Source organism: Mesorhizobium sp. C089B, assembly GCF_030323125.1.
In the GTDB taxonomy this organism is placed as follows: domain Bacteria; phylum Pseudomonadota; class Alphaproteobacteria; order Rhizobiales; family Rhizobiaceae; genus Mesorhizobium.
In genome coordinates this window covers 1,009,261-1,064,201 of the sequence record NZ_CP100469.1, presented here as the reverse complement: position 1 = coordinate 1,064,201, position 54,941 = coordinate 1,009,261, and the positions used below count along the sequence as shown (strand labels likewise).

General features: G+C 60.8%; 59 protein-coding genes and 7 pseudogenes. 17 read left to right on the top strand and 49 right to left on the bottom strand.

The genetic code is table 11. The features are described 5' to 3' along the window. The first annotated feature begins 72 nt into the window (after positions 1-72). Together NLY44_RS05430 and NLY44_RS05425 are read left to right on the top strand one after the other, a co-directional pair. A complete protein-coding gene (locus NLY44_RS05430; RefSeq protein WP_286456782.1) occupies positions 73-1,269 on the top strand; it encodes an IS256 family transposase in 1,197 nt (398 codons plus the stop codon). A gap of 166 nt (positions 1,270-1,435) precedes the next feature. After that, positions 1,436-2,128 (top strand): SOS response-associated peptidase, encoded by a 693-nt coding sequence (locus tag NLY44_RS05425; protein ID WP_286456780.1) that lies wholly within the window; start codon positions 1,436-1,438, stop codon positions 2,126-2,128. 202 nt (positions 2,129-2,330) lie between these two features. On the opposite strand, the gene NLY44_RS05420 is transcribed toward NLY44_RS05425, so the two are convergent. Both NLY44_RS05420 and NLY44_RS05415 read right to left on the bottom strand, forming a co-directional pair. Continuing rightward, entirely contained in the window at positions 2,331-3,173 is an 843-nt protein-coding gene (locus NLY44_RS05420; RefSeq protein WP_023731574.1) for a plasmid partitioning protein RepB C-terminal domain-containing protein, read from the bottom strand. Beyond that, positions 3,167-4,771 (bottom strand): recombinase family protein, encoded by a 1,605-nt coding sequence (locus tag NLY44_RS05415; RefSeq protein WP_023804798.1) that lies wholly within the window; start codon positions 4,769-4,771, stop codon positions 3,167-3,169. Before NLY44_RS05415 ends, NLY44_RS05420 begins: the two co-directional genes overlap by 7 nt. Positions 4,772-4,885: 114 nt before the next feature. Here NLY44_RS05415 and NLY44_RS05410 point away from each other — a divergent pair. The 3 genes and pseudogenes from NLY44_RS05410 to NLY44_RS05400 form a co-directional block, all read left to right on the top strand. Next, a pseudogene (locus NLY44_RS05410) lies at positions 4,886-5,211 on the top strand (type II toxin-antitoxin system HicB family antitoxin); the annotation flags it as partial. A gap of 184 nt (positions 5,212-5,395) precedes the next feature. Continuing rightward, the gene (locus NLY44_RS05405) at positions 5,396-5,713 is read left to right on the top strand and encodes a YMGG-like glycine zipper-containing protein (RefSeq protein ID WP_023690487.1); all 318 of its coding nucleotides are present in this window, start codon (positions 5,396-5,398) and stop codon (positions 5,711-5,713) included. Positions 5,714-5,973: 260 nt separating this feature from the next. Then, the gene (locus tag NLY44_RS05400; protein WP_156936058.1) at positions 5,974-6,144 is read left to right on the top strand and encodes a hypothetical protein; all 171 of its coding nucleotides are present in this window, start codon (positions 5,974-5,976) and stop codon (positions 6,142-6,144) included. A 487-nt stretch (positions 6,145-6,631) separates the two neighbouring features. Here NLY44_RS05400 and NLY44_RS05395 read toward each other — a convergent pair whose 3' ends face one another. The 6 genes from NLY44_RS05395 to NLY44_RS05370 form a co-directional block, all read right to left on the bottom strand. Continuing rightward, complete coding sequence (locus tag NLY44_RS05395) at positions 6,632-7,510, bottom strand: YihY/virulence factor BrkB family protein (RefSeq protein WP_286456777.1); 879 nt, start codon at positions 7,508-7,510, stop codon at positions 6,632-6,634. Between the two features lie 125 nt (positions 7,511-7,635). Continuing rightward, on the bottom strand, positions 7,636-8,820 hold the full coding sequence (locus NLY44_RS05390) for an acyltransferase family protein (protein WP_031356296.1): 1,185 nt from the start codon (positions 8,818-8,820) through the stop codon (positions 7,636-7,638). A 233-nt stretch (positions 8,821-9,053) separates the two neighbouring features. Beyond that, positions 9,054-9,971: a hypothetical protein gene (locus tag NLY44_RS05385; protein ID WP_286456776.1), complete on the bottom strand. Its 918-nt coding sequence runs from the start codon at positions 9,969-9,971 to the stop codon at positions 9,054-9,056. A gap of 11 nt (positions 9,972-9,982) precedes the next feature. Beyond that, entirely contained in the window at positions 9,983-10,489 is a 507-nt protein-coding gene (locus NLY44_RS05380; protein ID WP_286456775.1) for a hypothetical protein, read from the bottom strand. Further along, a complete protein-coding gene (locus NLY44_RS05375; protein ID WP_023806978.1) occupies positions 10,455-11,657 on the bottom strand; it encodes an MFS transporter in 1,203 nt (400 codons plus the stop codon). Before NLY44_RS05375 ends, NLY44_RS05380 begins: the two co-directional genes overlap by 35 nt. A gap of 106 nt (positions 11,658-11,763) precedes the next feature. Then, positions 11,764-12,489 carry a helix-turn-helix transcriptional regulator gene (locus NLY44_RS05370; protein ID WP_286456774.1) on the bottom strand — a complete coding sequence of 242 codons (726 nt, stop codon included), beginning with the start codon at positions 12,487-12,489 and terminating at the stop codon, positions 11,764-11,766. Positions 12,490-12,929: 440 nt separating this feature from the next. Between NLY44_RS05370 and NLY44_RS05365 the strand changes: the two genes are divergently transcribed. Further along, a complete protein-coding gene (locus NLY44_RS05365; RefSeq protein WP_023806977.1) occupies positions 12,930-13,925 on the top strand; it encodes a class I SAM-dependent methyltransferase in 996 nt (331 codons plus the stop codon). Positions 13,926-13,936: 11 nt separating this feature from the next. Next, positions 13,937-14,896: a LysR family transcriptional regulator gene (locus NLY44_RS05360; protein ID WP_084013102.1), complete on the top strand. Its 960-nt coding sequence runs from the start codon at positions 13,937-13,939 to the stop codon at positions 14,894-14,896. 44 nt (positions 14,897-14,940) lie between these two features. Here NLY44_RS05360 and NLY44_RS05355 read toward each other — a convergent pair whose 3' ends face one another. The 28 genes and pseudogenes from NLY44_RS05355 to NLY44_RS33190 form a co-directional block, all read right to left on the bottom strand. Next, positions 14,941-15,165, bottom strand: a complete 225-nt coding sequence (locus NLY44_RS05355; RefSeq protein WP_023673788.1) for a DUF2274 domain-containing protein — start codon at positions 15,163-15,165, stop codon at positions 14,941-14,943. Next, positions 15,153-16,420 (bottom strand): annotated as a pseudogene (locus NLY44_RS05350) (TraB/TrbI/VirB10 family type IV secretion system protein). The gene NLY44_RS05355 and the pseudogene NLY44_RS05350 overlap by 13 nt, the downstream one beginning before the upstream one ends. Beyond that, positions 16,417-17,556, bottom strand: a complete 1,140-nt coding sequence (trbG, locus tag NLY44_RS05345; protein ID WP_023697519.1) for a P-type conjugative transfer protein TrbG — start codon at positions 17,554-17,556, stop codon at positions 16,417-16,419. The pseudogene NLY44_RS05350 and the gene trbG overlap by 4 nt, the downstream one beginning before the upstream one ends. Continuing rightward, positions 17,553-18,235 (bottom strand): annotated as a pseudogene (gene trbF, locus NLY44_RS05340) (conjugal transfer protein TrbF). The gene trbG and the pseudogene trbF overlap by 4 nt, the downstream one beginning before the upstream one ends. Positions 18,236-18,237: 2 nt before the next feature. Then, positions 18,238-19,599, bottom strand: a complete 1,362-nt coding sequence (trbL, locus tag NLY44_RS05335; protein ID WP_023690476.1) for a P-type conjugative transfer protein TrbL — start codon at positions 19,597-19,599, stop codon at positions 18,238-18,240. A gap of 1 nt (position 19,600) precedes the next feature. Then, on the bottom strand, positions 19,601-19,996 hold the full coding sequence (gene trbK-alt / locus NLY44_RS05330) for a putative entry exclusion protein TrbK-alt (protein WP_023697517.1): 396 nt from the start codon (positions 19,994-19,996) through the stop codon (positions 19,601-19,603). A 10-nt stretch (positions 19,997-20,006) separates the two neighbouring features. Next, entirely contained in the window at positions 20,007-20,765 is a 759-nt protein-coding gene (trbJ, locus tag NLY44_RS05325) for a P-type conjugative transfer protein TrbJ (RefSeq protein ID WP_023697516.1), read from the bottom strand. Beyond that, positions 20,762-23,215 (bottom strand): conjugal transfer protein TrbE, encoded by a 2,454-nt coding sequence (gene trbE, locus NLY44_RS05320; RefSeq protein WP_286456769.1) that lies wholly within the window; start codon positions 23,213-23,215, stop codon positions 20,762-20,764. The genes trbJ and trbE overlap by 4 nt, the downstream gene beginning before the upstream one ends. A gap of 14 nt (positions 23,216-23,229) precedes the next feature. Continuing rightward, positions 23,230-23,526: a VirB3 family type IV secretion system protein gene (locus tag NLY44_RS05315; RefSeq protein ID WP_023673515.1), complete on the bottom strand. Its 297-nt coding sequence runs from the start codon at positions 23,524-23,526 to the stop codon at positions 23,230-23,232. After that, positions 23,526-23,858, bottom strand: coding sequence for a TrbC/VirB2 family type IV secretion system protein (locus NLY44_RS05310; protein ID WP_023673516.1), 333 nt, complete (start codon positions 23,856-23,858; stop codon positions 23,526-23,528). The genes NLY44_RS05315 and NLY44_RS05310 overlap by 1 nt, the downstream gene beginning before the upstream one ends. Beyond that, complete coding sequence (gene trbB, locus NLY44_RS05305; protein ID WP_023697514.1) at positions 23,855-24,871, bottom strand: P-type conjugative transfer ATPase TrbB; 1,017 nt, start codon at positions 24,869-24,871, stop codon at positions 23,855-23,857. The genes NLY44_RS05310 and trbB overlap by 4 nt, the downstream gene beginning before the upstream one ends. 217 nt (positions 24,872-25,088) lie before the next feature. Beyond that, complete coding sequence (locus NLY44_RS05300) at positions 25,089-25,406, bottom strand: helix-turn-helix domain-containing protein (RefSeq protein ID WP_006338687.1); 318 nt, start codon at positions 25,404-25,406, stop codon at positions 25,089-25,091. Then, positions 25,403-25,750, bottom strand: coding sequence for a type II toxin-antitoxin system RelE/ParE family toxin (locus NLY44_RS05295; RefSeq protein WP_031203332.1), 348 nt, complete (start codon positions 25,748-25,750; stop codon positions 25,403-25,405). The genes NLY44_RS05300 and NLY44_RS05295 overlap by 4 nt, the downstream gene beginning before the upstream one ends. Positions 25,751-26,106: 356 nt before the next feature. After that, positions 26,107-26,562: a ribbon-helix-helix domain-containing protein gene (locus NLY44_RS05290; protein WP_023673519.1), complete on the bottom strand. Its 456-nt coding sequence runs from the start codon at positions 26,560-26,562 to the stop codon at positions 26,107-26,109. Positions 26,563-26,569: 7 nt separating this feature from the next. Continuing rightward, positions 26,570-28,555: a conjugal transfer protein TraG gene (locus NLY44_RS05285; protein WP_023690472.1), complete on the bottom strand. Its 1,986-nt coding sequence runs from the start codon at positions 28,553-28,555 to the stop codon at positions 26,570-26,572. Between the two features lie 26 nt (positions 28,556-28,581). Beyond that, a complete protein-coding gene (locus NLY44_RS05280; protein WP_023697513.1) occupies positions 28,582-30,321 on the bottom strand; it encodes a relaxase/mobilization nuclease domain-containing protein in 1,740 nt (579 codons plus the stop codon). A 243-nt stretch (positions 30,322-30,564) separates the two neighbouring features. Continuing rightward, on the bottom strand, positions 30,565-31,335 hold the full coding sequence (locus NLY44_RS05275) for a lytic transglycosylase domain-containing protein (protein ID WP_050588961.1): 771 nt from the start codon (positions 31,333-31,335) through the stop codon (positions 30,565-30,567). A 3-nt stretch (positions 31,336-31,338) separates the two neighbouring features. Further along, on the bottom strand, positions 31,339-31,674 hold the full coding sequence (locus NLY44_RS05270) for a DUF736 domain-containing protein (RefSeq protein ID WP_023690469.1): 336 nt from the start codon (positions 31,672-31,674) through the stop codon (positions 31,339-31,341). Between the two features lie 70 nt (positions 31,675-31,744). Further along, the gene (locus NLY44_RS05265) at positions 31,745-32,290 is read right to left on the bottom strand and encodes a S26 family signal peptidase (protein WP_023697510.1); all 546 of its coding nucleotides are present in this window, start codon (positions 32,288-32,290) and stop codon (positions 31,745-31,747) included. Beyond that, positions 32,287-32,808, bottom strand: a complete 522-nt coding sequence (locus tag NLY44_RS05260; protein WP_023673524.1) for a DUF2840 domain-containing protein — start codon at positions 32,806-32,808, stop codon at positions 32,287-32,289. The genes NLY44_RS05265 and NLY44_RS05260 overlap by 4 nt, the downstream gene beginning before the upstream one ends. Then, positions 32,805-33,047: a hypothetical protein gene (locus NLY44_RS05255; protein WP_156936056.1), complete on the bottom strand. Its 243-nt coding sequence runs from the start codon at positions 33,045-33,047 to the stop codon at positions 32,805-32,807. The genes NLY44_RS05260 and NLY44_RS05255 overlap by 4 nt, the downstream gene beginning before the upstream one ends. Next, on the bottom strand, positions 33,044-34,204 hold the full coding sequence (locus NLY44_RS05250; protein ID WP_023690467.1) for a replication initiator protein A: 1,161 nt from the start codon (positions 34,202-34,204) through the stop codon (positions 33,044-33,046). The genes NLY44_RS05255 and NLY44_RS05250 overlap by 4 nt, the downstream gene beginning before the upstream one ends. Positions 34,205-34,221: 17 nt before the next feature. After that, entirely contained in the window at positions 34,222-34,503 is a 282-nt protein-coding gene (locus NLY44_RS05245) for a helix-turn-helix transcriptional regulator (protein WP_023690466.1), read from the bottom strand. Between the two features lie 139 nt (positions 34,504-34,642). Continuing rightward, positions 34,643-35,188 carry a DUF2285 domain-containing protein gene (locus tag NLY44_RS05240; RefSeq protein ID WP_023673528.1) on the bottom strand — a complete coding sequence of 182 codons (546 nt, stop codon included), beginning with the start codon at positions 35,186-35,188 and terminating at the stop codon, positions 34,643-34,645. Then, entirely contained in the window at positions 35,160-35,408 is a 249-nt protein-coding gene (locus NLY44_RS05235) for a transcriptional regulator domain-containing protein (RefSeq protein WP_084013101.1), read from the bottom strand. Before NLY44_RS05235 ends, NLY44_RS05240 begins: the two co-directional genes overlap by 29 nt. A gap of 134 nt (positions 35,409-35,542) precedes the next feature. Continuing rightward, entirely contained in the window at positions 35,543-35,803 is a 261-nt protein-coding gene (locus tag NLY44_RS05230; protein ID WP_023673529.1) for a DNA -binding domain-containing protein, read from the bottom strand. A gap of 175 nt (positions 35,804-35,978) precedes the next feature. Beyond that, positions 35,979-36,304, bottom strand: a pseudogene (locus NLY44_RS05225) (DUF736 domain-containing protein). Positions 36,305-36,917: 613 nt separating this feature from the next. Further along, positions 36,918-37,655 carry a hypothetical protein gene (locus NLY44_RS33190; protein WP_023673531.1) on the bottom strand — a complete coding sequence of 246 codons (738 nt, stop codon included), beginning with the start codon at positions 37,653-37,655 and terminating at the stop codon, positions 36,918-36,920. Positions 37,656-38,006: 351 nt separating this feature from the next. Between NLY44_RS33190 and NLY44_RS05215 the strand changes: the two genes are divergently transcribed. After that, positions 38,007-38,285 carry a hypothetical protein gene (locus tag NLY44_RS05215; protein WP_023694917.1) on the top strand — a complete coding sequence of 93 codons (279 nt, stop codon included), beginning with the start codon at positions 38,007-38,009 and terminating at the stop codon, positions 38,283-38,285. Positions 38,286-38,338: 53 nt separating this feature from the next. Here the strand turns inward: NLY44_RS05215 and NLY44_RS05210 are convergent. Continuing rightward, a pseudogene (locus NLY44_RS05210) lies at positions 38,339-38,558 on the bottom strand (DUF768 domain-containing protein). Between the two features lie 1,445 nt (positions 38,559-40,003). On the opposite strand from NLY44_RS05210, the gene NLY44_RS05205 reads away from it, so the two are divergent. The 3 genes from NLY44_RS05205 to NLY44_RS05195 all read left to right on the top strand — a co-directional run bounded on the left by NLY44_RS05205 (position 40,004) and on the right by NLY44_RS05195 (position 40,805). Beyond that, the gene (locus NLY44_RS05205) at positions 40,004-40,210 is read left to right on the top strand and encodes a CsbD family protein (protein WP_023690464.1); all 207 of its coding nucleotides are present in this window, start codon (positions 40,004-40,006) and stop codon (positions 40,208-40,210) included. A gap of 70 nt (positions 40,211-40,280) precedes the next feature. After that, positions 40,281-40,460 (top strand): hypothetical protein, encoded by a 180-nt coding sequence (locus NLY44_RS05200; RefSeq protein WP_023697507.1) that lies wholly within the window; start codon positions 40,281-40,283, stop codon positions 40,458-40,460. A gap of 54 nt (positions 40,461-40,514) precedes the next feature. Continuing rightward, a complete protein-coding gene (locus tag NLY44_RS05195; protein ID WP_031203328.1) occupies positions 40,515-40,805 on the top strand; it encodes a helix-turn-helix domain-containing protein in 291 nt (96 codons plus the stop codon). 42 nt (positions 40,806-40,847) lie between these two features. On the opposite strand, the gene NLY44_RS05190 is transcribed toward NLY44_RS05195, so the two are convergent. Beyond that, positions 40,848-41,255, bottom strand: coding sequence for a hypothetical protein (locus NLY44_RS05190; protein WP_156936055.1), 408 nt, complete (start codon positions 41,253-41,255; stop codon positions 40,848-40,850). Positions 41,256-41,398: 143 nt separating this feature from the next. Here NLY44_RS05190 and NLY44_RS05185 point away from each other — a divergent pair, with 143 nt between their 5' ends. Continuing rightward, positions 41,399-42,547, top strand: coding sequence for an ATP-binding protein (locus NLY44_RS05185; RefSeq protein ID WP_023690463.1), 1,149 nt, complete (start codon positions 41,399-41,401; stop codon positions 42,545-42,547). 706 nt (positions 42,548-43,253) lie between these two features. Here the strand turns inward: NLY44_RS05185 and NLY44_RS05180 are convergent. From NLY44_RS05180 to NLY44_RS05170, 3 genes and pseudogenes are all read right to left on the bottom strand, one after another. After that, positions 43,254-44,439 (bottom strand): annotated as a pseudogene (locus NLY44_RS05180) (IS256 family transposase). Between the two features lie 808 nt (positions 44,440-45,247). Beyond that, positions 45,248-45,418 carry a hypothetical protein gene (locus NLY44_RS05175; RefSeq protein ID WP_245262835.1) on the bottom strand — a complete coding sequence of 57 codons (171 nt, stop codon included), beginning with the start codon at positions 45,416-45,418 and terminating at the stop codon, positions 45,248-45,250. 140 nt (positions 45,419-45,558) lie between these two features. Further along, a complete protein-coding gene (locus tag NLY44_RS05170; protein ID WP_023673881.1) occupies positions 45,559-46,299 on the bottom strand; it encodes an SDR family NAD(P)-dependent oxidoreductase in 741 nt (246 codons plus the stop codon). Between the two features lie 359 nt (positions 46,300-46,658). On the opposite strand from NLY44_RS05170, the gene NLY44_RS05165 reads away from it, so the two are divergent. After that, positions 46,659-46,871, top strand: a complete 213-nt coding sequence (locus tag NLY44_RS05165; protein ID WP_023695016.1) for a hypothetical protein — start codon at positions 46,659-46,661, stop codon at positions 46,869-46,871. An 89-nt stretch (positions 46,872-46,960) separates the two neighbouring features. On the opposite strand, the gene NLY44_RS05160 is transcribed toward NLY44_RS05165, so the two are convergent. Then, positions 46,961-47,200: a hypothetical protein gene (locus NLY44_RS05160; RefSeq protein WP_023695015.1), complete on the bottom strand. Its 240-nt coding sequence runs from the start codon at positions 47,198-47,200 to the stop codon at positions 46,961-46,963. Positions 47,201-47,419: 219 nt separating this feature from the next. Here NLY44_RS05160 and NLY44_RS05155 point away from each other — a divergent pair, with 219 nt between their 5' ends. Then, complete coding sequence (locus NLY44_RS05155; RefSeq protein WP_023690590.1) at positions 47,420-48,418, top strand: hypothetical protein; 999 nt, start codon at positions 47,420-47,422, stop codon at positions 48,416-48,418. 146 nt (positions 48,419-48,564) lie between these two features. Here NLY44_RS05155 and NLY44_RS05150 read toward each other — a convergent pair whose 3' ends face one another. From NLY44_RS05150 to NLY44_RS05140, 3 genes and pseudogenes are all read right to left on the bottom strand, one after another. After that, a complete protein-coding gene (locus NLY44_RS05150) occupies positions 48,565-48,870 on the bottom strand; it encodes a hypothetical protein (RefSeq protein WP_023673877.1) in 306 nt (101 codons plus the stop codon). Continuing rightward, complete coding sequence (locus tag NLY44_RS05145; RefSeq protein WP_155929886.1) at positions 48,867-49,025, bottom strand: hypothetical protein; 159 nt, start codon at positions 49,023-49,025, stop codon at positions 48,867-48,869. The genes NLY44_RS05150 and NLY44_RS05145 overlap by 4 nt, the downstream gene beginning before the upstream one ends. 275 nt (positions 49,026-49,300) lie before the next feature. Then, a pseudogene (locus NLY44_RS05140) lies at positions 49,301-50,166 on the bottom strand (ATP-dependent DNA ligase). Positions 50,167-50,292: 126 nt separating this feature from the next. Between NLY44_RS05140 and NLY44_RS05135 the strand changes: the two are divergent. The 3 genes from NLY44_RS05135 (at position 50,293) to NLY44_RS05125 (ending at position 51,135) form a co-directional block, all read left to right on the top strand. Then, complete coding sequence (locus tag NLY44_RS05135) at positions 50,293-50,478, top strand: DUF3606 domain-containing protein (protein WP_023805142.1); 186 nt, start codon at positions 50,293-50,295, stop codon at positions 50,476-50,478. 193 nt (positions 50,479-50,671) lie between these two features. Beyond that, complete coding sequence (locus tag NLY44_RS05130; RefSeq protein WP_023699326.1) at positions 50,672-50,866, top strand: hypothetical protein; 195 nt, start codon at positions 50,672-50,674, stop codon at positions 50,864-50,866. Positions 50,867-50,907: 41 nt separating this feature from the next. Continuing rightward, positions 50,908-51,135, top strand: coding sequence for a KTSC domain-containing protein (locus NLY44_RS05125; RefSeq protein ID WP_023673160.1), 228 nt, complete (start codon positions 50,908-50,910; stop codon positions 51,133-51,135). A 134-nt stretch (positions 51,136-51,269) separates the two neighbouring features. Here the strand turns inward: NLY44_RS05125 and NLY44_RS05120 are convergent, their stop codons facing one another. The 4 genes from NLY44_RS05120 to NLY44_RS05105 all read right to left on the bottom strand — a co-directional run bounded on the left by NLY44_RS05120 (position 51,270) and on the right by NLY44_RS05105 (position 54,870). Beyond that, the gene (locus tag NLY44_RS05120) at positions 51,270-51,554 is read right to left on the bottom strand and encodes a hypothetical protein (protein ID WP_023673895.1); all 285 of its coding nucleotides are present in this window, start codon (positions 51,552-51,554) and stop codon (positions 51,270-51,272) included. 825 nt (positions 51,555-52,379) lie between these two features. Further along, complete coding sequence (locus NLY44_RS05115) at positions 52,380-53,258, bottom strand: YihY/virulence factor BrkB family protein (RefSeq protein ID WP_286456758.1); 879 nt, start codon at positions 53,256-53,258, stop codon at positions 52,380-52,382. Positions 53,259-54,397: 1,139 nt separating this feature from the next. Continuing rightward, positions 54,398-54,640 (bottom strand): DUF982 domain-containing protein, encoded by a 243-nt coding sequence (locus NLY44_RS05110; RefSeq protein ID WP_023669677.1) that lies wholly within the window; start codon positions 54,638-54,640, stop codon positions 54,398-54,400. Beyond that, entirely contained in the window at positions 54,640-54,870 is a 231-nt protein-coding gene (locus tag NLY44_RS05105; protein ID WP_023690600.1) for a hypothetical protein, read from the bottom strand. The genes NLY44_RS05110 and NLY44_RS05105 overlap by 1 nt, the downstream gene beginning before the upstream one ends. Between the last annotated feature and the right edge of the window lie 71 nt (positions 54,871-54,941).

Genomic DNA, 54,941 nt, shown 5'->3' with positions numbered 1-54,941 from the left:
TCGCTGAGAGAGGGCGGTCATGGCAGGCTGGTGATGTTCAACGTCACCTGATTCCCGCGAAGGAACGCCACCATGACCAAGACTGAAGTTAAGACCGCCAGCGCTGCCGTCAAAGACATTTTGCTTTCGAACCCGGATGGATTGCACGAAGTGCTCCGTGCGGTGATGCAGGAGGTGCTTGAGGCCGAGATGGACGAGGCGCTGGGTGCCTCGAAGAGCGAGCGCACGCCCGAACGGCTTGGCTATCGCTCGGGCTATTACGGCCGTACCCTTGTGACGCGGGTCGGCAAGCTCGAGCTGCGGGTTCCGCAGGACCGGGCCGGGCGCTTCTCCACCGAGCTGTTCGAGCGCTACCAGCGTTCCGAGCGGGCCTTGGTGGCGACACTGGCGGAGATGTATGTGCAGGGCGTGTCGACCCGCAAGGTGAAGGCGATCACGGAAGAACTGTGCGGCCATGCTTTCTCGGCCTCGTCGATCTCGGCCATCAACAAGCGGCTGGACGAGAGCCTCGCTGCCTTTGCCAGGCGCCCCCTTCAAGAGCCGTTTCCTTACCTCATCCTCGATGCGCGCTACGAGAAGGTGCGTGAAGCCGGTGTTGTCATGAGCCAGGCGGTGCTGATCGCGGTCGGTATCGACTGGGACGGAAGGCGCCAGATCCTGGCCGTGGAGATGGCCAATCGCGAGAGCCGCTCGGCCTGGAGGGACTTCCTCGTCGGCCTCAAGGCGCGCGGCCTCAAGGGCGTCGAGTTGGTTGTGTCCGACGATCACGCCGGCCTGGTGGCAGCGATCGGCGAGGTGATCCCCGAAGCCGCCTGGCAACGCTGCTACGTGCACTTCCTCAGGAACGCGCTGGATCATCTGCCGAGGAAGCACGGCGACGACTGCCTGCAGGAATTGCGCTGGCTCTACGACCGGCGCGATCTCGCAGAGGCCAGGGCTGATCTTGCCGCATGGCTTGCCAAATGGTCGGCACGCTATCCGCGCCTGACAGGCTGGGCCGAGGATGCCATCGAACAAACCCTGACCTTCTTCCGGCTGCCGCGTCAGCATCACAAGCACCTCAAGTCCACCAACATGCTGGAGCGGCTCAACGAGGAAATCCGCCGTCGCACCTATGTCGTGCGCATCTTCCCCAATACCGAAAGCTGCCTGCGCCTGGTCAGGGCGTTGGCCGTCGAGACCAATGAAAACTGGATGGAGGCCAACCGATACATCAATATGGACGACCTGCGCGAGCACAAGAAGCTCGCTCTGCGCCAAGCCGCATGACCAGCATCATGGCTGCCCCATTTTGCAGAACTTGACGCACACAACCGCAATCATCGGTCACCGCCGCCAAGATACGCGGCGTCTGGCGCCGCAGCGACGAGTATAGGAGAATTCCGACCTTGGCCCGCTCAGCGTGCCTGAACTCCTGCGCAACTGAGGCAGAGCGATGTGCGGACGTTACACCAAATATCTGTCGTGGTCGGAAATCCACCGGCTCTACCGCCTGACTGCGCCGGCGGAGACGGGCCGCAACGACGAGCCCCGGTACAACATCGCGCCGACTCAGGATGTCCCATTCGTCACTGCCGGTGAGGATGGCAATCACAGGCTCCGTGAAGGGCGCTGGTGGCTGGTCCCTTTCTGGGCAAAGGAAATGCCCAAGGCGGCTATGTTCAATGCGAGGATTGAGGGCATCGATACAGCGCCCGCCTTCCGCGACGCCTACAAGTCCAAGCGCTGCCTGATCCCTGCCGATGGCTTCTACGAGTGGACGATATCGCCAGCCGACGGCAAGAAAGACCCTTGGCACATCTACCAGCCAGGCCACGCGCCTTTCTCGTTCGCCGGGCTTTGGGCTTACAATTCCAATCTCGACATAACCAGCTGCACCATCATCACCGAGCCTGCCGGAGAACCGATGAAGCAGTTGCATGATCGGCAGCCTCTCATTCTCGACCCGGCCTACTATGACGCCTGGCTGGACCCGGCGACGCCCAAGGACAGCCTCAAGGACGTTCTCAGCCACGACATCGACGGTCAGCTGCAGTTCAACCGCGTTGGACGTGAGGTGAACACGAGCGCCGTCAACAAGTTGCCCAACGACCATCCCGGCCTGGTCGGGCCGATCAACCCGTTATGAGCGACGAACCGAGCCGGCTTGCCGAAGGGATGACAGCGATTCCGCGCGGCCGAGAGCCGATCGAAAATCGCTTTGCGAGCATTCTGGCTGCGGCAAGCTCGGCGGGTTTGGCTTTTCGAGGCCTGGACAGAAGTCACATTGGTTCTGTTGTTTGCATCCCGGCGACGGCGATCGGTTTCTATAGGAGTTGACGTCCGACCATCTAGCGCCCCTGTTCGAGGCATGGCATCGAGAAGCTGTGAAACTCTTCAAAATGCCCCGGAAAGGTCCGGGCGAGATACCGCACCACTCTGGAATTATCCATCAACCGGTCGAAAAAGCGGTTGGCTGCGACAAGCTCCAGGCCCACCTGGCCATGACGTTCCGCGGCGCTGAGAACCGCAAGGCTTACCGCGCCGACATCGAGCACCATCGCGCCGCGCTGGTCTTCCGCTTGTGTGGTGATCGTTGAGAGATTAAAACCCTCGACCAGCAGGGCTTGCGGTGTCAGAGCGACGAGTAGTCTCGCGTAGGTGATCCTGACCCGGTCCATCGCCACCATCAGCCGGGCAATCTCCAATTGCCTGGCTGGCAGCACCTTCTGGAGCAACCCGAAGATTTTTGTTTTTACCGGCGCGTCCCGAAGCAGGTCGAGGACATCAGGGCAAATTCCGTTAACGGCTTTCCGGTTCTCGCCTGTCTCGGAAGCGGGTTTTCCGGGAGAGCAGAACATTTGCGGCTCGCGGGTCGCGCCACGCAACCTATGTGCCAGTAGGCTTGGCATTGTCCTGAAGCCCTCGGACACCAGCGTGGCGCAGAATTGCTTGTCGCGCATCATCAGGTGGAGCGCCGCTACTATCCGGTCTAGGCTCTGTTCAGACTTTGCCGCTTGCGTGACGAAATCGCGCATGCGTTTGCATTCCGTATCGTAGGTCGCCAAAAATTCGTGTGAACGAAGCCTCTTCTTGGACCCTAATGCGCCAGCAACAATATTGCTCGCATGTCTGTCGCCACCGTTTTCCAACGCACGGTAGGCGGCGTCCTTGGCTAAGCGCTTGACTACCAAGCCACGCCTCCGACAGGCTCTCGCTCTGCTAACCTGATAATCGGGTCGAGCGTGGGAAAAATATAGCTGTCCAGCGGTATCCCATTGATGGCATGCAGTTCCGATTTACCCGCGATCTCGTGGGCAGGCGCAATCAAATAGTCCCGAATGGTCAGGTCGCCCGGATTCATACGGATCAGGACGAAAATGTCGGGTAGTGGCCGTTTATCGGCCTTCGAAAACCAGCGTGGATAGCCGAAGCCGGAAACCCTGCATCGGGCCATTGTAATCGCCATCGTGATCTCCTCGTTTATCCGCAGGAGGTCCATCGCCATGTCATGGGCAGCAACCCCGCCCTGCCTATCAATCGCGCCCACAAGATCCCGGATAATCTGCAGCCTCATTGATTCCAGGTGCCGGTTCACGCCGATGAAGCGGTAGTTTTTGGATGGCTCGTATCCGATCAGTTCATAGGCTTTGACAATGGTTCCAAAACGCCACTGGTAGCGTTGGGCCGGCGGGCATCCGGGATCCGCGTCGATCAGGGCCAACGACAAGGCGCCACGGCGAGCCAGTAGTGCCCTAAGAGCGGCCAGCATCTCGTTGTTGGTCATGTGGCGATAGATGGTCTTGAGCACGATCTGCGCCCGATCGAACAGTTTGCGGTCGACGATCGGCTCCAGGACGTTTTCCACCCGCACCCACTGTTCCGGGGGATTGCGGACTTGATGGCTTCTCAGCCGGGCCGAATGCTTGTTCCAGACGCTGTTGCCAATGTAATTTTCGTTGGTCAGCACCGAGTGCACGGATTCCCGCGTCCATGGTCGCCCCAAATCGCTGAGCACGCCGCGTTTGTTGAGCAGTCTTGCCATCTCCAGCTCTGTCTTGCGTGTTCTGACAAAGTGACTGAAGATCCACTTCACTGTCGCAATCTCGTCAGGCGGGCCGAGCACCAGAACTATTCGATCCGTCTGCTGGCTCTTGTATTCGTGGGATGAAAGGATGCATTTTGAGCGGCCGTGTTGATCGACAAGCAGGCGCCGCAGGCCAAAGCCGGCCTTCCCGCCCTGCCGGAAGCCCAGCCGGATCAACCTTGCCTGGCCGATGAAGACTTTTTGCGAGAGCATTCTGCTCTGCTCGGCAGCCATGCTCCGTTTGATTGCTTTGAGGACGTCTGACCCGATGCTGCCGTCGTTTGCGAATTGCTCGGCGCAAAATTCGATACGCACGCCGGCCATCTGGCATCGGTATTCGTAGGCTGCGCTTTCATCAATGTTCTGAAAACGCCCCCACCGGCTTACATCATAGACCACAACCGTCTCAAAATCGGCTCGCCCACTTTCGACATCGGCCAACAGCTTCTGAAGACCGGGGCGCCCTCCAAGGTTTAAACCGCTGCGACCGAGGTCCTCGTAAGTGGCGACAATGTCGTAAGCCATGATATCGGCATAGTCGCGAATGGCATCCGCTTGGTTGTCGATCGAGTAGGTCTGGTGTTCCGTCGACATGCGCACGTACTGCGCGGCGCGAACTCTAGGCACAGTCTGGTGCCCGCCATCTAACTTTGGCACTTTCCCCACACTCTTGACCGTTGCCCAGGCAATGTCTGCCTGGGGCATGCCCAACCTACTAGGCAGCTTCCTACGGTCCCATTAGGAATACCTCGACAGTTTGTGTCGAATGGCTCGATAGTCTGATCGAGCCTCGAAGCCGCTCCTTGGGGGAACCGACCCGTGCGTCACTATATCGGATTGATCCACAAGCAAGCGGACAGCGACTTCGGCGTATCCTTTCCCGATTTTCCGGGCGTGGTCACCGCCGGCACCAGCCTCGACGACGCCCGCGCCATGGCCGAAGAGGCCCTGGCCTTCCATCTCGAAGGCCTTGTCGAGGATGGCGAAGCCATTCCCGAGCCATCATCCCTGGAAGATGTCATGTCGAACAATGACAATCTCAGCCGGGTCGCCGTCCTGGTAGCGCTCAAAGCCGAACCACAAAGGTGGTGCGCGTCAACGTCACCATTCCCGAAGATGTCCTCGACCAGATAGATCGATATGCGATTCAAACCGAGGCGTTACCGACCTGTTCGCGAAAGCCGTTTCCGCTTTGGCAACCATTGTCTTCAAGGCCCGAGAAACCACGTCTCATTTCGTGAGCGGGCGTGCCGCCGTTTGGCCGCAATGCGCCAGCAACTGGCAACCATTCGCCCCGATCCGCGTTTGGGGCTCCAAAGGAGTTCCAAGATGATCATCAGACAAACCATTGCCGCCGTGCTCATGACTGCAGCACTTGCAGGCTGCGCGACCCAGACCGAACAGCAGCAGAGGGCAACCACAGGCGCACTCATTGGCGGCGGTGTCGGCGCCCTCGCCGGCCAGGCACTGGGCGGCAACACCGAAAGCACGGTCGTGGGTGCCGCCGGCGGCGCCTTGCTCGGCGCCGTCATCGGCCAGTCGACCACGCCGCAGCGCCGCGGCGAACAGCTTTGCCGTTACCAGGACCGCCGCGGCCGGATCTACACGGCGCCTTGCGATGATCGCTATTACAACAACGACTATTGATCCAGCCTCCCTGGAAGTGCGGCTCTCTGACGTTTGCTGCCGCTCTTCCAGGGACCCGGGATCCGTTCGGCGTTTCACAATATGAGAACGCCCGCTCAGTCCATTACACCCTCTGGCTGATGAGCTTGCGCTTGGTGCTTGCAAGGATCCCATTTCGCGGAAGCGACGTGAAGCGCTGGTTTCATGGCGCCAACAATGACATCGCATTGCCGCAGCTGAAAGTGCCGACAGCGACCATCGGCTGCGGCTGAAGAGCGGGGGTGACGGTCACGGTGCCAAACATCAAGGTCGCCAAGCGCGCCTTGGCCAAGCCGAATGGCTTGCGCTGCATGCATAAAATGTGGGATAATTTGTTTGGTGGAGATTCTCGCTCACACCATCCAAAGGCCTCCTTCGGAGGCCTTTTTCATGTCATGGTGGCTGGCAACTGAGTGCCACAACGATTAGGTGGCACTCCCTGCCTAGGCGAAGAGTTGCACTGCCGCCAAGGTCCTTCGACCGCTTTCACGTCGTAAGCTTGGAGAACAATCCCGATGCTCAACAGCATTGCGGGCTGGCTCGATGCTGCAACTGCAATTGCCATTGTTCGGCTCCTGATTGACCTCATGAACCTATACCGCTCCGCTGCCGCCAAGAAGGCGCCGGACGGCAGGCGCGCGAGATCAAAGCCGATACGCAAGCGCCGTCCGCGTCGCCGCTGAACCGCGTCTTCCCAACCAACTCAAACTGTGACCGCGATGGTTTGACCCACCAGCGACCCGTGCACTCATCATATGGCGTCGACCGTATCCAGCTCGCGTGCCCTGCTCGGTGATGCGGTCGGCGCCGACGGGTGATGATGCGGGTGGCGTCGCGAAGGCAGCCAGCCGGCGCGCCGCGCGCCTAGTCGATTTCATCGTTAGTGGCGTATGTTGCAAGTCAAGCACTGTGAAGCACAGCGTCCAGATCGGACCTGCTGCCGTGTCGAATGGAATAGGCGCGAGTGATTTCCGCACCAAAAAGAAAAATTTCCGCCGAGTAGTAAGCCCACAGCAGGATGACAAGCAGCCCACCGGCGGCCCCATATGAGGCCGCGACCGCGCTGGAGCCTATATACCAACCGATAAGCGATTTCCCGAGCGTGAACAGGGCAGCGGTTACAACCGCGCCAATCCAGACATCCCGCCATTCCAGGGTTCGATCAGGCAAGATCTTGAAGATAGCGGCGAAAATAGCTGCTAGGAGGACAAAAGAAACGACCGCGTTGATAACGGCCAGGACAAGTGTCCCGAACGGCAGCTGTGCGTTGATGAGGTTGCCTAGGGCCGAAATCGCCGCGCTCGCGACTAGAGAGACGAGCAACATGAAGCCAAGTGCGGTGACCAGTCCCAGACTTACCGCACGTGCGCGCACCAGGCGCGACAACGAACTGCCCTGCGCTTCGACCTTCCATATCATGTTCAAGGACTGCTGTATTTCGCCGAAGACCCCGGAAGCGCTCACAAGCAAGGTGATGATGCCAATCACCGCCGCCCAGGTGCCGCCGGATGGCTTTTCGGATGCGCTCTTCAGTGCGGTTTGCAGGATATTTGCGCTTTCTGTACCCATCATCCCTGTGATTTGGGCGGACAATGCCGCTTGGGCTGCCTCGTGACCGAATGCGAGACCCGCAATTGCAACCACGATGAGCAGAATTGGCGCCAACGATGTTGTGGCATAAAAAGCGATTGCCGCGCCATGGCTGAGAGCATTGTCGTTGACGAACCCAACGACGGCTTCTCGCACCATTGCCCATGCATTTGTGATCCCGCGATGCATTTTTCGCCCCAGTCGAATTGGCGTTCACTAGCAATGCACCAGCACATGTGATGTTCCGGTTGCGGGCTACTAACGCCCTCAGGGGGAGCAGGCAACGTCAGTGGTTATGCGCCGCGCTTGGCGCCCTACTCCGCCGGGGTCTTCTCGAGCACCGGCGCAATTTTCCGGCCAAAGCGCTGGACAACGAAGCGGCCCGCCTTCTGGCCGGGGACCTCGATCAGAGTGTAGGTGATCCAGGACAGCAACGTCACCGTCGGCAGCACAACGGCAACGACGATGGCGAAGCGCAGCGGCGCCGACAGTTCGTGGCCGAACTCACTGATGACGAACGCCGCGACGGGCTGCAGCACCAGCAGATGGCTCAGGTAGATGCTGAAGGAAAGCTCGCCCATCAGGTGGAAGAACCGGTTGCTGAGCGTCACGGCGATCGCTCGCGCCAACATTCCCGCCCTTCCAGGCAGCATGCGGTAGAGAACCAGCGCAAAGAAGCCCGCCACAAGCGCTTCACGCACCAGAAGCTTGCCCAGCCCCTGGTCGCCGCCAAAGGGCAGCGCCGCCAAAAGCATGGCCAATGCCAGATAGAGGAACGGCCTCGGTCGGCTCTGATGCACGACTCCGGCCAGCAGCATCCCGCACAGGAATATCTGTATCTTCAGCGGCAGAAAGGACGGCATCGGAAAATGGATCGACAACAGCCGCATCGCAAACACGATGACGCAGCCGGCCGCCGCGACCACAAGGGCGCTCCTGATCCAGTCCAGCCTGCGCACCAGCAGCATGACGGCCGGGAACACGGCATAGAACTGCATCTCCAGCCCCAGGCTCCAGTCAGGCAGCGGCGTGCGATAGGCGAGGTCCGGCACCAGCCCAAACAGGAACGTGAGATGGACAACGATGTTTTTCAGGCTGCCGTCGAGGTAGCGTTCCGGCGCCTGGTGCGATCTGGAGAGGAAATCGTCGATGATGATCCTGCAATCGTAGAGATAGGGGCCAAGCGCCAGCGCCAGGAAAAGCATGACATAGAACAGCGGCGCGATCCTGAAATAGCGGCGCGTCCAGAATTTGAGCCAGGTTGCCGATCTTTGCCAAGGCTCCTTTTCCTGGCGCAGCTGATAGTGGAACACCATCAGGAAGCCGGACAGCATGATGAACAGGTCGACGCCGAGATCCGGCTCGCCGACGATCGGAATTTGCCAGCCGGTCAAAAGCAGGCAGTGCCCGACCAGCACCCAGATCGCCGCAAGCGCGCGAAGCCCGTCCAGGCATACGATGCGCGACGACTTGATGATGCTGGTTTCGTAGCTAGCCATGTTGCACTGCAGCATGGCGCCTGAGGAGCGATTGTCAACCCGGTGAGAGATGACGAATTACGGCTACGATGGCGGATGCCGAATTGTGCCGATCTCCTCGCCAGACAATAGGCTGAACGGACAGGCACCTTTTCAGGAAACCGTCAGCGCGTCCCGAACGACCGAAATCAGGCGCGAAGCAACCGTTCGCAAACCGGCACACGCATGCCAGTTGCGGAAGCGCATAAAACATTTCAGGAAAAGGCCCATTCCGCATCGGACGGCGTGACCAACCCCTGCCGCAGTCGGCTGTGAAGTTCATTCCACGACGGGTCTGTCACGAAGCCTTTCATGCTTCCACAAGCCTCGGCGAAGGAAATGTCGCCCAAACGGCCGATGAGATCACTCATCGCGCCGTTCCTGCCCTTCAGGAATACCTCGAGCGGATCATCATCACACTCAATTACCCGATGTCCCCAAGCACCCGGTACGTCGTCGCTTGCGAGAGCCTGCTGAAGATCTTCATCCACGCCTGTGGCCTCGAGCGCCCGGGAGACGACATAGCGCATCAGGGGGTAATAGATCGGCTGATAGCTGCCTCCAAGCGCGCGCACGCCGGGCAGGATCGACAAAACCAGAAACATCAGCAGGAGATTCGGGACAAGGCTGCGATTTGCCAGCCGCTCAAGGATATCGGGGGCTGTGAAGCACGCCACCTTCATACCGGTCGCGGGATCGATGAGTTCTCCGGCGACCAGACGCAGCGGAAGGCGTTTGCCATTTTCATAGAACCAGAAGAAATCGGTACCGCGCGCGAGCCAGCCACTCCAGGGGCCGGACGCGATCGCGTCGAGGCCGGCAAGGATATTGGAGGCGAACTTCGGGTCTTCCAGCAGTCTCATGTGTAGCCAGGAATTTTCGTCCGACAGATGGTCGGCCACCAGGTCGGCGATGTCCTCGTCGTCGATCTGCAGGAAGGAAAAGTGGCCTCCGAACATTTTTGGCCAAAGCGTAAGATTGGCTGCCTTGATGGCATGCGCGGGCCGCTCGAATTGCGTCTTCGGCAGAAGGGCACGAAGCAGCGTGAGCGCGTCGCCCCCAGTGTTTGGTTCCGTCGGTAACAACTCGAACTTATAGGGTCCCCGCCCGGCTAGCAGGCTGTACCCGATCATCCGGCTTCGGCTCAGGCCAAAGACGTTGACCGGCTTCCCGTCAACGGTGAGCCAGCCTGGCCCTTGCGTGGCTTTTCGACGAGATTCACCGTCGAAACGGCGTAGGAAACGTAGGTCGAACACCCGTGCGCCGAGAGACCAAGGAGGCTGAAGATATGCGTGTAATAGGCTTCTGGCTCCATGAGGAGAAACAAATGAGGGCCTGTCTGCAACACGCGGCGCCTTTCGAAATCCCTGCAGATTTCTGAGGCGGTATCGGCAGACAACCCGTTTCGTGTCGCTGCCTTCCTGATGATGTCGAGTAGTTTGGTGAAGGCTCGGAGCCGGATTTCTGGCATGGGAACCGAAGCCGGCGCCGTAAACAGGCGAAACGCATAATCGCGGATCGGCCGGGAATGGTATGGGCTCATCCAGGGGTAGAGTGCCGTCAGCGACCCCAGGACTGCCTGTTTCGCATCTACGCCTGCTGTTAGCTCTTCCACCTCACGATTCACCTTTTTCTTGCGTCTGAACGACACTGACGCTCAAACACGAAACACTGATGAGGAGCGCTACGCCAAAGCTGAAGAAAATCGTCGAAGGAAATGCTCGATTTCCTACTGCGGCGGCGATGCCGAACACGAGTAATCCGAGCACCACGGCCACACTATGCATGATGCCTTTTGCCCGGCCCAACAGATAATCCGACACACGCGTCTGCAATGTGACTTCAACGCTGACGCGTCCAAGATTGTATATAAATCCGAGCGCGGCAAAAAGGATCACTGTCCAGGGCGTGGGCAGAAATGCCAGCGCCATGAGTACCAGCGCCGTTAAGCCCAAAAGCATGAGATGGAGCGCATGAGTGCTCATCGATCTTTCAATCCGGAATAGAGAGACCGCACCGATCAGTGAGCCCGCCGACCATGCAGCCTCGAGGTAGCCGAAATCCACGGCAGTACCCTTCTGCTCCTGGACGAAGCTAGATCCCACGACGCTGACAAGCACCGCGCTTGTATAGAGAAGCGCGTAGACGACAATGAGACGGCGCAGGCTCAGATCGATTTGGGCTGCCGAGATTTTGGCGGTGCGGACATCGAGCGAAACCGGTTGCAGCCGCATCAAGGCTAGGCAACCCGCTGAAAACAGGAAGAAAGCAGCAAGAACGGTGAATGGTAGGGCTGGGGAGCGCTCATGCAGCAAAGCCCCTGCAAGCAGAGCTGCGCCGAGATTGCCGACCTGCATGACGAAGAAGACGGCGGAATTCGAGGCTACAAGATCGCGGCCGTCAGCTATCACGGGGATCATTGATTGAGAGCTCGTAAGGGCGACACGGTCGCAAAACGAAAAGAGGGCCGCTGACAGACAGATGATCAGAAACACGTCCATGTAGAGGAGCGCGCAAGCGGTAGCCAGCATAACGAGAAAGCGGCTGAGGTCTGCCGCAACGTTCAAGCACCGCCTGTCAAATCGATCCGCCGCTACGCCGGCCAAAGGGCTCGCGATGAATTCGACAACGCTGACGATCGCAAGGAACGTCGCGACGCCGGCGGTTCCGTATCCTCGCTCGACGACAATCCAGGCGGAGGCGATGTAGAAGCCGTTTCGGGCAACGGCCGCCGATAGCGTGCTGGCCAGGAATCCGAGGCACGGATTGGACCGGCCGGCCCGCCCTTTGGCATGATGATTTCGAACCAGGTTTGACATGAGCGGCGTATCCGAGCTGACCGCCGATGGATACCTTCTTCCGCCAAGCCTGCTTTACTGCGATGTTGGGGTTTTCCGATACTTGCTGAGAACAACAAGCGGCGACCTAGATTCGCCACTTACGACGAAATTCCGTCGGGCCCGCACCGAAAGCCCGCTTAAAGGCGGTCGCGAAATGGCTGGAGCTGCCGAAACCACATTCCATCGCGATTTCCGTCGCCGACAGATTGGTCGATCGCAGCATGTCCGCGGACTGCTCCAACCGTCGCTGCGCAATGAATGCGTGCGGCGTCATGCCTGTCGACTGCTTGAAGGCCCTCCAGAAATGGAACCGGCTAACCCCAATTTCTTTTGCCAGATCGGCCAGCGTAGGTCTGCCGTCCGACAACGTCTCGATCATGTCCACTGCCCGCTTGAGATCGAACGATGACAAACCGCCTTTTGCCGGCTCCTGATGGACGCCGTTCAACCTTAACATTTGGCCGAGCAATTGCGTGGCCTGGCACTCCACCATGGTTGCGCTGATGGGGTCAGGCTGCTTGAGCTCCAAAGCAATCCTCTGCAACGCCAACTCTGCAGTGCCGTCCCGAAACCCGATCGAAGGCGGCAGCACTGCCGGGCGATGGCGAGCCATTCCCGCAAACACCTCGTCGGCGAACCCTTTTTCAATCGAGACCAGGAGATAGGAAGCGGTCGCTTCCCCCTCGTCCCATCCATTCCAATCACTGCCGGCCGGCATGAAGATTATCGAACCGGCCCGGCGCGGCAAAAAGGCAATCCGGCGCCCATCCACAATGTCTTCTCCGCGGGACGCCGTGCCCTTCAGGTTCATCAAGAACACATGGTTTGGCTGGAGGAGCCTTGTCTCCTGACGCTCAAGCCCGGTTCTTTTGACTACGTCCGCCCGCACGCTCCCCCAACTCTCATACTTGTGGGCAAGGGATTGGTGCCGTGAGCGGCGATTCTCGGTCGGGTCGAGGGCAAGAGTATTCACGTATCCACAGCCTCCTTACTGGCGAGTGGCCAGTCGTCGCATGATGTGGCGAACCATTGGTTGCTGAACAACGCGCAAATAACTCTGGATTGGTAGAAGATGTGACTTTAGCGAAAAAATGGCAAACGAGCGAAAGCCGTCTGTATCCGGCAGGCCTACGAGTTGGCTCAGCCAATACTTGAGCCAGGCGAAATATTAGACCCCACTTATCTTAGTGGCATTTCCCCTATCGACGTATCGGCATCTCACCAACGGAACGGTGCTGGAGGCATACTGCGATGCGTGGACTCGACGACTTTCTGGCTGAGTGCGACGCTGGCCCACGGATCAACCGACTAGCCGGCTTTTTCGCCGCGACCGCCGCTGGCAAGAGCGGGATGCCAATCCGCAAGCCCGTCGCGGACGCCCGCCTTCTGCCGAGCGATGAACTGCTGCACGGCTTGGTCAGCCTGCATGCGGCACGACAAGGTTTTTTCGACCAGCACTATCACGGCAGCATTCCCTACAGATTAGAGGAAGAGTGCCGGATGGCCTACGCAGTGCTGAAATACGCACGGCATCGTGGTGGTCCGCTTTCGCTATATAGCCTTGGAACAGCGGAAGGCACGATGGCGAGGACACTGTCGGAACTGTCCGATGGGCAGGTACGCTCACTGTCGTGCAGCCCGAACGCGGAGAATTACAAATGCTTCATGGCTTATGGCCAACCACCGCACGCCGACTTTTTCATTGGTCCCTTCCATCATTTGACAAAGGACGTCCTGGGCTCGGATCCGCGACTGGCAAATTTCGCCCACGGTTTCGATATCATTCTGGAAGATACGACCTTTCAGATGTACTCGCCGAACAGAGTGGGACAGATCGAGTTCGTGACACAGCACCTCAAGCCGGACGGAATCTTCGTCTTCGTCGAGAAGTTCCGGGCAACCGAGGAGCCGGACTACAGGCGTCGCGAATACCAGAAGGATTTCGGCTTCAAGGCGCGCTATTTTCCCCCAGACGAAATCGAGAAAAAGCAAACCCTCGTTCTGAATACGATGTTCGGCAATGAGGTGACTTTGGCAAAGATGGCTGACGCCATACGCGCGCATTTCAGCTACTGCGCCCTGACCTGGAACAGCGGAAATTTCTGTAGTCTCGCGGCGAGCAATAGCGAGGAAAACCTGAACCGATACCTTTCCCAGATGGCCGCTCCGGCCATTCCGCACGAGTACGTCTACGAAATCAGCTTGTATCCGACCCTGCCGGTTAGCGTCGCCGCCGCGCAGGAATAGGCTCCTGTGCCTTGAGACAGGTCAACAACACGTTGCGTCGTTTGGACCATGTCTTCGCGGCTGTCGACCATGGCAGCCTCAGGCAGGCCGCAAGAGTTCTCAGGGTGAGGGAATCCTGTGTCAGCCGCAACATCGTTGCTCTCGAACAATTGCTGGACATGCAGTTGTTTGACCGCGACGTCCATGGCGTTCGGCTGACCGAAGCAGGCCGGGCCTGGACTAACCTCGTCCGGGCTCATTATGAAGGGTTGCAAGATGCCATGGCCGGAGGTGGTCCTGGCGACCAGGATGCCAAAACAGTCAAGATAGGGTTGTGCGGTCAGATAGGACGGGCGTTCGTGGCGCGGCTTGTCGATCGATTTCGCGGCTTGCATCCGGACGTGAGCATCGCCATCGAGGACGTTCCCCATGATCAGTGTCTGGCGGCAATACGTCGCCGGCGCCTTGACATCGTGTTCACGCACGGGCTCGAGAACGGCGCCTTATGCCGCAGCGAGCTATTTGGACACGAGCGCTTGTTCATTCTCCTGCCCTGTTACCATCCGCTTGCTGAAAGGTCTGCGGTCACATGGGCAGATCTTGCAGATACCTGCCTGCTGGTTTCGGTCGGATCGCCGCTGGATCCGGTTTTGTTGGAAAAGATTGCCGCAGGTGGTGGCCCCGCTATTCAAATATGTCGCGCGAGCGAAGCGACGGTCATCCTCAAGGTGCAACTCGGTCAAGGCGTTACTCTGGCGGGCGAAGGTTTTGCCAGGACAGTCGCCATCGACGCTACAGTATGGAAACCCATCGACGGTCAGCACAGCATCAGTTCGATTAAGGCGGTGTGGCTGGAATCGAACCCAAAGCGTGCGCTTCTGCGCCTGGTTGGGACCGCAAGAAACCTGGTGGCCGCAACGCGACCCGGGCCTACCCCTGTCAATGGAGGAAGTTCGGGACGCCGCGGCGCGATTTCTGAAGTCACGCCATGACTGGGAGGTGCGACTGACCCGGTTTGACTTCAGTCGTCCAGCCTCTAACCACCCTCCGAACGCTTTGCCCTGGCAAAGCCTCGATCCGTCGCAATGAACCGCTCCAGCATCGCAACGATGAGGCGCGGCGCATCGGCGGGCCGTTGCCCCGCTTCGCGGCCGAGGATCTCGGCATAAGCCGTCAGATCACGGTGCAGTGCCGCAGGGAGTTCCACCATGACCTTGACAGGCTTGTCGTCAGCGATTGGCCCCAGTTTCAGCTTGGCCATTTCAGCCCCCCATAAGGTTCGAGCACGAGATCGCGTGTGACGATCACCCGCACCGGGAATCCCGGTCGGATGGTGAGCGTCGGCGCTATGTTGAGCTGCCGCTGGACGATCTGCTGGCCTGTCTGGCTGATGCTGTCGGAAGCACCCTGGCGAAGAGCGCGCATGATGTCGCTCTCCTGGCCCGATGAGCCTGCTTGCGCGCCGATGCTCTGAACCGTGGAAAGTGCTGCAGCCTTGAACAACTCGCCCCAGTGATAGTCGACGCCGTCCTCGAGACCGGCATAGCCCTCAGCGTCCGCGCCAGGCTCACGTTCCAGAACGATGGAGCGGCCGTCAGGAAAAATCAGCCTGGTCCATACCAGCAACACGCGACGCTGGCCGAAGCCGACCCCATTGTCATACTGGCCGATGAGGCGCGTCCCCTGCGGAATGAGACGGATATGTCCGGTGGGGCTGTCATAGACATTCTCCGTCACCTGCGCGGTAATCTGACCGGGCAGGTCTGAGCGAATGCCAGTGATGAGGGCAGCTGCGATGACGGCGCCCGCCTGCAGGACGTTTTTCGACGCCGGCGCCGCAACACGATCCGACGAGACGGTGCGCTTGTCAGGCGGCTGGTCGAGGAACGCAAGTTGGCGGTCTTGCGCCGAGGGCGTCGCTGACTGCGGCGCGAGGCCAAGGTTGGCGAGATCGGTTTGTGGCATGGTGTCTGTCGTGGCTCGAGCGACAGTCGCGTCACTAGCGGGCCGCGTTTGCGTGGACGCGAACAGACGCGCGGTCCTCGCCGCCTCCAGTTCCTGCTCCCGGCGCTGTTCCTCTGGATCCGGTCCGACCGAGCCCGACGACGGCGCTCCGTTCGCCGGGCCGCCATTCTGCGCGTTGAGGATCGGGCGGCCGAGATCGCCGGGAAGCGGTGGGCCAAGCTTTGGAACGCCCGTATAGTCCTTTGGCAGACCGGCGAGCCCATCGGGCGTCGAACGATTATCGGTTGAATAGAGCTCCTGACCCTGGCCTTGCTGACGGTTCTGAAGCGCGTAAATCAGCGCACCGCCGACAGCGAGGCTAGCGGCGAGCCCCAATCCGGCCAACGCCTTGCGGACAGACGCGTCACGCGCGACGGCTCGGCGCGCAGCCGCATGGCCGCGGCCGGCTCACCTGTCAACGGCCGGGCGTCATCCTCGACCGGTGCCTCCGGCCGGGCGTCATTCGCCGGCCCCCGGCCTTCTTTCTTCCCGGGATCCATTTTGTCGCTCATGATGACGACCCTCCCCTGCCTGTTCGGAGGTTCGTCGCTGGCGGGGTCTCACCAGGGCCATGCATCCATGAAAATCGACTGCTCCTTACCCCATCGGTGCGGGAGACGCGGACGCGCCTCTGGTTCTTGCCGGCGCCGAGGCGCAACTCGGCGGCGGCAAACATCCGGTCGACGATCATGTAGTTGCCGCGCACGCGATAGTTGACCAGCTCGGACGTGTCGCCTTCCGGCCCTACCACGAAGAGTGGCGGCATCTCACCCTGGCCGATGCCCCGCGGGAACTCGATGAACACCTGCTTGCCATCGTCGAAGGCGCGCAGCGGCCGCCACGGTGCGCGATCGCCCGTCACCTCGTAGCGGAAATTGACGCGAGAAAGATCGATGCCTGTCGAGACCGGCTGTGCAGCCTCAGCTTGCTGGTTCTGCCTGCGCAAGGCGATGAGTTGGTCCTGCGGGTATTGCCAGGAAACCGACGCCATATAGGTCGACGGCGTCGAGCGCAGTTCCATGTGATAGGTACGCCGATCGGTATTGATGACGAGATTGGTGAGAAGGTCGGCGCGCGTCGGCTTGACGAGTATGTGGACCTGCTTGGCCGCGCCCGTACCGCTCTCGGTATCGCCGATGATCCAGCGCACGGTGTCGCCGGCGGCGACGGGACCGGAACCGACGAGCTGCTCGCCGGGCTGGAGCGCGATGTCGGTGATCTGCCCCGGCGAGGCATAGACCTGATAGAGCGCGCCATCGACGAATGGATAGACCTGCATCGAGTTGATGAAGCCGTTGCGGACAGGCTGGACGCGCGCGGCCGCATTGGCCAAGTTCACGCGCGCGGTCGGATCGGTCGGTTCCGGGTCGGGCTTTGCGGCCTTGCCGACCGGCTTCAACTGGCCTGGAAGCGGCAGCGGCTTCGACAGCTCCACCACCTTGACGGGCGGTGGCGGATCGACGGCATGCACGGCCGGGACCGGATCGTCATAGGAAATCTCCGGCGGCTTCTGCCTGGTGGCGCAGCCCGCAAGCGCCGAAGTGCAAAGCAAAAGCGCTGGAAGGGCCATTTTGCGGAAGGCCGGCATTGCGTGGATGAGGAAAACCGGACGCCCCCAGGGGGCGGCTTTGCAGAGTACGGGCATCATTGTCCAAGCTCCTTCGACCAGTTGATGGCGTTGATGTAGATTCCAAGCGGGTTCTTCCTCAGCGCATCAGCGTCGCGCGGGGGCTGGACGACAATGGTGAGGATGGCGGACCAGCGCTCCGTGGAAGCCAGTGAGCCGTCCTGATAGCGGCGTTCGACCCAGGCGATTCGGAAGCTCACCGGCGATGCGCGGATGACCGACGACACATCGACGGCGACCTGCTGCTTGCCGACCTTGGTGAACGGGTCATTGGCGCGCGCATAGTCGTTGAGAGCCAGCGCCCCGCCCTGCGTCGCGAAGTCGTAGGCGCGCAGCCAGTTCTGCCGCACGATGACCGGATCGGCGGGGATCGACCTCACCTGTTCGATGAAGTGCGCCAGGTAGAAGGCAATCTGCGGATCGTTCGGCTGATAGTCGCCGACCGCAGGTCCCACAGCCTGCGCCTGGCCGAGACGATCGACCTGCACCACCCAAGGCACGATCGAGCCTTTGGCGGATTGCCAGATGAGCGCGGCCGAGAACCCCGCGGCGAGCGCCAGGCAACCGAAGGCCATGGTGCGCCAGTTGCGCGCCTGCACGCGAGCCGAACCGATGCGCTCGTCCCAGAGCTGAGCAGCGCGTTGGTAGGGGGTCTCGGGTTGTGGGACTTGCCGTAGTGCGTGGACGGTCGTTTGAACATGCTCAGTCACTTTCAGAGAGGTTGATCGAGGAGCCGCCGCCATGGCTGTCGCCACTGCGAACGGCGTGGGCGGCGGCCTGGACGCCATGGGTCATCTGTTGCGAGCGCTTCATGCGCTTCGCCCAGGCTGGCTGACTTTCGGTTGCGGAGGACGCGACGGGTGCGGAGCCGGCTTCGGGCGCGTTCGCGCCGATTGTGCCAGCCGTGGATGACCCGCCCGTCGTCTCGAAGGCAGCGCGAGCGCCCGACTGGTAGCTGTGCTTCATGCTGCCTGCCGCATTATTGGCCGCACGCTTGAGCGGTGAGATGGCACCTTGGGCGCCGGCTCTGATGACACCGCCGAGCCCGGATGCGACGCCAGAAAAGCCAGACTCTCCGGCCGCGCTGAGGCCGTAGGCTGTGGACGCCCTGCCCGCCATGGCGGCACCGCCACGGGCCGCCGCTGCAGCACCGCCACTGACAGCCGCGCCTCCAGACACGACTGCGCCGCCGGCCGCAGTGCCGACTGCTGCCATGCCTCCGACGGCGAGCCCAGCGCCGACCGCAGCACCCGCGCCGAGTTGCGGGCCGCCGGAGACGAGGCCGTTGGCAATGCCAGGTCCAAATATGCCAAGGCCGAGCAGCGACAACGCGGCCAGCACGATCGCCATGGCATCGTCGATCGACGGCGTGTTGCCGCTGAACCCCGCGGTGAACTCGGAAAAGAGCGTTGAGCCGATGCCGATGATGACGGCGAGCACCAGCACCTTGATGCCGGACGAGATGACGTTGCCAAGCACCCGCTCGGCCATGAAGGCGGATTTGCCGAACAGACCGAAGGGAATGAGCACGAAACCGGCGAGCGTGGTCAGCTTGAATTCGATCAGCGTGACGAAAAGCTGGATTGCCAGGATGAAGAAGGCCAGCAGCACCAGCGCCCAGGCGAAGAACATGCAGGCGATCTGGATGAAGTTCTCGAAGAAGGACCAATAGCCCATCAGGTTCGAGATCGAGTCCAGCAACGGCCGGCCGGCATCGAGCCCGGTCTGCGCCACCTTGCCCGGGCGCATGAGATCGTTGACGGTAAAACCCGTACCCGAGGCCTTCAGGCCAAGCCCGGCGAAGCTTTCAAAGACGATGCGGGCGAGATTGTTCCAGTTGGAGATGAGATAGGCGAAGACGCCGACGAATAGGGTCTTCTTGACGAGGCGCGCCATGATGTCGTCGTCCGCACCCCAGGACCAGAAGAGCGCAGCCAACGTCACGTCGATGACGATCAGGGTTGTGGCGATAAAGCCGACCTCCCCGCCGAGCAGGCCGAAGCCGCTGTCGATGTAGCGCGTGAAGACTTCGAGGAAATGGTCGATGACGCCCATGCCGCCCATGTCAGCGAGCCTCCGGCCGAGGAGGCTCGACCTGCATCGCGGGAGTGGTCACATCCATCCGCGTCCCTCCTTTCCGGTCGGCTGACGCCGGCACATCAGGGAATAACGTTTTCGGGGCAACGGCAGCAGGCGCCGTTGCCGAGTCACCTGGAGCGAGAAACCGGCGCCGGCTCTCTGCCCACGCTTTCAGACAACCGGGATCGCGAGGACCGGCCTCGCCGATCCCGGAACAGCGGCGCAATTCGAACGCGAGCGGGTCTTGTGACGCGGTGGAACGGTCCCGTGTCCCAAGGGCGTCAGGCTCATCGTCCTTGCTGCTCATCTCGATCGCGGTCACTGTCAAAGCGACCGCGATGAAGATGACCGCACTGACACGAGCGAGGAGCTTGCCTTCCATCGCGCCGACCTCAGTTCTTGCCATAGAACATCTGCGCACTGCCGGGCTGGTAGCCCGAGCCCTGCGTCAGGAAGCGCCGGCGCTGCTCTCGGCCCTGGTCGACGGCGGTGGCCTGTTCGGCCGATTGCAACGCCTGCGCCCGACCGTTCGCGGCGACGACAGCGGTGAGATCGGCGAGCTGCTGCACTTGGAGCGCGAGGAGCTGGTTGCCGGCCTGTGTTGCCTGAAGCGCGCCGGTCGCACCCTGGCTCTGGCCGACCAACGCCGACATCTCACTGCGATTGGTGTCGATGTTGCCGACGACGCCCGCCTGCACACGCATAGCGTCCTGAAGGCCACCAACCGTGTTGCCCCAGCGCGAGCGCGCGTCGGCGACGAGTTGCTGATCCGAAGCCGACAGCGAGACGTTGCCGTATTTCTGCTGGAAAGCCTGATCGATCTGCTGGACGTCATAGGCAACGTTCTGCGCCTGACCGAGCAGTTGCTGCGTACGCTGCACGGACTGCTGGAGTTGTTGCAGAGAGGAGAACGGCAGGCTCGCGAGATTGCGGGCCTGGTTGATGAGCATCTGCGCTTCGTTCTGAAGCGAGGTGATCTGGTTGGTGATCTGTTCGAGCGAGCGCGCTGCCGTCAGGACGTTTTGCGAATAGTTCGAGGGATCGAAAACGATCAAGGCCTGTGCCGGCGTCGCCAGCATCGGCGAGAGCGCGGCAGGAGCGACAAGCAGTGCGGCGGCGAACCGCATGCCAAGGGAACGGCGTTGTTTCATGGGGACTTCTCCTTGTTGGTGAGGGCGGGGCTGGTTAGGGCGGGAACGAGTTCAGCGGCCCAGCCGACGCCACGGTGGGTGAGCCAGGCAGCGAGGAACCCGTCGCGGCCATGCTCGGCGACGATGCTGGCGATCGCGGCCTGGTCGGTCTTCGCGGATACAGCGCAGAGCGCGAGTGCCACATCCGACAGACCGAGCTCGAACAGCCGGTTGCCGCGTCGGGACTGGCAGTAATAGTCGCGCTTTGGCATCGCCCGCGCGATGATCTCGATCTGCCGATCGTTGAGGCCGAATCGACGATAGATCGCCGTGATCTGCGGCTCGATGGCGCGCTCGTTCGGCAGGAGAAGCCGGGTCTGGCAGCTCTCGATGATCGCGGGCGCGATTGCCGAGCCGTCAATGTCGCTGAGCGACTGCGTGGCGAAGATGACGCTGGCGTTCTTCTTGCGCAGCGTCTTTAGCCATTCGCGGAGCTGGCCGGCAAAGCCCTCATCGTCCAGCACAAGCCAGCCTTCGTCGATGATGAGAAGGGTTGGCGAGCCATCGAGCCGGTCCTCGATGCGATGGAAGAGATAGGACAGGACGGCGGGCGCGGCACCTGTTCCGATCAGCCCCTCGGTTTCGAATGCCTGGACCGACGCCGATCCGATATGCTCGTGCTCGGCATCGAGCAGGCGGCCATAGGGACCTCCGACGCAATAGGGACGTAATGCCTGCTTGAGATCGTTTGATTGCAGCAGCACGACCAGGCCGGTGATGGTGCGCTCCTCGACAGGCGCGGACGCCAGAGAACTCAACGCCGTCCAGATATGCTCCTTGATCTCAGGCGTGATCGTCACATTCTCACGCGTCAGGATCGCCACGATCCAGTCGGCGGCCCAGGCGCGCTCGGGGACATCGTGAATGCGCGCGAACGGCTGAAGACTGACGCTATCGGACGCTCCATCGCTGAGATCGCCGCCGAGATCATGCCAGTCGCCGCCCATGGCGAGTGCCGCCGCGCGGATCGAGCCGCCGAAATCGAAGGCAAATACCTGTGACCCCGCATAGCGGCGGAACTGCAGCGCCATCAGCGCCAAGAGCACGGACTTGCCCGCGCCTGTCGGGCCGACGATCAGCGTGTGGCCGACGTCGCCGACATGAAGCGAAAGCCGGAACGGGGTCGAGCCTTCGGTCTTGCCGAAAAGCAGAGGGGGCGCTGCAAGATGCTCGTCCCGCACCTCGCCCGCCCACACCGCGGAAAGCGGAATGATGTGGGCGAGATTGAGGGTGGAGATGGGAGGTTGACGGACGTTGGCGTAAACGTGACCCGGCAGGCTGCCGAGCCAGGCGTCGACGGCGTTGATGGTTTCGATAATTGCCGTGAAATCGCGGCCCTGGATGACCTTTTCGACCCGGCGCAGTTTCTCGTCGGCGATGCCAGGATCATCGTCCCAAACAGTCACCGTCGCGGTGACATAAGCCATGCCCGCATAGTCGGCGCCGAGCTCCTGGAGCGCCATGTCGGCATCAGCGGCCTTGTTTGCGGCGTCGGTGTCCACGAGGACGGACGCCTCGTTGGTCATCACCTCCTTGAGGATCGCGGCGACCGATTTGCGCTTGGCGAACCATTGACGCCGGATCTTTGTCAGCAGCCGGGTCGCATCAGTCTTGTCGAGCAGGATCGCGCGTGTCGACCAGCGATACGGGAAGGCCAGCCGGTTCAGCTCGTCGAGCAGACCCGGCGTGGTCGCGGTCGGGAACCCCGTGACCGTGAGAATGCGCAGATGCAACGCGCCAAGCCGCGGCTCAAGCCCGCCGGTCAGCGGCTGGTCGGCCAGCAGGACATCGAGATACATCGGCGTTTCGGGAACGCGGACACGGTGGCGATTGGTCGAGACGCAGCCATGCAGATAGGTCAGCGTCTCGGCGTCATCGAGCCAGCGGCACTCCGGCATGAAGGCTTCGACTAGGCGCAGGACGCGGTCGCTGCGGTCAGTGAACCCGGTCAGCACCTCATTGGGGTCGAGGCCCTTCTTCTCCCGCCCTTCGTAGAGCCAGCTTTCCGCGCGGGCGGTGTCTTCGGCGGGCGCAAGATAGGTGAGCGTCAGGAAGTAGCTGGACTCGAAATGCGCGCCGGCCTCCTCGAAGCCCGCCTTGCGCTCCGCATCGACCAGCGTCGAGGCCGCATCCGGAAAGCTGCTGTCGGGATAGCGCGTCGAGGCATGGCGCTGTGCCTCGACGAAGATCGCCCAGCCGGAGCCGAGGCGGCGGAAGGCATTGTTGAGCCGGCCGGCGACGGCGACCAGTTCGGCCGGCACGGCGCTGTCGAGATCGGGACCGCGAAAACGCGCGGTGCGCTGGAAGCTGCCGTCCTTGTTGAGGACGATTCCAGCGCCGACCAATGCCGCCCAGGGCAGGAAGTCGGCGAGCCGGCTGCTGCGGTTGCGATATTCGGCAAGGTTCATCATAGGTGCGACCTCGCTTAGACCGTGAGATGCGCGGGTATGCGCAGGTGCCGGCGAACGACGTCGGCGAAAAGCGGATCGCGCTTGGCCGCCCAGACTGCGGCAACATGGCCGATCGCCCAGATGGCGATGCCGACGAGCCACAGACGCAGCCCCAGCCCCACGGCGCCCGCGAGCGTCCCGTTCATGATCGCAATGGCGCGCGGGGCGCCACCGAGCAGGATCGGCTCCGTCAGCGCGCGGTGTACAAGGACCGTATAGCCGGGCACTGTATAATCCGGCATTGGGCCGCCCTGTTCGACAGCGCCCGCCATCAGACCAGCGCTCCGCCGCCGAACGAGAAGAACGACAGGAAGAAGCTCGACGCCGCGAAAGCGATGGACAGGCCGAACACGATCTGGATGAGCCGGCGGAAGCCGCCAGACGTGTCGCCGAAGGCGAGCGTCAGGCCGGTTACGATGATAATGATCACCGCCATGATCTTGGCGACCGGACCTTCGATCGATTGGAGGATCTGTTGCAGCGGCTGTTCCCACGGCATTGACGAGCCGGAGGCATAAGCGGGCGCGGCCATCACCAGGATAAGCGTGGCACCGGAGACGGTCATGGCGAGACGATGGCGCGCGAGGCGCAGGCGTTGGATCATGGAATTTCTCCTTCAGGGCTTTGGATGAGCAAGGTCGGGCTGTCGTCGCCCTCGAGGACGGCTGGCGCGACCCGGTAATCGCCGTCCGGGCTCAGGCCATCGACACGGGCGAGTTCGGACAGTCGGCGGGCTGAGCCGCGGCCGGAAAGGACGGCAACCAGGTCGATCGTCTCGGCGATCAGCGCGCGTGGAACCGTGACCACGGCTTCCTGGATCAGCTGCTCCATCCTTCGGAGCGCACCTATGGCGCTGCCGGCGTGGATCGTGCCAAGGCCGCCGGGGTGGCCGGTGCCCCAGGCCTTGAGCAGTTCGAGCGCCTCGGCCCCGCGCACCTCTCCGACTGGAATGCGGTCGGGGCGCAGGCGCAGCGATGAGCGAACAAGATCGGAGAGCGACGCGACACCGTCTTTCGTTCGCATCGCCACGAGATTCGGCGCTGCGCATTGCAGTTCCCGCGTATCCTCGATGATCACGACGCGATCGACGGTCTTGGCCACCTCGGCCAACAGCGCGTTGATCAGCGTGGTCTTGCCCGTGGAGGTGCCGCCTGCAATGAGGATGTTCGCGCGGTTGGCAACGCCCTGGCGCAGCGCGTCCACCTGCTGCGCCGACATGATTCCGGTCGCGACATAATCTTCGAGGGTGAAGATGGCGACGGCGGGCTTGCGGATCGCGAAGGCGGGCGCCGCGACGACGGGAGGAAGAAGCCCTTCGAACCGCTCCCCCGTCTCGGGCAGCTCGGCCGAGACACGTGGGGCGCCGGCATGGACTTCGGCACCGACATGATGAGCGACGAGGCGAACGATGCGCTCGCCGTCCGCTGCTGACAAACGCTCTCCTGTGTCGGACAACCCCTCGGACAGGCGGTCGATCCACAAACGTCCATCGGGATTAAGCATCACTTCGACGATGCCGGCGTCGTCGAGATAGCGCGCGATCGCAGGTCCGAGCGCTGTGCGCAGCATGCGTGCGCCGCGCGCCAGACCTTCTGAATTGTGAGGCGAAGCTGCCATCCTGTCCCCGTTTCGATCCGGGGGAACATGGACGGCCCCTGGACGGGGATGATTAAGAGAGCCGCATCTCGAGTGGTTTCAACACCTATATCGAGGCGTAGTGGCGTAGCGTGCAAATACAGGAGATTGGCGGTGCCGACCTGTGATCAAGGCCGGCGATCTTCAGGCAAGGGCGGCGCTCGCCGTCAATTGTGCGCTCGTCGGTAAAGCCGTCAGATCACGCGGCTTCAGCACGAGTTGACCGTCGAGGCTTGTGGCGAACCACCACGTCGACCTTGTAGTCGAGCCGGTCCAGACAGCGAACCAGCCTGTCTATTGAAAACTTACCCGTTCGCCCTGTGGCGATCGCGGAGACGTCGGGCTGTTTCATTCCGAGCAGTTCAGCCGACTTCGCCTGGGTCAGGCGCCGGCGCTTGATAATGGCGCGGATCTCGCGGGCCAGCTTGGCCTTGAGCAATTCCTCTTCGGGATTGTCAAAGCCGAGGTCCGCAAACACGTTGCCGCTGCTCACTTCGGCGGTGATGTCTTCCGTCATGACTTTGTTCCTTTCCCATAGTTTTCACGATAGTGCGCCTCGGCCGCCTTCAATCGTACTGTGACGAGATCGATTTCATGCTTGGGTGTCTCCCTGCCCCTCTTCGACTTCTTCTGGAAGCAATGAAGGACGTAGATCACGCCAGCGAAGCGGACGGTGTAGACGGCGCGGTAGGTATCTCCGTCGAAGTCGTCGACCACCTCGAGGATGCTGCGGCCCCCAAACCCTTTCAGGGCTTTGACAGCCGGGTGCTCCTCACCATTCTGGGCGTCGTTGATTGCGACACCCATCAACCGGCGAACATCGACCGGAAACTCGCGCAGGTCATCCTTCGACGATCCCATCCATACCGTGAGCTTTTGGTTTTTCATTCGCCCTTTGCCTTATAGCATACAGACTATAATTTTCAACGAAAAGATCCTGACACCGCCTAGCCACTGAGATAACTGGTTCGGCTCAGACGGCTGCTTTTTCTAGAAGCTCATAAAGGCGTGGTCCCTCATGCAATCACGGATCTTGAATTGCGGATTTCGCGCCCAACATGGTTCCCGTATCAGCGACCCTGCCCTGCGGCTGTCTAGCTCTTGTCTGCCAAACCCCCCGACAGGTTGGCAACGCGAGTTCCATGACAACATATCGTTACAATACTTTGATATGCTTGACATATCGATGCTTGCAAAATCTCGGTCCGCCAGTCCGTTCAGCGCGCGGGCGTGCCGGGCTGGTGTGTGTCCAGACCGCCATCGATGTCCTCGGAGATCTCCTGCCGAAGCTTTGGACCTCTCGCCAGGCGCCGGCCGAGCGCGGTGACGAAGGCATCATAGCGCTCGCCAGCCTTGGAGTGGGCTGCCTGTGCCGCGGGCTCGGGCAAAGCCGGCGTTGTCGCCAGCCAGAAGCGGACGAAAACAGCGAGCGTCTCCACGGCAATCGCGACATCGCGCTCCTGGCGCGTCATACGGCGGTCCAGCTGGTCAAGCCGCTTGGTGATCGCCGCCTCCTGCCGCTCGGCGGCATCGGGTGAGAGGAACGACTCGATTGCCGCCTCCGCGACGAGCGACCGTGAAAAATCACGGCGCGCCGCATGTTCGGCCAGCCTGCTCATGACCTTCGGATCGAGATAGACGGACAGGCGTTGCTTGCGAGGTGGCTTTACCATGGGAGCCTCACATATCCACGCCGTCGCCGGGGTCGAGCGACGCCTGCCGCGCAACGCCCTGCATCAGGCGCGTCAGTCGACGGTTGCGGGCAACCTCGTCCTCCACGTCATCCAGGTGATCGATCTCGAATTCGTTCTCGGTCGAAGGCTTCACGACCTGCTCGACGCGACTGAGCTCGGGTTGCCGACGACGCTCGGAATCAGTTGTGTCGTCATCCGTGGCCAACGGCGCCGACATGGCTTCAGCAATCTGCGGACGAGAAGGCAGAGGCAGGTTCGTCCAGTCGTCCGGCCTCCCCTCCTCCGCCGCCGCCCTCAGCAGCGGCGGCGGCAGGATACGTTCCCGGAAGCGAGCATCCTCATGATAGCGCGCCTTTTTGGCGCGGATCGGCGGCGCACCCGCGACCATGACGATCTCGTCGGTCGCCGGCAGCTGCATGACTTCACCCGGCGTGAGCAGCGGGCGAGCCGTCTCCGAGCGGGAGACCATGAGATGACCGAGCCACGGAGACAGCCGGTGGCCGGCATAGTTCCTCATGGCCCTCATCTCGGTCGCTGTTCCCAGCGCGTCGGACACGCGCTTGGCGGTGCGCTCGTCATTGGTGGCAAAGCTTACCCGGACATGACAGTTGTCGAGGATCGAATTGTTGGCGCCGTACGCCCTCTCGATCTGGTTGAGGGATTGAGCGATCAGGAAGCTTTTCAGCCCGTAGCCGGCCATGAAGGCGAGCGCCGATTCGAAAAAATCGAGGCGGCCAAGCGCCGGGAACTCGTCGAGCATCAGGAGCAGCCGGTGCCCTTTCGCCCTGACCTGCAGATCTTCAGTCAAGCGGCGGCCGATCTGATTGAGGATCAGGCGAATGAGCGGCTTGGTCCGATTGATGTCGGACGGCGGCACGACGAGGTAGAGTGTCGTCGGATGCTCGTCGTCGATAAGGTCGCTGATGCGCCAGTCGCAGCGGCGCGTGACCTCTGCCACGACAGGATCGCGATAGAGGCCAAGAAATGACATGGCGGTGGACAGCACGCCGGAGCGTTCGTTGTCTGATTTGTTCAAGAGCTCTCGCGCGGCGCTGGCGATGACCGGGTGCGGACCAGCCTGCCCCAGATGCGCGGTTTTCATCATCGCGGACAACGTCGATTCGATCGGACGCTTTGGATCGGAGAGGAATCCGGCGACGCCGGCAAGCGTCTTGACCGGCTCGGCGTAGAGGACGTGCAGGATCGCGCCGACCAGCAGGGCATGGCTGGTCTTCTCCCAATGGTTTCGCCTCTCGAGCGAGCCTTCGGGATCGACCAGGATGTCGGCGATGTTTTGAACGTCGCGGACTTCCCATTCGCCGCGACGCACCTCGAGCAGCGGGTTGTAGGATGAGGATTTGGGATTGGTGGGATCGAACAGCAGGACCCGCCCATGCATGGCGCGGAAGCCCGCGGTGAGTTGCCAGTTTTCGCCCTTGATATCGTGAACGACGGCGGAGCTCGGCCAGGTCAGCAGCGACGGGACGACCAGGCCGACACCCTTGCCCGAACGTGTGGGCGCAAAGCACAGCACATGCTCCGGTCCATCGTGGCGCAGATAGGCGCCGTCAAAGCGCCCAAGCACCACCCCATCGGAGCCGAGAAGGCCCGTTGCCTTGACCTCCTGCTTGTCGGCCCAGCGGGCGGAGCCGTAGGTCTCGACCTTCTTGGCCTCTCGAGCCCGCCAGACCGACATGCCGATGGCGACGGCGACGCAGGCGAAACCGCCGAAAGCCGCGATAAAGGCTCCCTCTACGAAGATCGACGGCGCGTAGGCATCGAAGCCATACCACCACCAGAAGAATGACGGCGGAAGGTAGAACGGAAAGCCCAGGACACGGAACCATGGCCTGCCCAGCTCGGGCTGGAATGCCAGGCGCCAGGCCACCCACTCCGTCGCGCCCCAGGTCGTGAACAGTACGATCATCAAGACGGCGAGGATCTGGCCCCAGAGAATTTTGGTGGCGGACATGCTGCAGTCCTTTCTTCAAATTGAGACTAGATGCCGAGGCCTCGCTTGCGGCCAAAACTCCAGTCGATGCCGTCGTCATTGCGAGCGACGCCAGAGACGTGGCTGCCAAGATGTTTTTCCAGGGACGGCGTCCAAGGCACCAGTTGGAAACCGAGGCCGTCATCGATCATGGCGAAGCGGCCGGAGGCGAGCGTGAAACGTTGCCGGTAGGAACCGGCCACAAACTCACCACTGCGAACGCGGTTGAACGGCTGGCCGGTTTCGGCCGAGAGCTTTTCGCCGAGCGCCTCCAACTCGCAGCGACGCAGCGTGTCTATCAGGTTGCGGGTGAAGGTTGTGCGTTGGCCATGCCGCTCGCCGAGGCCCCGTTGGACGAGGTGGTCGGCACGGAGCTGCATCGCCTGCCGCACCTCGGCGCCGAAGCCGCCTTCCGACAACGCAGTCGGTTCGCGGGCGATGTTCTGGCGATCGAGCCAGGTGGCGCCGGCGGCGGTAACCTGCCGCTCAATATCGAGATCGGAACGGACAGCGAGTGCTGCGCGCCCATGTCCCTGCGCGTCATGGAACTTGCGCAGCTCAACGATGGAACCCGGAGCGCTGTCGCCGGCGGCATCGAGATCGGACAGCTTGATGTGATGGGTGCGGCCGTCGGTGCCATCGATCACGGCGTAGGCACTGCCCTTCAACTCGTCATCGAGACCACGGTCGACCAGCCGACCGACGATTGGCGTGTCGAGGCGCTCCGCCGCGAGCACATAGGTCGCCGACCCGCGCTCGATGCCCTGTTCTGTCAGGGCGCGGTGCATCCGCTTGATGATGTCACCGCGTTCGCCAAGCTCGCGCAGCGTCGCCTCGGCCTTTTCGTCGATCCTCCATTGGCCTGGGCCGACCTGTTCGGCAAGGCCAAGCGTTTCGAGCTTGCGCGCCCGCCCGACCTTCAGCACGTGATACTCATCGGGCTGAGCGCTCGCCGGGGACGCAAGATCGACAACGCCTGTGTCGCGGCAATCGCGAACAAGCTGCCGGTCAAGCTGGGTCCAACGTTCGGCCTCGACCTGACGCTGCAGATTGCGGCGGATGTCGAGATCGGTGCGCGGGCCGAGCTCCTGGGTAACGAGGTCGGCGGCGCGGGCGCGCATTCCCTCCTTGATGTAATCGCGGGAGATCACGAGATCCTGCCCGTCATCAGTGCGGCCGCGCAGGATGATGTGAAGGTGCGGATTGTCGGTGTTCCAGTGATCGACGCCAGCCCAATCCAGTTTCGTGCCGAGGTCCTTTTCCATCTGACCCATCAGATCGCGGGCGAAGGATTTGAGGTCCGCCATGTCGACGGCATCTTCCGGCGAGACGATGAAACGGAAGTGGTGCCGATCATCGCCGCACCGCTCGGCAAAAGCACCGCCATCCACCTCCCCGTCCTCCGGCCCGAACAGCCTTGCCTTCTCCCCGTCCCGGGTGACGCCCTCGCGGCGCAGATAGGTGAGATGAGCGGCAAGCGGGGCGCCGCGCGCGTGATGGCGCACCAGCCGTGTCTTGATGATCACGGCTCGCGAGCGGCCGGTGAGGAGACGATTGGCGCGCACGCTCGCCGAGCGGCCACGCCCGAAGGTCGAGCGATTGCCCGGGCTGATCCGGCCGGAGCGAGAGATGCGGGCGCCGGCCTTCCGGGCGGCGGCAAGCGCCTGCGCGATGAAGGGCCTGGCGCGCTGGGCACTGGGCGAGCGGATGCGGCCGGGCCGGATGCGGAAACCATCCTCGTCAGTCATCGTGAAGATCCGCACATCGTCTCAAGGCACCGAAATCACAGGTGAAACGGTGTTCCGGCGAGGTGCGCCACTTGTTCGCACCTCGCGGAAATGCCACATAACCTCTTGAAACAGCACAACCGATCGACGCCGCACCTCGCGGCCTTTTATCTCGCCATCCTTCGGTTGTTCTGCACATTTTCCGCCTCCACCCACGCCATGGTGCGCTGGAGCTTGCGGTTGCGCAAAGACGCCCATGTGCGCTCATGGCTGTATCCCTTCGCCCGCTCGCGCCACGAAGAGGCCTTCGGACAGCGGCACGATGGCGGACACATCGCGCACGGTGGGCGCAGAGCTCGCGTCATTTGGTGGTCGCTCGGTTGGCACCCGAGCGACAGCTTGTTTGCGATCCGGCTGACCGACGAACAGCGAGCCGCGCTTCCAGGGAATGGCCTCGACAGACGTAACGGCGAAAGGGCGCATACCCTCGCTTTCACCGATCAGGGGCGCAAATGCGGCGACATAGGCGCGGGTCTCGGCCGGTAACGGACGCCCAGTGAGGTAGGCCTGGTAGCGTGCAGGTCCCGCATTGTAGGCGGCCAGAAATCCCGGAGAGCCGAAGCGATCGTGCAGTTCGCGCAGGTACGCCGTTCCAGCCAGGATGTTGTCCCGGGGATCGAATGGATCGCGGCCAAGCGACCAGCGGGCGCGCAGATAGTCCCATGTTCCGGGCATGATCTGCATCAAGCCGCGGGCGCCTGCGCTGGAGACGGCACGCATATCGCCCGCACTCTCCTTGCGCATGATGGCGCGTATCAACGCGGTCGGGACGCCGAAGCGGTGCGAGGCTTCTGCGATATGCGCGCCGAACGGATCGCGTTGCGACGATCGTGTGAGAGGTGTTTCCTGCGCCACTGCCGCCGGCATGACGGTCGCGACGGACAGGCCGCAAAGGAGGAGCAGAGCCATGCGCCAGGCAGCGCGAAGCGGCCCGGGCGCACCGCGATGGCTCGTCGACGGACGGCGAGCGCGCATCGTTCAATCCTTCTCGCTACGGTCGCGCGGGCGCGCCCAGTGCAGCGACCAGGACGTCTTGTCGTCGCCATTGCGAAAGAGGTTGGCGCGTATCGGCTGCGCGAAGGTCGGGTCGTCGAGCTGGATCGAGACATAGTCTCCGGCCTTTTCGCTGGAGCGTTTCCAGCCGGCGCCGATCTCGGGGCCGTCCTCGCTTGCGGCGTGAATGCGGTAGTCAGGCGCATTCTCCGTTTCGCTCGCCTCTGCCGCCACAATGGCAATATCCAGGTTGAGGCTGAGCGTGTGGATGCGCCCGCTATAGCCAGTCTTCTGGCGCGTGAATTCTCCGATCTGTTGCATGTCAGGCTCCTGTTTTCGAGTCGTGCGGTGATGAAGACTGGCGCCACGACGCGCGCCGCTGGTCGCGCGCTCACCGCGTTGGCGCGCGCCATTCGAAGCGGCCGTTGCCGTCCTCGTCTGTCCACAGCGGAACGGCGCGGCCGATGATCCGTCTGGTGGAGAGGAGGCCGAAGTAGCGGCCGTCGAAGCTGTCGCGGACATGCCGGTTCATCAGGAAGACTTCGCCGCTCGCGATGCGGCGGCAGCCCTGCCAGACCGGCAGGTCACGACCGGCCCGGTCACGCGTCAACGCCATCCCCGCCTCGATACCATCGACCGTGATGGTGAGGTTCGAGCGACAGACCCGTTGCCCCGATACGCCAAGGATGCGCTTCAGGAGTGGCACGCCCCTCGGCAGATAGCCGCGATCGGCGAGGAACGCCGCGAGCGGCTCGGGCGCGTCGACGGCCACAAGATCGGCGACCTCGAAGGGTCCGTCGAAGTCGATCGTGTAGAAGCCGATCGGTGCGCTGGCTGACGCATTCCAGATGAGCTTCGCGGGCATCGAAGTGAGGCCGGGATAACCGACGCCCATGGTTGCGATAACGCTGGCTAAGATGATCCCGGCGCGCGTCACGGCTCAGTCCTCTTGCGCAGCAGGAAGGCACGATGTTGGTCGAGTGTGTAGCTGCGCGGCGCATTGCCGGCGGTTATCCGGTTGTGGATGTGCCGCCAATGATCAGGCGACACCAACTCAGGCTCGATGCCGAGGCGCTGGATGGCGTCAATCGCCTGCAGCACGCGTTCGACCTTGGGCCAGCTCTCGACCTTCAGCAGGATGTCGCCGCCGGGTCGCACGAAGGGCAGTGTCTGATAGGCTTCGCCAGACGCGACCGCACGCACGATGTCGATGCGTGAGATGATCGTTCCGAAGTCGTTCGCCGCCCATCGCACGAAGGCGAAGACCACGCCGGGACGATAGGACAGGATCCGCCGGCGACGATCGACGATCTGTTCCTGGGCGGGCGTGCCGAACCGTATCCAGTTCTCGATCCTCTTCTCGACCCAGGTCAGTTCGACATGGACGAGATTATCGGCAGCGTGGTGCGTGGCCGGGAATGCGCCGCGCGTGCGGGGAGCCGCAATGCCAGTCATTTCGGTTCTCCTGATGTGGTGGGAATTTCGCGCGCGAGCCTCGCGCGCAGCGTTTCGGCGACGATGACGTCGTTCTCGAAAGCGGCGATGCGTGCGCGCTCCTGAGTCGTCATGTCGGTGGTGGGGCGCACGACGAAGGTCGCGAACTGATTTCCCTTGCAGGCCAATTCACCGGCGAGATGCAGCGTCAAAGTTGCCTTCCCGACACGGCTCTTTCGATTTAGGGGTGCGGCGCTCATCGGGCGGCTCCCGAGCGCGGATCAAGCGGCGGAGTCGGACCTTCGGAAGCGCTGGTTGCCGTGATGCGACCGCCAGAAACCGTCGACGTGTTGGGGGTGTTGTTGGTGGTTACGCTGAGTGCGTGGCTGGCTCGCCGTACGAGCCTCTGCCCATCTTGCGCGCGCGCTTCAAAGTTAGAATCTGGGTTAGAGTCTAAGTTAAGGGCGCGATTTCGGCTTTGCTTTCCCAGGGTTAGGCGCCGTTTCGGTTCCTGATAGCACGAGCCTGCGGTTCCCGATGGCACGATAGGTCCGGTTCCCGATAGCACGAGGCCGTCCACAGGCCTTCCACAGGAGCCGATCCGCTCGAAGGCAAGCAGAACCCGGCCGCCAATCTCCACTTCCAGCGCAAGGGTGTAGCCGGGCAGCGGCTGGCGGCGGATGATGTCGCGCAGCTCGAAGGCAAAGCGCTTGTGGGGCGACAGGCTGCCGGATTTCTGGTGAAGGTGACGGAAGTCGAAGCGCCAGCCGTCGGGCTGGCGTCCGCCGTGCTTGCGCACCAGCCGATAGAGCCAGCGCTCCAGCCCGCCAGTCAGGTCGAAATAAGCGCGGTCGATCGTCAGCACGAGCGCGTCATCGAGGACTGCCTGGTAGAACCAGTCGGGGACGATCAACTCGATCCCCGCGGGTTTGCCATGGCGATCGATGCGCTCCTGCCACTCATTGATCCATGAGAAGCGGTGACGCCGGCCTTCGGCGGGCTGACGAATCGTCGTCGAGACGGTGGTCGACTGCAGCCGGTCAAGCCCCGCCTTCAGGCGCTGATAGTCGCGCAGGCTCTTGCCGCGGCCGACGAAGGTGAGAATCTCATAGGGTGTGGCGGCCATCAGGCGCGAGGTGCGAAGGCCCGCGTCGCGCGCCTCGACGATCTGGCTTGCGGCCCAGATCAGGATGTCGGCGTCCCAGATGGTCGCCATGCCATGATCGGGCACGGCTTCGACCCGGATCGTGACGTTGCCGGCCGCAAAATCGATCGGGGTGATGCGATGCGTCTTGGAAAGGGAGAAGAACGGATAGGCCATGAGATCCTGCGCGTCTCGTGGGGCGAAGTCGCCAGGCAGCGCCCGGAACAGGTCGAGCTGCCCGCGCTCCGAAAGGGATTGGTTTCGAGCCACCATTGGAAATCCGCGCGCGGTCAGCGTGCGTATCGTCCGCCGTGCGTCGGCGGCGTCGGCGTGTGACGCTTGGCCGGCAGGACCGACCCCCGCGGATCGGATGTAGACGTGACAGCGCCGCGTTCGGCCCACGCCTGAAGATCGTCGACGGCATAGACGACACGGCCGCCGAGCTTGCGGTAGGAAGGACCAGTGCCATAGGTCCGGTGCTTTTCGAGCGTGCGGGCGGACAGGCTGAGGAAATCCGCGGCCTCCTTGGTGCGCAGGAAGCGCGGCGGCAAAACGGCGATATCGGGTCGCATGGGTCGAACCTCCGTGGGGTCTTGGGCAGCCGCTGGCGTTCAGCGGTGGGCGGAGACCACGGTGGCGGAGAGTAAGCTTCGTCAGGGATGGGGAAGTTGAGGGGGCTAAAACTCCACCCCTTTTGCGCGGCCAGACCCGCTAGGATCGGCGGCGATGACGCAGGATTTGCAAATAGCCACCGCCGATCATGGCGGTGGCACCTTCGACCAGGCCGATCACCGCGTCGCGCAGTGCGGAAGTTTTCCAGGGATCGGCAGCGACGCGCTTAGACCCGTAAAGGGCGACGGCAATGTCGCGGTAGCTCGCGCCATTCGAATGGCCGTCAGCGGCCTGCATCATCAGACGAAAGCGGCGGCGCTGCTGCGGGGTCATCCGCGTGTCCGAAGGTTTGGGGCGCCCCTGCAACGAACGCCAGAAACGGGTGAGTGCTTCGATCCGTCCCAATGTTTCTGCGTCCAAGGGGATCAGGGCCGCCAGGTGACCGTGCGGGTCACTGCCGGGCAGAAGGAGAAGTTGGGTGACGACACCTGCACTATGGACAGTGTGGCGTCCTTCCGGGCTGTCGTGGACCACGCCCAGGCCGGTCAACGGCGCCGATCGCAAGGACGACAGGAATTCCGGCGCCGGCACGAGAGAAACCACAGCTGGATCGACGTCAGGCGACCACAGAACGTCTTGCGCCAAGGCGGACAAATCCGGCGTGGCCGGGAAATCGCAACCCCCACTGCCGCTGTGCCTCAGGGTGGAAGGGTGCTTTTTCGGATCTTGTGGTAAGGAGCGCTTGGTAGTGCCGTTGATAGGGTTGGTGACGCCGCAGACACTCCCAGGCGAGCCCTTCGATAGGTAATGTATCAAAATAATCATAGCTGGCATTGTCTCGCCAATGCGACGTATCCGGCCTCATCCAAGAGCTCCTCGCAAACAACGCGTAGACCCCGCCTCCAAACGATTCCGGGTTGTAGCGATTGGCGGAAGACCCTTGCCGGGCATCGGGTGATGCCACTTCGGCATCACCCGCGAACCACAGGCGCTGTGGTGCTAGTTGCCGGGTCGACGCAAGAGATGACGGTAGCCTGCACGCGCCATCCAGCGCGCTCGCGCCAGATGGCTGTCGTGGATGCGCCGGGCGCGTTGTGGCTCCTTCGTCAGATCAATGCCGAAGAGGATTTCGACCACCTCGCGCCAGTCCGCGCCGTCGTCGGCGGCGTCAAGCAGGCGCACATAGAGCTTGACGTGTTCCCGATCGTATTCGGTGAGTTCGTCACTGGTCGGCGCGGTTTCGTCAAACGGCTCGATCATCGCTTGCCTCGTCTTCACAGTGAAAGCCCGCATTTTATAGAAACAACAGCGCCGATGGAGGACGGTTGATAAGCATCAGGCGATGCGGTTTCGGCATCGCTCTCGGCTTGAGTGAATCGAACCGGACGTCCGCGGAAGAAGGCCCCGGCCTTCCGGCCGGGGCCTGCGCGGGTCCTTAGTCACCCCGCCGCGCGTTCGGGCGGGACCAGATGAGCGAGAAACCCTCCCTTCCTCGTCGTCGAAGAGGTTGGCGTAGATCGGGGCGTTGAAGCTCGGATCGTCGAGCTTGAGACCCAGGTAATCGCGGCCTTCGTTGGAGGTCTTCGACCAGGCGGCGCCGATCTCGGCGCGGCCGACCAGCACCCGGTGGCTGGGAGCGTTCTCGCCGGTGGCGCGTGTGTCTGGGACGATGCGCACGTTCTTGGCTTGGACGCTGAGGGTGACGATGTCCCCGGTGAATTCGTTCGAGGCGGTCTTCTTGCAGGTGCCGATGGTAGCCATTGTAAGTCTCCGTTTTCTGTTCCCGAGCCCGCACCATGCGGCCTCGATGGCGATCGGGTGGCCGAAGGCGACCGACGACGCATCGCTTGCGACCGGAGCAACGCGGAGGACGGCGCAGGAACGACTTTCTTGTCTCGCGAGGAATGGCGGCGCTCGGGGTCCCCATGCGCTTGCGGCATGGGGTGGGAGCCGGCAGGGGAAGAAAGTCGAGATGCGCCGTTGCGGCCTAGGCGGTCGAGGCTTCAGCCGTCGTTCGGCCAGATCAGCCCATTGAAGAGGCCGTTTGGAGCGCTCTTGGGACAGATTGGGAACGGAGACGTTGGCGTGCAACGCGCCTCCGGCAGATCGCTACAGGCTTCACCGGCATCGCCCACGCATTCCAGGCACAGATTCCGCGCACCTGCAACGCCGCCGCCACCGCGCGCGCTGCCGTCCTGCTACCGACTTGTCGGTCTGCCATGGGCATCGACCAAAGAAAGTCCAAGTCCCAGACGGGGCCGCGCCGGCACGTGGCCGTTGCTCGATCCTGGCATGGAACCCGATTGCTCCAACCACCGATAATGAGGAGGCTAGGCCTTCGTCGGTCTGGTCCACCTGCGCCGCCCGCGGGGGTCTAGGCTCGAACCACGTCCCTGCCGGATTGGTCGGCTGACGTCATGCCCGCGACCCGCAGATATGCCGTGACGCCGACGGCGGTCGCGCCAATGACGGAGAAGACGACCTGCCAGGTTTCCGAAGGCATCATGTGCTTCGCGATGCCATGGGTGGCATGGTAGCCGGCAACCATCGCAGGCGCGACGAAGACAAGCGTGATCGCCAGCTTCGCCCACATGGAGCTGATAACGCCGAGGAGGATTTGGCCGACGCCGAGCGTCAACCCGGCTGCCAGGATGCCGACGAGGATCGCGCCAAGCCAGCCGGCGCCGGTGTTGAATGCCCACGTACCTGCGCTGACCCCTGCGAACAACGGAAGGGCGAAGATAGCAAGCGTGAAGAGCAACCAGCACAGGATGCCGATGGCCGCGATACAAACGAACATGCCGAGGATGATCATGGTGGTGTCTCCGAGAATAGCTCTGGCGATTGCGCCTTCCACCACCACCGCAACGCCGCGCAGAGCATAGCAACGAAAAGCACCGGCGAGATGCCAAAGCTCTGTTTCGCCAGCGGCAATGTTAGCCCCGTCCTGGGGCGAACGGTCGATTTCGCCGATGATGGCGGTGTCGTCGCCGTCATACTCGTTCGCCGGCACGACCGAGAGAGTGCCGTCGCCGGCACGAAAGATGACGATGGCGACCATGAGGGTGGCGGCGAGGCTGAAGGCGAAGGCATGCGCGTCGGCGAGGGACATCGATCCGGCTCCTGTTTGAAGCGGAGGACCCTCCCCCGCTGACAGGCGCCCGATGTGTTCGGCGGATGGCCGCAATCACCGCGAAGGCGAAGCCGGAGCGGCGGCACGCTTCGCGTAGTCCGACCCCTTGCGGGTTGATGGCGTCAGGCCGTCGGCTGGACCAAGGATCAGCGCAATGGATCGCGGGGGTGGGGTCATCTTCAAGTCAGGAGCAGCGGCGTCGTTAGCGCGACGCTTATGTTCCATGAGAGTCTGAGCAAGCCGCCGCGCGATGTGGCGGGCGTCGAGCGATAAACCGGACGGCCATGAACGCGCTGGGTCCCGTTGGAAGCCGCCACGCTGAAAATGAGGATGAAGCTGGGCGATGACGCTGTGCAGTTGCGGTGGCAGGCCCAATCCAGCTCTCTCGGCGTAACGAGCGGCCTTGCCGAGATCGTGCCCGATATGGCGGCGATTCCAGCGATCGTCGGTCGCTGTTCTGAGAAGATGCGACTTCAGGAGCAATTCAATGGCGATGGCGATGGCGTGAAGGGCCGCATTGCGCCTGCCCAGATCCGCCGCCCGGTCAGCGCCATCGAGGCACACTGCGGCATTGCGCAAGAAGGTGTCGGCCAGCGCGATGTCCGGTGAAGCTATCGGGAAAGGATAAGAGCGACGGCTTGAAGAATGCCGTGCCTCCCCTGCTAATTTATAGGGGGGGTAAGTTCCGAAGGCGCATCGACCAGCGTCCGATATAGGCTGTCAACTTCTTCGTCGATCTCTTCGCGCCTGATCCCGAGCGCCTTAGCGTCGGCGTACAATTTGTGTGTGTACTCACTTATCGAAACCGTGTCGGCCTTCGCCGTTTCGGGGAGATTGTTGCCGATCCCAGCGATCGAGGAAATTGATACCGCGTGTACTCATGGAGCCTTAAGCTCCATTAAGCGCTTAGGTTCCGGCTGTTCGGTGGCGAGGTCATAGACTAGGCTGTTCGCAGCCGCCGAAGTAGCTTTTGACCTTCAATCAGGCCGCACGTCGGCCCAATCACTATGAATTGGCTTCGCACCAAAAATCCATGTGTGAGATGTAAGGCAAGAACCCCCATCGGAGTCCGTGAGTTCGACCTGGAGGATGATACCACCCCCGAACAGGCGTCATCGATCATACAGAAAGATGACGCACGACAGTCGCCAGTGATCGGGACCGACGAGACCGCGAAACAGATAGTCGCTCTGCTTCAGCGCGTCTCTCGCTGATTTCGTCAAGTTGCTCGCTTCGGGGGAGCTTCCAATCCTAGACGAGAAGACTGATCGCCAGCGAAAGCGACGGCATCTGCTTCATATTCGAATGCTCGGGAATACGTTTCACCGTTCCTCCCTATGATGCGAACAACCCACTCGCCCAACGAATGGCGGATCTCTAAGAAGAGGGAAGACGAAGGCGGCGGCCGGTACGTGACGCTGTGCAATGCCCTCGGGAGGCCTGTCCCGCCAAAATCGGCACCATCGGAGGAATGAACTTCACGCATGCACTGACTCCCGAGACCGCGAGTCAATTAGCGCGTGCTTAATTAGTTCCAGAACGTTTTAACGAATCGTTGACCGCGCTGTCCCATTATAGGACGGCGCGGTCAAACCCCAACCTTGGCTGCGCAGGCGGCTTCGGCATTGAGTTCCACCCCGAACTGTCGGAGCCGCCACCCACATTTCACAATTTACCAGCAATGGTTGAATCAACCGTTACTGCACGTGCTTTCAATGGCGCTTCCCTGATCGTTAGACTTTGACGGAACAAACAGGGGATTCACAGGTTCGGCGTTCGAGACTCGACCGATGGAAGCGATCTTCGATGACATCGCCAACGCCCTCAGAGCGCCCCGCCAAGACGTGTGGCGCCCTGTCCGGCGCCTTCGCCATCGATATGGTCGGCGAACTCAACTCCCCACGTACGCCGCGTCCTGGCTGCGTCAAGGAAGCTCTTGGAACAGATGGCCGAACGCGAAGACCCCCCGCCGCCAAGTTGAGGCGGCTTCTATGGAAATCCGCTCATCTGACGCCAGAGCAGCGCTGGCAGGTCCATCAACCGGCTACCCTCAGAAGCAGTGCGACACCGACTCCATAAGGGATGAACACAGCCGCCAACGCGACCCAGATGCCCGGATCGGCGAGCACGTGCATTTCCTTGCGAAGCTGTTCCAGACCAACGGCAAAAGGCCGGCTGTGTTCCCAAACCGGAAAAGGCCGGCGCACACATGCGGTCGACGGGCATTAGGTTCCATTGCTAGATCACAAGCAAGCGCGCTTACCTGCAGCGGAACCTGACAGCCATACGACCGTTATTCGAAAGGACAACGAAAGGAGATCGCCATCATGGACTGGAATCGCGTCGAAGGAAATTGGAAGCAATTCAAAGGTAAGGTCAAGGAGCAGTGGGGCAAGCTCACTGATGATGATCTCGACCGCATAGCCGGCAACCGCGATCAGCTCGAAGGTACGATCCAGGAACGCTACGGCATTGAGAAGGATCGCGTGCGGCGAGACGTCGACGACTGGTATGGTCGACAAGACTCGTATTAGGACGGTGCGCCGTTCGGATCGACCTTGTCGGCTTCCAGCCGCGTTGATCTCCACAATGGAGATTGTAGAAATGTCCATCCACAAAGAAGACTATCGAACGAACAAGGCTGACTACCTGATAGCGAAAAGGCCAGATCTGGTTGAGAAGACCAAGCCGAAAAAGAAGACGTTGCGGCGTGACGATCAGCGTTCCGCAAAGTTATTGGAAAACCCCGCCGCGTTACCCGAGAGGCCGGCATCACGCCGTTAGAAATCGCAGAAGGTCAAGAGGAACATTTAAGCGATATTGAATGTTCGACTGTTTATGGACAGCCGAACCGTACTCTCAGCAGATCAATCCAGAGCAGCACGAGCCCTACTGAACTGGTCGCGTGTGCGACTTGCCGCAAAGGCAGATCTTAGCGAAATGGCCATCAGCGATCTTGAGAACGGATTCAGGAAATCGCGTCCCCACAACATCGCGGCGATCCGCAAAGCGTTTGAAGACGCCGGAATCGTCTTCACCGTCGAAGGCACTCCATCGCTCGCCCGCTCAGAAGGTGGCAGCGGCCTCGCCACCGACAATAGACAGTGGCGCCGGCGGCAGAGAAAATAATAAGGGCGAAAAGCCTACTCAGGAGCGTCTTAGGCTCGGAACTCATACCGGAAGGCTCGCAATGCGGAGCGCTGATTTACGGCTTTGAAGATTGCCGATCTCGTCGACCAAGGTCAGGCCGCTCAATCTGCGATCGAACTCTATGGGCTTGAAGCGCCGACCGCCGTGGCGCACTGCGCTTTGGAGGCACATTTCGACGGCCGACCAAATGACTTCCGCTTTTGGTGCGATGTCTTTCACCAACTGAGAAGACCAAACTGACGGAACTTTTGCCGCGGAATCGTGTTCGTTCGAGCATGACCAGAATAGCAGCCCTTGGCCCACGCATCCCCGGCAAACCACATTCGCCGGCAGACGGACAAGACCGTTTCGACCTTTGGCCCGATATGCGGCCAGCAGGTTGACCGCCGCGACTTCCGTCAAGTGATGTGGCACGAGCAACCAGATCACGAGCCGCTTGAATGGACGCTTAGAGCAGTTCAGATTTTGACTGAATCTGCGGGATTCCCGTGAGAGTGGTTTTGTGATTCAAGATGCTGGCTGGATCGGAGGCCAGCATCAGATGACGGCTCCCCCTCAACGTCCGCAGGAATTTGGAGGATCAGCTGCGCCAAAGCCAGAAAATGGAGGCGGTGGGGCAACTCACGGGCGGTATCGCGCACGACTTCAACAACATGTTGGGAGTTGTCATCTCAGGACTCAACTTGATCCAGCGGCGCGTCGACCGCGGCGAGCCCGGCGTGCACCAACTGATCGCAGCCGCGACCGAGGGTGCCCACAAAGCTGCCATGCTGACGCAAAGGCTACTGGCTTTTTCCCGGCAGCAGCCGCTTTCCCCTGAATCCCTCGACGTCGGCCGGATGGTGCAGGATATGTCGGAGCTTTTGCGCCGGACCCTGGGCGAGCACGTAACACTCAATACGGTCGTGCAATCCGATGACGGTGCAGTGCTCGCTGATCCCAGCCAACTCGAAAATGTCCTCGTAAATCTGGCGGTCAACGCTCGCGATGCCATGCCGGAGGGCGGAACCCTGACAATCGAAACCTCTGCACTCCTGGTCGACCAGTCGGTTGCTGCAGATCATGGCATTTCCCCCGGCCCCTACGTCCTTATTGCGGTGAGGGACACGGGCTCGGGTATGAGCGCGGAGGTTCTGGAAAGAGCCTTCGAGCCGTTTTTTACCACCAAAGGTGTCGGCAAGGGAACCGGCCTTGGGCTGAGTCAGGTGTTTGGCTTCGTCAAGCAGTCCGGTGGCTATGTCAAAATCGATTCAAAACTGGGGGTGGGGACTACCATCAGCATCTGGTTGCCAAGGCACAATGGTCCCGCCGATGGAGCACGGCGGGCGAACAGCCAAGACGTTGCCAATGGCAAGCCAGAGGAATTGATCCTCGTCGTCGAGGACGAGGCGAGTGTAAGACAACTGACAATGCAAATGCTCGAGGATCTCGACTATTCGGTGATTTCTGCTGAGAATGGGGTTGAAGGCCTGCGCATTCTTGAGGATCGAGGAGACGTTTCCTTGCTGCTGACGGATGTTGTCATGCCCGGAATGAACGGTCGGGAATTTGCGGATGCTGCCGTTGAATTGCGGCCTGACTTGAGGGTGCTCTTTACGTCCGGTTACGCACGTGATGCCATAGTTCGCAATGGGATCATCGATCCAAACGTTCAACTCCTGCAGAAACCCGCTACCCTCCAAGCTCTCGCCCAGAAAGTCAGATTGGTTCTGGATAACTAGCCATTCGGCAACCGGCCGTTCCGGTTTTCAGGCAAGAGGGTAGCGCGCTCGACCTGTCATATTAGACGCAAAGCGGTCATTGAGCTCTATTGAGAGCTTCGGGTCACCACGAGCGTCCGCGGTGATGCCGCCGACATTTCTCCTCGGGTCTCTACCGACGTGGTCGCGGGTGCAACAATCTGTTGCACAACTCTGCTATCTGTCCCGCCAATGCCTGACCCTCAACTTGCTCACCCCTGAATAAGTCATCGCTCGCTGTCACGGCCAGGTAAGCGACGGGACTCTTCGAACGGGCGCGTTGCATGCGGATCAGGCCATCGTTCCTCAAGATCAGCAAAGCAATCATCTATCCCAGCGGCGAGTGGATCGCTGGGACAAATCGATCGTGGTCGTCTGCAAACAAAGACGCGAACTGCCGCGGGAGAAGAAGACGGCACGGCCAGAGTAAGCAGAGAGGCGGTTCATTCGCCCGAGAGGCGTGGGTTAGAGAAATATGCGTGCGAATCCGTGCTCGATCGGGGCGTCACAGTTTTCATACATAACTAACCCGCTCGATACCCTTTGCGAACGCAGCGTCACGTCTAATCAGAATGGCTTTGAAGAGCGTGACTTGAGCATCTCTGTCGCGGGTGTTTTGGGGGTTAAATCCGCCCTTCCCTACGGTTGTGTGCGTCAAGTTCTGCAAAATGGGCGATCATGAAACTGGTCATGCGGCTTGGCGTAGAGCGAGCTTCTTGTGCTCGCGCAGATCATCCATGTTGATATAGCGGTTGGCCTCCATCCAGTTTTCATTGGTTTCGACGGCCAGCTGACCAGGCGCAGGCGCAGGCAGCTTTCGGCGTTCGGGAAGATGCGCACGACATAGGTGCGCCGGCGGATTTCCTCGTTGAGCCGTTCAAGCATGTTGGTGGACTTGAGGTGCTTGTGATGCTGACGCGGCAGCCGGAAGAAAGTCAGCGTCTGTTCTATGGCTTCTTCCGCCCAGGTGGTCAGCCGCGGGTAGCGGGCGGACCATTTGGACAGCCATGCGGCAAGATCAGCCCTGGCCTCTGCGAGATCGCGCCGGTCGTAGAGCCAGCGCAATTCCTGCAGGCAGTCGTCGCCGTGCTTCCTCGGCAGATGATCGAGCGCGTTCCTGAGGAAGTGCACGTAGCAGCGTTGCCAGGCGGCTTCGGGGATCACCTCGCCGATCGCCGCGACCAGGCCGGCGTGATCGTCGGACACAACCAACTCGACGCCCTTGAGGCCGCGCGCCTTGAGGCCTCCCTCCAGGCCGAGCGGCTCTCGCGATTGGCCATCTCCACGGCCAGGATCTGGCGCCTTCCGTCCCAGTCGATACCGACCGCGATCAGCACCGCCTGGCTCATGACAACACCGGCTTCACGCACCTTCTCGTAGCGCGCATCGAGGATGAGGTAAGGAAACGGCTCCTGAGGTCGTTCGGCAAACGCCTTCAGGCTCTCGTCCAAGCGCTTGTTGATGGCCGAGATCGACGAAGCCGAGAAGGCATGACCGCACAGCTCTTCCGTGATCGCCTTGACCTTGCGGGTCGACACGCCCTGGACATACATCTCCGCAAGCGTTGCCACCAAGGCCCGCTCCGAACGCTGGTAGCGCTCGAACAGCTCGGTGGAGAAGTGACCCGCCCGGTCCTGTGGAACCCGCAGCTCAAGCTTGCCCACCCGGGTGACCAGGGTGCGGCCGTAGTAACCCGAGCGATAGCCAAGGCGCTCAGGCGTGCGTTCGCCCTTCGAAGCACCCAGCGCCTCCTCCATCTCGGCCTCGAGAACCTCCTGCATTACCGCACGGATCACTTCGTGCAGCCCCTCCGGGTTCGAAAGCAGAATGTCTTTGACGGCAGCGCTGGTCGATTTACCTTCTGTCTTGGTCATGGTGGCGTTCCTTCCAGGGAATCGGTGACGTTGAACATCACCAGCCTGCCATGACCGCCCTCTCTCAGCGAATTGCAGAACTCTCAGCACACTACCTTCCCTACTCGCAATGCGACGCGCGCTTCACGCCCTGCCTGTGATCGGTATGACTGAGATGGGGCCGCAAGCGGACCGTCAGCTTCGCGGTGAAAATCCTCAGAAAGCGGCCAGCATGTAGTCGTCGCACGGCTGAAAGAGAGGCGTGACGGGCGAGGAATAGGTCTGGTTTCACCTGATCACCTACGCAGGCAGTTCGACGATCATTGAGCGGCGAGAACGCGGCCCGAGGCAGGAGCTTTGAGCGTCCGATTTTTCACGATCGACCTTCAGGCTCGTCGAGCGCATCGTCTCGACGTTACTGCCGAAACCGAGCCTCCATGCCGGCGCCCTGGGGAGGCAAGACAGCCAGCAACTGGACGGCTCGGGGATTTAGCACCGTTCACCCAGAGCTTTTTGTCGAGATGCAGGCGTATCCGCTGGCTTTCTGCGAAGGACAGCGCAAACGATTCAGGCCGAATGAGCGTGTAATTTCCTGGTCGGTCTCTATGATGCGGACGACCCTACCCATTCGCCACTGGCTCCGACTACTTCCACGCAAGGCGTGGCCCTGCGAATTGGCACCACCTTGCCCATCACATCCTCCCTACGAAACGCAATGGGAAGTCGATTTAAGACCGTCGTAGTCGGTAGTTCAATAACTAATGCTTGCTCGGAATCGGACGAGCCATCCTGGATGGGCAGTACGAAGGCTGGTTGAATGGCTAACTTGTCATGCCACCTCGGTCAGGCGAACCTTCGGGGACCTCCCGTGATATAGCCTATGCTTCAGGTTGTTGGCATTCAGGATGGCTGCCAGCTCTTCAGCATACTCCATGTCGGGAAGGTCGACAGAAGGGTGGCCCACCATAATAGCCGGCTGCCCGGTGAACACGTCGAACACCGTCCACGTCCCATCCGGTTCCCGCCTTACCTCGTACCGCAGAGTTGCCATGAGGGGATCACATAGGTCGCCGTTTAGGGGTGGGAGTATTTGGTCCACGGTGACGCCGGGCCACCTGAAAGCACCGAGACAGTCGGCGCTTAGTAACGCGCCCGCCCACCCGACATGTCGAATACCGCGCCGGTATTGAAGTTGCTGGCGTCCGAGCACAGCCAGGCCACCATGTGGGCAACTTCTTCGACCCGGCCGAGCCGGTTCATTGGACTATCGGCGATCATTGTCTCGACAGCTGCGACCCCGAGGTTTCGGATCATGTCAGTATCGATTGGCCCAGGAGCGACGCAGTTCACGCGTATGTTTGTATTGGCAACCTCACGCCCAAGCGCCTTTGTGAAGACTACGATACCTGCGCTGGAGGCTGAATAGGCGGCAAGGTTGGCAAGTCCTTCCTTGCCCGCCAAAGAGCCCATATTGACAATGCGGCCAACACCCCATTTTCGCATGTGGGGCAAAACCAACTGCGTCACTTGCATCGTGCCGATCAGATTGGTTTCGATGATGCTTCGCCAGTCTGCAGGTTCGTGTTGGTCAAACGGGTGAAGGGTTCCTAGATAACCGGCGTTGTTAACCAGAACGTCTATACGCAGGCCACGATCGACGATCATGTTGATCGCATGGGTTACCTGATCGCGGCTGGTAATATCGACCTTCGTAGACACCACACCCTTCAGTTCGATCTGATCTCGATCCCACACGTGCACTGAAGCACCCGACGCTACAAGGCGCTCTACGATTGCCTTGCCGATACTCTTTGCTCCGCCGGTTACGACGGCTGTCTTGCCAATGAGGTCATATGATACCGGCACAAAGCCCCCATTCATGTGTGTTCACACGGGATAAGTTTAGCAGGATCGCATATTTTCGCCAGCGGCCAGATGGTCTGGGGGGCGCCGGAGCCAGCTATGACCTGATCGGTAGCGAGCTCCAGATCGTACACAGCTTCGCCTTGCGGCGCCGCCTGGCGCTTTTCGTCACCTTTTCCTGTTCAGATGCCTCTTGGCAGGTCAAGGGGGCTAGACGATGTTGTTCTTTGTCCCGCTCTCCTGCGGCGACACGCCATTGCCCAGTTTGAAAGAACCAAAGAGACAATCAGGACAGGCCGGCGATATTTCGATGAAGGGCTTTCGCCATTAGTTAGCGCAGGCTAATATGCGTTCTTCGCGGTCAGAGAGCCGCCTGCATGTTGGGCAGAGATGCTTTAGCACCTGATACAATCGTGCCAGCCGCGATGCCTATCCCAATTTGCCTTGGCGTCTTCCCCGACGGGCTCTGGCTAGAAGCATTCCAAACCGATCAGGATATCCGTGCCTATTGGAGAGGCTATGCCCTTGCGGGCACGGTGTGCGCCGTTTTGCTGATCATCGAGCTTGTGACAATTCACCTGCTGCTCTGACGTAGCAGCGCTGTCTTGATGGCGCTATCGCTGTAGCGGTCGGACCGCTCTAGTGCGCCTTCTCCGCCTCCATCGTTGAGCAGTCAATTTCAGCTCGAGCGGGCTGGACGAGGGGAGCGCGGGCGCATGACCGTGGTGCCTACATTCGTCGTGACCACGCAGCCCACCTCATATCGGCCGACCACCACGCTTCCGCTTGCATAAGCCTCGGCGCGAATTCGATCTTGCAGCGTTTCGGGACCGAGTTCTGAAGCTGCGATAACGCCCATCTGCTCCATGACCGGAGCCATGGTCGCTGCGAGATTGGAGATCAGATCAATGCCGCTCATACTGTCTGATCCACCTCCGGCGAGAGCACTTACCGCCTGGCCCCGGCCGGCGTTTCGTTCGATTGGAAGCACCGGCGCAATGTCGCCGCGGACTAGCGTCCGTCATCTGCCCTGCCGTATGCATTCGGGGTAATGCCACCAACTGCGGTCCATGGTATGGTCCCGAGCGCACGCAGTGGCGCCTGATAAACAATCAGGAGTGAACGGGAGTGGCGGCCATTGAGGCGCTATAAGAAGTTTATTTTGCATTGCGGAATTCACAAGACTGGAAGCTCTTATCTTCAGGCGAGCCTGGCCTCCAATCGGGATCTGTTGGCGGGGAACTCGATCCATTACCCCGACCCCCACGACCCGGCCAATGAAGCGTTCGGGCCGCAGCACAGCATAGCCGCAATCGGTTACGACGACAGCAAATCGTTTGAGCAGAACGTTGGCGCGTTCTTCGCACTCGATTCCGATTGCGAGACGTTGCTGATGTCAGGCGAGGAATTTTCGCGAGCCAGCACTCATCCATCTTTTTTTCAGGGTCTGTTGGATATTGGCGCCGAGGTGAAGGTGGTGTTCTATTTGCGGCGCTTCGATCACTTGCTTGAGAGCGTGTATGCGCAATGCGTCAAAGACTACCTGACGGGCCCCATCGAAGTCGCGGAATATCAACTTGATTTCTACGAAATCCTGCGACCGTTTGTTGAGGCGCTCGGACCTGATCGTGTTGTCGTTCGACCATACAACCCTAAATTTTGGCCCGGCGAATCGATCGGTCAGGATTTCTTCTCTGCAATTGGCTTGCCTCACCTCTGGGGCGCCATGAGGAAGCCGGCCGGCCGGATCAACGAAAGTCTGTCACGGCCGGAAACATACATGATTTCAGTTACTGAAGGCATCGCTGAAAAGCAGCGCTTGATGGACCACTTCCGAGCCCGGCCTTTCCCGGACTGCGACAGGGCCAAGTTCTTCCGGTCACCCGATTTTCGCTTTGACTTCAACCTGAGATACATCGGCTTGAACTCTGGCGTCGCCGCCCTCAATGGCGGGGTGGACATCACCGAGTTTCTCGATCTGGCCAACGTCGATGATGATCCACATTGGCAAGCGTTCGACCCGAACGACCCTCAGATAGTCGACTATCTTGAAACCTTCAGGGCCAAGCATTCGGACTTAGACGGTGGGGATGATTGGGAAGTGCGTGAAGATGGCATCGAGGGGATGCGCTTTTAGGGCGCGGATAATCGGGCGGAAACACTTACCCAACCGTAGGGTAAGGGCCGCTAGCTAAAAGCCCGCCAACCTTTCGGTGGGCGGGCCTCTACTGTCGGAACTGGAGAGTGTCATGTCGACAGCTCCGGCACTTGCGAACGGTTTGGTTAGTGGCGCCAGATCAGCAGGCAGAGCTGGCGCAGGTCACGATCATAAACGCCCCGGCTCTCGATCACGTCGATGCAGCGCTTCTTGAACCGAGTGATTTCGGCGCTCGACATAGCGTCGACAATGCGAGGCAGATCCGTATTGGTCGGATGGTCGGGGGACTCGGTTCCGACAGTGGCACCGCTCGTGCCAGTGGGGGCAGTGGTTCCGTCGTCGCCAACTGCGGCGTTCGCCGGCATGCAAAGATTTGCGAGAACGGCTCCAATCGCCATGCTTCCCACCAGGATCTCAAAAATCTTTGTCATAATTCGCATCCAGGATGGCCCCTTTTCCAAACCAAGGCCGGCGGGATTTTGCTCGCAACCAGCGGGACGGTGACAGTCGTTGAGTGATTGATTGGGTATTGATCGAAAAACGGGAACGCGATCAGATAGGCGTAGTCGGCGGTAAGATGTGCCATGCGGAAACCTCCGCTGGCGGCATCAATTATCATCCACGACATCCTCCAATATCCGGGTGAAGGTGCTGAAAGACATAGCTCATTAGAAAGCACGGATAGATGAATGAATGTCTAAAAACTCCTTTCCTATTCTTTGCAATGACAGTGTTAGGCGTCCTTAGCCGTGTTAACCGTTGATCAGCGTGAGGCGAGTTCCTGCGGTATCGCGTTCAGCTCGGCCTTTGCGGCGTTGGGATGCGCGCCTCTCGCAAAAGCGATGGCCAGTTGTGGAGCTGCTATTTGTTCTCCTCGCGGAAGTCCTGCAGCGATGCATGCCGCAGGTCATCCTCCACACGCAAGTGCTTCACGCGGCCGATCAGCCCGGCTTGACCCATTGCGTCGCAGGCCGCTTCATGACGCCCTTGGGCGCCGTGCCTGGGTGCTCCTGGACGCGTTTCCATAGCCTCTCGCGCATTTCCCGGTTCAAGGTGACGAATGCGCTGCCGACATAGCGCCCGGTGCCGCGCTCAGCCATCAGAGCGAAAGCCGGCTTGCCCGCTTCACGCTCGACGCCGAGCAGATCGAACTCGTCAATCGCATAGCACTTGGCCTTCAGCCAGTTGGTCGACGGACCGCTTCGGTATTTGCTGTCCTTCCGCTTCGACACCATGCCTTCAAGTCCGGCCTTGTCGAGCAAGTGAAAGATGGCCTTGGCTTCCCCCGGCAAGGGCTCGCTGAACTGAATACGCCCGCCGGGCTCGATCATGCCGGCCAGGATCTCGCGCCGCTCCTCTAGCGCCATATCGCGCAGATCGTGGCCGTTAAGATGAAGCAGATCAAAGGCAACAAAATACAAGTCGTGCTGCCGGCGGGTAATGGCTTTGCGCAGCGCTGCGAAGTCCGAAAGGCCCTTGTCGTTCAGAACGACTATCTCGCCGTCGACAATGGCGCTTTCGGCACCAAGGCGCTTGGCCTCTCTCACCAGGTCGCGATATTTCGCAGTCCAGTCGTGGCCGTTGCGCGTATAAATGCGTGTGCCGTCTTCATCGATGATCATCTGCGATCGGTAGCCGTCGAACTTGACCTCGTGGGTCCAGCCTTCACCCTCGGGAGGGTTCTCCACAAGGGTCGGCATCAACGGCTCGATGAACTTCAAACGCATGCACTGATCCGCCCTCCGGCGATTCAATAAGATTGAGCTAAAATAGTTCCGAAACCGGAAATCAGCCTCTTGGGTGCAACAAACACGTCAACTCGGCGTTGCGGGATGAGCGAAGGAGGAATCGATATGGCCGACGACAAGAGCAAGCGGGACTTTCGCGATCGGGACCAGGTCTCGGCCGATGAGGATTATGAAGTCGAGTATTTCGCAACAAAGACCGGCATCACACCCCAGCAGGTGAAAGAGCTGATCGCGAAGCACGGCAACCAACGCGAAACGCTGGAGCGAGAAGCGAAGGCTCTGCGGAAATAATGACCAGGCTATCGGATCTCGGCAGACCAATAATTGGGCACCGACATGAAGGCCCGCCCGCGAGCGAGCTCGATCATTTCATGCCTTGCCCTGTTTGCGGCCAACAGATCGACATGCGCGATTTTCGCCAGGTCGCTTATCATTCCGATCCGGATCACGATCAGCCTATCGAACTAGACGCCTAGGAACAAAAGTGCCGAAATACCACGTTGAGGAAATGGACGGCGATACCGTGACGGCTACCCACATCGTCAACGCGACAACGCCGATCAGGGCGGCGCGGGAAGCGACAGAGCGCGACATCACTCTGCGCACCACCGAGCCCATCTGGATCAGGGTTGCCGACGAAAAGCGCGGCCACATATTCGAATACAGTTTCAGCCTGTAGCTGGCGATCCAACTCGGCTAGCTGAGTTTGGATGGCATACCATGCCGTCGACTTCGATACGCAAGTTCGACTATGACCCGAACACCAGGGTTCTCTCGGTTTGGTTTGTAGCGAGCGGGAAGCATTACGAGTTTTTGGACGTACCTGCTGAGGCCGTTGCCGCGTTCAAAGCTGCCTTTGCCAAGGGCGTCTATTTTAACAGCCACATCCGCAATCGTTATGCATTCCGGCTCGCGGCAGGGAGGGCAGCAGCCGCGTCGGGCGATTGACAGAATTTCAGATTCGAGGCGGCCCGCGCCATCGCAGGGGAGCAACTGTGCGAATTGACCAGGTTCCGAGGGCAAACGAAAACGCCCGCCGGCCGGGCCAGCGGGCGCGTATTATATTAAGCTAGGTGCTGGGCCTATTTGCCCATCATCATCGCAGCTTTGCAGAAGTTCTCATGGGCCTTCGCAATATCTGCGTCAGCGCAGTCCTTCATCACAGCGTCCTTATCCTCCTGAGACATAGCCGACCAAGCGGTTTTCGCTTCGGCCTCAGACTTCATGGTCTTCATGCTGCTGTCCGTGAAGAAAGGAGACATTTTTGCAGGATCGTCGAGCGCAGACGTGCCAGTGGAACTGCCGGCAAAGGCCGATCCGGTCATAAGGGCAAATGTCGCGCCGAGAATGAGCATTTTCGAATTCATCAAAATTCCTCCGAATGCAACTGCTTGAATGCAGCCGTGCTAATTCAACGCTTGCGGGTAGAAAGGGTTTCCAGCCAAATTGAAAATTGTAGAAATTGCTACCGATATTTCGTCGTCAACCTAGGAGGAATTGGCCCGCAAGTTCGGTCAAGGCGGCCGGCGGCCACCATCGATGCTGCAATTGCCTGGCCGGTTGCCCCGGACTTGTTCAGGGATGGCCCGCGCTTGCTTCCGAGCGCGGGCCGACCATGATGAGTGAGGGGCGATCTTGGTCACCGGCAGGACCGCTTAAGAACGAGCCGGGTGTGACCGAACAGCCTCAGGGTGAGGATGTTCCCGACTGACGCAAAAAAGCCCGCCAGCGTGAGCCAGCGGGCAATCGGCCTTGAGTATACTAGAACGAGTTCCCCGGCTCGCTCGTTGAGAGGCATGAAAGACAAATGGGAATCTGACCACCAGTTCGTCGAAGGCGCCCGCCGTAGCCAGCGATGGGCGGAGAGAGAACTTGAATCCCTACAATCGACCATCCAAGAGACGCGCCGTGTCCTAGAGGCTTCACGGAAGCTCTTGGAAAAAATTGCCGAGCGCGAAGACCATACGCAGCCGTAGGGAATGGCCGGTGCAGTTGGGCATGCTTGTGGGCTTAACCGCACCGATATTGCATAAGTCACGGCTGATGGGCAAACCCACGGCCAGTACTTTCCGTGCAGGTGGACAGCTCGCCGGGCGAAGACCCCAACCACCTCGATCCCGGCGAGCCTAGACCTGATCAGAGTACGCGATCAGGACCGGGGATCAGCCGGCGATAGTGGCATCTCTTGCAGGTCAACCATTGTGAAGCACAGCTTCCTGATCGGACCTGCTGCCGTGTCGAATGGAATAGGCGCGAGTGATTTCCGCACCAAAAAGAAAAATTTCCGCCGAGTAGTAAGCCCACAACAGGATGACGAGCAGCCCACCGGCGGCCCCATATGAGGCCGCGACCGCGCTGGAGCCTATATACCAACCGATAAGCGATTTCCCGAGCGTGAACAGGGCAGCAGTCACAACAGCGCCAATCCAGACATCCCGCCATTCCAGGGTTCGATCAGGCAAGATCTTGAAGATGGCAGCGAAAATAGCTGCGAGGAGGACAAAAGAAACGACCGCGTTGATAACGCCCAGGACAAGTGTCCCGAACGGCAACTGTGCGTTGATGAGGTTGCCTAGGGCCGAAATCGCCGCGCTCGCGACTAGAGAGACGAGCAACATGAAGCCAAGTGCGGTGACCAGTCCCAGACTTACCGCACGTGCGCGCACCAGGCGCGACAACGAACTTCCCTGCGCTTCGACCTTCCATATCATGTTCAAAGACTGCTGTATTTCGCCGAAGACCCCGGAAGCGCTCACAAGCAAGGTGATGATGCCAATCACCGCCGGCCAAGTGCCGCCGGATGGCTTTTCGGATGCGCTCTTCAGTGCGGTTTGCAGGATATTTGCGCTTTCTGTACCCATCATCCCTGTGATTTGGGCGGACAATGCCGCTTGCGCTGCCTCGTGACCGAATGCGAGACCCGCAATTGCAACCACGATGAGCAGAATTGGCGCCAACGATGTTGTGGCATAAAAAGCGATTGCTGCGCCATGGCTGAGAGCATTGTCGTTGACGAACCCAACGACGGCTTCTCGCACCATTGCCCATGCATTTGTGATCGCGCGATGCATTTTGCGCCCCAGTCGAATTGGCGTTCACTAGCAATGCACCAGCACATGTGATGTTCCGGTTGCGGGCTGTGGCAGGAGTTTCGCACCGACTTCCGCGGAGGGTCGCCGGCATAGAACTTCCGCTCCGATGCGCTCGCATCGCCTTCGCCCCCATTTCGGGACGCGCATTTGATAATGGTTTCTCAAGATCATTTTAGTTCGTTCGGAAACCATAGAAGCGGAGGCTGGCTCGTTTGCACCGACAAGGACAACAGCACGGAGGAGGTGTTGGAGGCGGCGCAGGAAGCTGGCGTGCATCCTGCGATCTCCGCCGGCCGCTGGCGGTACGAGCATCCGGACTATCGCCGCTTTTCCAAGCTGATTGGTCGAGGTGAGATTAAAACCGTCCTGAGCCTCAATATCGCTTTGAGGCGCCAAAGCTGCCAACGCGGTACCACCGTGTCTGCTTTCAGGCAGCGGCAACCAACGTCGTTGCGGCCAAGATCGCGCCACCAGCGGAATGGCACCTTTCCGCTGGTTTGCACCAGAAGCAGACCTTCTGCTCTCGTTCCATATACTGCCGGACCGCATGCGCCTCATATCGGTCATTCAGAATTAGCAGCCGCCTCTTTTCCGATGCCAACGCCTGAGCCTTTTGTGAGACCTAGGCGCAGCTTGCCGGCCGCAGCCTGTCCCAATTGGGACGAATAGTTGGCACCCATATTGCAAATCTACTACTCCTAAAGCTGCCGGACCGCTCTCGTGATGAGCCGCCAGTCGGCTAAGCGCCTCGTCGGTCTTTGAGCTGGCCCCAGCGGATCCCAAAAGCAGAAATTCGAGCGTACAGGCGACGTGAGGGAGGATACCCGAACCCGCGTGAACGAGGCTGTAAGGTCGATCGGATTTCAGTTCAATCGACAAGCAATTGATTTTCGCCGGGGTCGTTCCGATTCGCTTATTGTTCTGGTGTCGGACATCGCGAACCCGTTCTTTCCGGTATTCTTCAAGGGATCGAAAAGGAAGCTCGGGAACGAAGCACAATAGGTAACACAAAAGGTCAAAACAGAGCAATGGCCACAGCCGTTTGCGTCAGATTATTCAAGTTAATTCGCCGACCGCCAACGCGAACAGACGCGCATGGTCCCGTCCGTATAGCGTTGTTAATCCGGCAGTAGCATCTCCTCTTCATCGGCTGCGGCTTCGAACAGCAGCCGGAAGTCGTTACCCGGCATTTTGCCATCCATCGCAGATAGGCAAGCCTCAGCCGCCAGCCGCCACTTGGGGCCACGATTGGACCACTTTAGAAGCTCCTCCGCGGCGGCATCAACTCGGTTGACACCAAGGCGAAGCCCCGGGCGCTCAGTCTTCACATAAACCGGAGGGTTGAACCAGCGGTGGGGCATCAAGCCTCTCGAACGTCAAAGGCGATGAACAGTCCCCAAACGGAGGCTGAATTGACGATCATTCCGACCAACTGGCAGTCAGTCTCACGAAGATCATGGCCGCGCTCGCGCACCGCTGCAATGGTCGCCTTCAGGGAAATTATATTGCCCGGTTGAGAACCCAACAGGACCTCGCGGACCAGCTCCTTGGCCGTTTGCTGCACAGGCCGAACAGGTGCTTGAACGTCCATCCCATCCTCCCAGAGAGATAGAACCTCACCAGCTATTCTGTGGGTCACTTTCCGAAAAAGGCAAGAGCCGG

Bases quoted from the DNA above. Each gene is read 5' to 3' on its own strand.
- NLY44_RS05395 (WP_286456777.1), bottom strand. From the start codon at position 7,510: ATGCATCGCGGGATCACAAATGCATGGGCAATGGTGCGAGAAGCCGTC.
- NLY44_RS05205 (WP_023690464.1), top strand. From the start codon at position 40,004: ATGGACTGGAATCGCGTCGAAGGAAATTGGAAGCAATTCAAAGGTAAG.
- NLY44_RS05270 (WP_023690469.1), bottom strand. From the start codon at position 31,674: ATGCAACAGATCGGAGAATTCACGCGCCAGAAGACTGGCTATAGCGGG.
- trbE (WP_286456769.1), bottom strand. From the start codon at position 23,215: ATGATGAACCTTGCCGAATATCGCAACCGCAGCAGCCGGCTCGCCGAC.
- NLY44_RS05425 (WP_286456780.1), top strand. From the start codon at position 1,436: ATGTGCGGACGTTACACCAAATATCTGTCGTGGTCGGAAATCCACCGG.
- NLY44_RS05160 (WP_023695015.1), bottom strand. From the start codon at position 47,200: ATGAGCGGCATTGATCTGATCTCCAATCTCGCAGCGACCATGGCTCCG.
- NLY44_RS05255 (WP_156936056.1), bottom strand. From the start codon at position 33,047: ATGAGCGCCGCACCCCTAAATCGAAAGAGCCGTGTCGGGAAGGCAACT.
- NLY44_RS05115 (WP_286456758.1), bottom strand. From the start codon at position 53,258: ATGCATCGCGCGATCACAAATGCATGGGCAATGGTGCGAGAAGCCGTC.
- trbG (WP_023697519.1), bottom strand. From the start codon at position 17,556: ATGATGCCCGTACTCTGCAAAGCCGCCCCCTGGGGGCGTCCGGTTTTC.
- NLY44_RS05285 (WP_023690472.1), bottom strand. From the start codon at position 28,555: ATGTCCGCCACCAAAATTCTCTGGGGCCAGATCCTCGCCGTCTTGATG.
- NLY44_RS05135 (WP_023805142.1), top strand. From the start codon at position 50,293: ATGGCCGACGACAAGAGCAAGCGGGACTTTCGCGATCGGGACCAGGTC.
- NLY44_RS05195 (WP_031203328.1), top strand. From the start codon at position 40,515: ATGGACAGCCGAACCGTACTCTCAGCAGATCAATCCAGAGCAGCACGA.
- NLY44_RS05365 (WP_023806977.1), top strand. From the start codon at position 12,930: ATGCGTGGACTCGACGACTTTCTGGCTGAGTGCGACGCTGGCCCACGG.
- NLY44_RS05230 (WP_023673529.1), bottom strand. From the start codon at position 35,803: ATGATCGAGCCGTTTGACGAAACCGCGCCGACCAGTGACGAACTCACC.
- NLY44_RS05385 (WP_286456776.1), bottom strand. From the start codon at position 9,971: ATGATCGGGTACAGCCTGCTAGCCGGGCGGGGACCCTATAAGTTCGAG.
- NLY44_RS05200 (WP_023697507.1), top strand. From the start codon at position 40,281: ATGTCCATCCACAAAGAAGACTATCGAACGAACAAGGCTGACTACCTG.
- NLY44_RS05415 (WP_023804798.1), bottom strand. From the start codon at position 4,771: ATGCCCCAGGCAGACATTGCCTGGGCAACGGTCAAGAGTGTGGGGAAA.
- NLY44_RS05295 (WP_031203332.1), bottom strand. From the start codon at position 25,750: ATGGGATCGTCGAAGGATGACCTGCGCGAGTTTCCGGTCGATGTTCGC.
- NLY44_RS05215 (WP_023694917.1), top strand. From the start codon at position 38,007: ATGAAGCTGGGCGATGACGCTGTGCAGTTGCGGTGGCAGGCCCAATCC.
- NLY44_RS05375 (WP_023806978.1), bottom strand. From the start codon at position 11,657: ATGTCAAACCTGGTTCGAAATCATCATGCCAAAGGGCGGGCCGGCCGG.
- NLY44_RS05245 (WP_023690466.1), bottom strand. From the start codon at position 34,503: ATGCGACCCGATATCGCCGTTTTGCCGCCGCGCTTCCTGCGCACCAAG.
- NLY44_RS05390 (WP_031356296.1), bottom strand. From the start codon at position 8,820: ATGGCTAGCTACGAAACCAGCATCATCAAGTCGTCGCGCATCGTATGC.
- NLY44_RS05120 (WP_023673895.1), bottom strand. From the start codon at position 51,554: ATGAATTCGAAAATGCTCATTCTCGGCGCGACATTTGCCCTTATGACC.
- NLY44_RS05110 (WP_023669677.1), bottom strand. From the start codon at position 54,640: ATGCCCCACCGCTGGTTCAACCCTCCGGTTTATGTGAAGACTGAGCGC.
- NLY44_RS05315 (WP_023673515.1), bottom strand. From the start codon at position 23,526: ATGGCGGGCGCTGTCGAACAGGGCGGCCCAATGCCGGATTATACAGTG.
- NLY44_RS05290 (WP_023673519.1), bottom strand. From the start codon at position 26,562: ATGGTAAAGCCACCTCGCAAGCAACGCCTGTCCGTCTATCTCGATCCG.
- NLY44_RS05145 (WP_155929886.1), bottom strand. From the start codon at position 49,025: ATGGCACATCTTACCGCCGACTACGCCTATCTGATCGCGTTCCCGTTT.
- NLY44_RS05275 (WP_050588961.1), bottom strand. From the start codon at position 31,335: ATGCGCGCTCGCCGTCCGTCGACGAGCCATCGCGGTGCGCCCGGGCCG.
- NLY44_RS05300 (WP_006338687.1), bottom strand. From the start codon at position 25,406: ATGACGGAAGACATCACCGCCGAAGTGAGCAGCGGCAACGTGTTTGCG.
- NLY44_RS05235 (WP_084013101.1), bottom strand. From the start codon at position 35,408: ATGAGGCCGGATACGTCGCATTGGCGAGACAATGCCAGCTATGATTAT.
- NLY44_RS05150 (WP_023673877.1), bottom strand. From the start codon at position 48,870: ATGACAAAGATTTTTGAGATCCTGGTGGGAAGCATGGCGATTGGAGCC.
- NLY44_RS05280 (WP_023697513.1), bottom strand. From the start codon at position 30,321: ATGACTGACGAGGATGGTTTCCGCATCCGGCCCGGCCGCATCCGCTCG.
- NLY44_RS05405 (WP_023690487.1), top strand. From the start codon at position 5,396: ATGATCATCAGACAAACCATTGCCGCCGTGCTCATGACTGCAGCACTT.
- NLY44_RS05310 (WP_023673516.1), bottom strand. From the start codon at position 23,858: ATGATCCAACGCCTGCGCCTCGCGCGCCATCGTCTCGCCATGACCGTC.
- trbK-alt (WP_023697517.1), bottom strand. From the start codon at position 19,996: ATGGAAGGCAAGCTCCTCGCTCGTGTCAGTGCGGTCATCTTCATCGCG.
- NLY44_RS05370 (WP_286456774.1), bottom strand. From the start codon at position 12,489: ATGAACCTGAAGGGCACGGCGTCCCGCGGAGAAGACATTGTGGATGGG.
- trbB (WP_023697514.1), bottom strand. From the start codon at position 24,871: ATGGCAGCTTCGCCTCACAATTCAGAAGGTCTGGCGCGCGGCGCACGC.
- trbJ (WP_023697516.1), bottom strand. From the start codon at position 20,765: ATGAAACAACGCCGTTCCCTTGGCATGCGGTTCGCCGCCGCACTGCTT.
- NLY44_RS05260 (WP_023673524.1), bottom strand. From the start codon at position 32,808: ATGACTGGCATTGCGGCTCCCCGCACGCGCGGCGCATTCCCGGCCACG.
- NLY44_RS05250 (WP_023690467.1), bottom strand. From the start codon at position 34,204: ATGGTGGCTCGAAACCAATCCCTTTCGGAGCGCGGGCAGCTCGACCTG.
- NLY44_RS05165 (WP_023695016.1), top strand. From the start codon at position 46,659: ATGTTGGGCAGAGATGCTTTAGCACCTGATACAATCGTGCCAGCCGCG.
- NLY44_RS05105 (WP_023690600.1), bottom strand. From the start codon at position 54,870: ATGGACGTTCAAGCACCTGTTCGGCCTGTGCAGCAAACGGCCAAGGAG.
- NLY44_RS33190 (WP_023673531.1), bottom strand. From the start codon at position 37,655: ATGTCCCTCGCCGACGCGCATGCCTTCGCCTTCAGCCTCGCCGCCACC.
- NLY44_RS05355 (WP_023673788.1), bottom strand. From the start codon at position 15,165: ATGGCCAAGCTGAAACTGGGGCCAATCGCTGACGACAAGCCTGTCAAG.
- NLY44_RS05125 (WP_023673160.1), top strand. From the start codon at position 50,908: ATGCCGTCGACTTCGATACGCAAGTTCGACTATGACCCGAACACCAGG.
- NLY44_RS05170 (WP_023673881.1), bottom strand. From the start codon at position 46,299: ATGAATGGGGGCTTTGTGCCGGTATCATATGACCTCATTGGCAAGACA.
- NLY44_RS05430 (WP_286456782.1), top strand. From the start codon at position 73: ATGACCAAGACTGAAGTTAAGACCGCCAGCGCTGCCGTCAAAGACATT.
- trbL (WP_023690476.1), bottom strand. From the start codon at position 19,599: ATGGGCGGCATGGGCGTCATCGACCATTTCCTCGAAGTCTTCACGCGC.